Genomic DNA, 57,671 nt, shown 5'->3' with positions numbered 1-57,671 from the left:
TGACAAGGTATCTTGGTGGCCTCTGCGTTAAGGTCAAATTATCAACTGTCAATTATTAACGGAATTTTAGCCATGACTATTCAAGTAGAAAACCTGGTAAAATGCTTTGGCAATTTTGTAGCTTTAGACAACATCAATTTAACAGTTAAAACCGGGTCGCTGGTGGCTCTATTGGGGCCGTCTGGTTCCGGTAAATCTACTTTACTTAGAGCGATCGCTGGATTGGAAAAGCCAGACTATGGGCGGATTTATTTAGAAAATGGTGATGTAACTAATGCCCAGGTTCAAGATAGACAAGTGGGGTTTGTGTTTCAACATTATGCCCTATTTAAACACATGACCGTGCGCCAAAATATCGCTTTTCCGATGGAAATTGCCCGCCGTCCTAAGTCTTATATTCGCCAGCGAGTTGCCCAATTATTAGATTTAATTAAATTAGAAGGATTAGGCGATCGCTATCCCGTGCAACTATCCGGCGGACAGCGCCAGCGCATAGCCCTCGCCCGCGCTTTAGCAGTCGAACCCAAAGTGTTATTATTAGATGAACCCTTTGGCGCTTTAGATGCCAATGTGCGGCAAGATTTAAGGTCTTGGTTGCGCCGCCTCCATGATGAAGTTCATGTCACCACCTTAATTGTCACCCATGACCGCGAAGAAGCCATGGAAATTGCCGACGAAATTGTAGTCATGAATAAGGGTATGATTGAACAGGTCGGCACTCCCCAAGAGATTTACGATCGCCCTTCAACTCCCTTTGTCATGGGTTTCATTGGTCCCGTTAATATGCTCCCGGAAAACAGTCTTAATAGTCCTTCTCCTGTGTTTATCCGCCCTCACGATATCCGCATTAGTAATATAGCTAATCATAAAACTATCCCCGCAGTAATTCAACGGATAGTCTATAAAGGATGGGATGTACAGGTAGCCTTATCTTTAAGGGATGGCACTCAGATTAATGCTCAATTAACCCGGGATGAATGGGATATTCTAGGTGTGGATATCCAGAAAAAAGTCTACATTTTCTCAGATAAAGTTGTTGCCTTTGATGAAGCACTTCAAGCTGTTAGTTAGTCGTCAATCAACTCATCATTCTCAGGAGATAAAAAGCCCGGTCTTAAATTCTTCTCGAGTCCGGGATCATCTCGCCAATGAGCGCACCTATCTAGCTTGGGTGCGAACCTCTCTAGGATTAGTCGGCATTGGACTTCTGATAGCTCGTCTATGTTATCTTCTCCCAGATATTTCTGCTAAAAATAATCAGATTTTGTTCCTGAGTTTAGGGTCCTTATGTTTAGGAATATTAACTATCGTGATGTCTACACATCAATACTTTTTAGTACGACAAAAAATTGATGGTCAAACCTATGAACCAACCGGAGGGTGGATTGTGGTTTTCAGCTCCGCTTTATTGGTACTAGCGATAATCCTAGTTTATGGAATCTTAAATATCACTGATATTTAGGATTAATCTCAATAGCCCAGAATTATTTTCATGATCTCTTGATAGACCATCAACATGAGCGATTTAACACACCGAATTAGCCAACAAGAAATCAGCCAAATTCCACAAAATGCTGCTAGTAGGTCTTTTAATCGGCGAGATTTTATACCTGAAGAAAGTCAGTTTTTTTGGTTAATTAAAAAAGGAGTTGTCCGAAGTATAGCTTATACAGAAGACAATACAGTTGTCTGCACCGGAATTTGGTTAGTTGATGATATTGTGGGTAAACCTTTATCGCGAACTTCACCCTATATTATAGAAGCATTAACCCCAGTTAAAGTGATAGCAATTCCCACAAGTTCTTGGCAACCTTCCTCTGAATTAATTTTCAACTACTGGCAAAATACCGAGACTTTACTGATGGCTCGTGCCAATCACAGCGCTTGGTTTATTTTGCTGAATGTTCTCAACTGGTTATCTCAGCGTTTTGGTAATCGTACCAGTGAGGGATATTTAATTGATGTGAGGTTGACACATCAAGATTTAGCCGAATTATGCGGATTGACTCGAGTCACAATTACTCGTTTACTCAAACAATTTGAATCGGAAGGATTAATTTATAGAAATTCTAGTAGAATTATCCTCAACGATGAGTACAGCACTTGGTACTATCAAATTTGATGGGTATAACCTCAAGTTGGGTTGAAGATTTGATCTAAGCACTGTATTTCAAGAAGAAGAGTTTTTGATACTACCTCCCCTCCCAATTCTCGGAGAGGGAGATTTTTTCCTGAGCAGAAGTTGACTCCCCTCAGCAGCGAGTAGCTGAAACCCTTTGATAGCAAAGAATCTAGTAGTTACACAAGCGATCGCTCGCAAAATTTAAAAAAATTCAAAAATGTATTGCAAATGTTTTGAAATTCATGTATATTAGATTTACAGATTGACAAGCAAGTTGTCGCCCTATTAGACCGGGCACAACATCAGTCCCGAAATATATAACTAGGAGTATTGAATATGGTGAAATGGTTTTTAGATAACAGTCTCGCCATCGGTAGGACTCCCCTAGTCCGTTTAAATCGCGTAGTTGGTGATAGTAGCGCGACTGTTCTGGCTAAAATTGAAGGTCGTAATCCAGCCTATTCGGTTAAATGCCGTATTGGTGCGGCGATGATTTGGGATGCAGAACAACGAGGCTTATTAGGATCCGGTAAAGAAATAGTTGAACCCACCAGTGGTAATACAGGAATTGCCTTAGCCTTTGTCGCTGCTGCCAAAGGCATTCCCCTCACCTTAACCATGCCTGAAACGATGAGTTTGGAACGACGGAAATTGCTGCGGGCTTATGGAGCAAATCTAATTTTAACCGAAGGCTCAAAAGGCATGGTGGGCGCAGTAGCAAAAGCTGAGGAAATTGCAGCTTCTAATCCCGATCGCTATGTTTTATTGCAACAGTTTCGTAACCCAGCAAATCCCCGGATCCATGAGCAGACCACTGGGCCAGAAATCTGGGAAGAAACCGAAGGAGCGATCGATATTCTGGTTTCAGGAGTCGGTACAGGCGGAACAATTACTGGAATATCCCGATATATTAAACACACTCAAGGTAAAGCCATATTATCAGTGGCAGTAGAACCGGAAGCCAGCCCAGTTATATCCCAAACCATTGCCGGAGATCCAGTAAAATCAGGCCCCCATAAAATCCAGGGCATTGGTGCAGGCTTTGTCCCAGAAGTGCTGGATTTATCAATAGTTGATGCCGTAGAAACTGTCACCAATGAAGAAGCAATTTTCTACGCTCAACGGTTAGCTAAAGAAGAAGGAATTTTATCAGGTATTTCCTGCGGAGGAGCGACAGCAGTGGCAGTCAGACTAGCCCATAGACCAGAAAATAAGGACAAAACTATTGTGGTTATTTTGCCAGACTCTGGTGAACGTTATCTCAGTTCTATTCTTTTCCAAGGAGTATTTAACGAGCAAGGTTTAGCCGTTTAATTGTGCCTTAGATATCCCAATATTTTCCCGGTATTAGCTGATAATAAACCATGACCAATGATAGCTATATTGCCCTAACTTATAGCCCCGTTAGCAAAACCCCATGGGATATTGAGTCTGTGATTACAGCTTTATCCCAGCCTCGCAAGCAGGCTTTTAGGAGTTGTTCACAAGAGCGAAATTATGTTCCATTGCCATCCCGTAAAATCTTATTTAAGATGGTGGATAAACTTAGGGGAGCCTTATTTCCTTTCCACTTTGGCAATCCCGATCTCCGAGAAACTTCTACCCATTATTTTATAGGTCATACCCTTAATGAATCTCTGCAATTACTCGAACATCAAATCCAACGAGAGCAGTCGTTGATTGCTTCAGAAAATCAGGTAGAAGAATCTAAAATTCGGGAAAAAGCTAGGTCAATAGTGCAGGCTTTTGCCGAACAACTACCTGAAATAAAAAACCTGCTAGAAAGTGATGTTTGTGCCGCTTATGATGGTGATCCATCCGCCAAAAATTTAGACTGCTGTTTTGCTATCCTGGTATTACGGCAATTACCTACCATCGAATTGCCCATGCGCTTTATCGTCTTGACTCACCTTTATTAGCTCGAATAATTGCTGAAATTGGTCATTCAGAAACTGGAATAGATATTCATCCTGGGGCTACTATTGGTAATCGTTTCTTTATCGATCACGGTACAGGAGTAGTAATTGGTGAAACCACTGTAATTGGCGATCGCGTCAGGATTTATCAAGCCGTTACCTTGGGGGCAAAAAGTTTTCCTCGCGACGAATCTGGCAATTTAATCAAAGGCAATCCCCGTCATCCAATTATCGAAGACGATGTAGTCATTTATTCCGGGGCAACAATTCTCGGCCGAGTCACTATAGGTCAAGGATCAACCATAGGCGGCAATGTTTGGCTAACCCGTAGTGTACCAGCCGGAGCTTTTGTCTCCCAAGCTCAAGTACGGGAGGAAATTTTTGATGCAGGGGCAGGCATTTAACTTGCCTCTCTAATTCCCAGCCAGATCATATAGCTATAAAGAGGAAATTAAATATCCCCGCCTATCAACCCTCTGTTCAATCACTGCCAAACTTCGCTAAATCTTCCGGTTCTTATTTAGACCCGAAATAAGTTGAAATTAAATGGTTTGTTCGTGATTTGAGCGAGAGATTTAACCTCATTCATTTATTAAATCGGAGTTACCATTGATGACTACCAGCACTAGCTCTGAACTGCAATTAGCTGTTAATGATGTCTCAGCCCGTCAGTTGGCTAATGCCACCAAAACAGTTCCTCAATTAGACACAATTAGTCCCCGTTGGTTTGTGCGTCTGCTGCACTGGACACCGGTTGAAGCCGGGATCTATCGTCTTAACAAGGTCAAAAATCCTTCTCAAGTGGAAGTGGCTTGCTCAGAACGAGATGAGCGAGAGTTGCCCGAAACCTTTGTGGATTATCAGGAACAGCCTCGAGAATACTTTCTCAGCGCTGTTAATACGGTTATCGATGTTCATACTCGTGTCTCTGACCTTTATAGCAGTCCCCACGATCAGATCCATGAACAGTTGCGCTTGACGATTGAAATTTTGAAAGAACGTCAAGAAAATGAACTGATTAATAATGCTGAATACGGGTTGCTCAATAACATTATTGACAGTCAAAAAGTACAGCCCCGAGGTCTGGCCCCTACTCCAGACGATCTTGATGAGTTATTGGTGAAAGTTTGGAAAGAACCCGCCTTTTTCCTGGCTCATCCTAAAGCGATCGCTGCCTTTGGTCGGGAAGCTACCCGCCGTGGCGTTCCCCCCGCTACCGTTTCTTTATTTGGTTCTCAATTCATCACCTGGCGCGGAGTGCCCTTAATTCCTTCCGATAAAGTCGCGGTAAATAATGAGGGCAAAACCAATATTTTACTGCTGCGGGTCGGCGAAAGTCGTCAAGGAGTGGTTGGCTTGTATCAACCGAATTTGCCCGGTCAGCAAGGACCCGGACTGTCCGTGCGCTTTATGGGAATTAGCCGCAAAGCGATCGCCTCTTATCTCGTCTCCCTGTACTGCTCTTTAGCCGTCCTGACCGACGATGCGGCTGCCGTTCTTCAGAACGTTGATGTCAACCAGTACCACACCTACTAATGACTACCCCCAATCTTTACCCGGAAAATTCCCTGACAGAAGGGCAGGCGAAACCCAACCCTAGTCCCTCTGTCACTGATTTGGGGGGAGATGGCATCAACCCCTTATTTAAAGCGGACACTTTTGAGCAACTGGCGAATGCTTTTATTCAAGAAGTGAAGCGCAGCGGCATTGATGTGCCATTGCCCGACTCCCTAAATATCCCTCAATCGGCTCAGGATGTTAGTGGTCCGGGCTCCAATATTCATCAACAAAATCTCGATGGGAAATTACCGTCAGTATCCACACCTCACTTATCTGTTGGGGAGCCGCAATTCTATTTTAGCGATCCCGGTGTCGATCGCCCCGACTCCCCCCATTCCGTAGAGGAAGTACGCGCTGCTGCATCCCATATTCCCAAAAAAATTCCCCAGGCGATCGCAACTCCCGCAACTCCTACAGTTCCGGATCTATCCTTAGCATCGGTTCCCACACCATCTATCCCAACTGTCACCCCCAACTTCTATTTTTTAGAACATTTAAGTCAAGGGGTAGAAAGACAAAAACCAGATCAGAGCATCCCTAAAACTGTTGAGGATTATTCCCCACAGAATTACAGGCAAAATTCACCGATTGACCCATTTTTTGTGCCTCTGGCGGCGGTGACAAAACATGATATTTTCGATGTCGAAACTATCCGCCGTGATTTTCCCATTTTTCAGGAAAAAGTCAACGGTAAACCCCTGATCTGGTTTGATAATGCCGCAACCACTCAAAAACCTCAAGCCGTCATCGATCGCCTAGTTCATTATTACTCCCATGAAAACTCCAACGTTCACCGCGCCGCCCATGAATTAGCAGCCCGGTCAACAGATGCCTACGAAGCCGCCAGAGAGACAGTTCGTCATTTTATCAATGCCTCCTCCGTCAACGAAATCATCTTTGTACGAGGAACCACAGAAGCCATAAACTTAGTGGCGAAAAGTTGGGGAGAACAAAACATCAAAGCCGGGGATGAGATTGTTCTAAGTCATTTAGAACACCATGCTAATATTGTGCCTTGGCAACAGTTAGCAACTCGGACCGGAGCCAAGTTGCGTATTGCACCCGTAGACGATCGCGGACAAATTTTGTTGGAAGAGTACCAACAACTGCTCAATCCTCGCACAAAATTGGTAGCTTTTTCCCAAGTTTCTAATGCTTTGGGAACCATTACCCCGGCGGCAAAAATGATTGCCCAGGCTCATCAAGTGGGTGCCAAAGTGTTATTAGATGGCGCTCAGTCCGTCTCTCATATTCCCATTGATGTGCAACAACTCGGTTGCGACTGGTTTGTTTTTTCCGGTCATAAAATCTTTGGACCCACTGGCATTGGCGTTGTTTATGGTCACGAAGACCTATTAAACGCCAGTCCCCCCTGGCAGGGTGGCGGCAACATGATTGTTGATGTCACTTTCGAGCGCACTGTTTATCAAAATAGTCCAGCCCGATTTGAAGCGGGGACGGGGAATATTGCTGATGCAGTGGGATTAGCCACAGCCCTTGATTATGTTCAACAGATTGGTTTACCAAATATTGCCCGTTATGAGCATGAATTGCTCGAATATGCGACCACGGGTTTAAATACTATTCCTGGTCTGCATTTAATTGGTACTGCCCCAGAAAAAGCTGCTGTCCTTTCCTTTGTTTTGGATGGTTTCTCAGCCGAAGTTGTAGGACAAGCACTCAACCAAGAAGGCATCGCTGTGCGTGCGGGTCATCATTGCGCCCAACCTATTTTGCGACGGTTTGGTTTAGAGGTAACTGTGCGTCCGTCCTTGGCTTTTTATAATACTAAATCCGAGGTAGATGCTCTGGTTCATGCTTTGGAACGAATCCGACAAAAGGAATTAGGCTAATTAGCAAAGATTCCAGGTTTCTTCATTGGTCAATTTTTTTGATAGAAACCTGGTTTCTTTTTTCCGTTTTTTTTGAGGCTGGTTAAATCAGAAAATAATTTGCTTTAAACTGGGGGTTCGTATGATTTCAGATGCTTCTCTTACCGTGGCTATTGTCGGCGCAGGATTTAGTGGGACAATGGTGGCTGTCCACCTGTTAAAAAATACTCATAGACCTCTGATAATAAAGCTCATAGATTGTAACGATATTGGCAAAGGAGTTGCTTATAAGACTACAACTAATAGCCATCTACTCAATGTTCCGGCAGGAAAAATGAGTGCTTTTCCTGATGACTCCAGTCATCTCCTCCGTTGGCTCAATTTTAATTATCATACCCTAAAAACTTGGCTGCCCAATGAACCAGATCCGAGTCTTTTTATTCCTCGTCTAGTTTATGGACTATATATTCAGTCGGTTTTACAAGAAGCCGAAGCCACCGCCTCAAGTTATGTCAAACTCGAACGGATTATTGATGAAGTTGTCGGGATACAGCCTCAAAATAGGGGAGCAATTGTTTACCTCAAAAATCAAGATAATTTTGCCGCTGATAAAATAGTTTTAGCTCTCGGTAATGGAGCCACTCCTCCTCCTCTTTCTTTAGGTAAGTTACAGGGTAATTCCAATATTCACCCATCCTATATACGCAATGCTTGGTCAAAGGATGCGTTAACTGGGCTAGAGGTGGATGATTCTGTATTATTGATTGGTACAGGATTAACAATGGTGGATATGGTGATGTCTCTATGCGATCGCCATCACCAAGGTAAAATTTATGCTGTTTCCCGTCATGGTTTATTGCCTTTGTCTCATCAGCCTAGCCAACCCTACCCGAATTTTTTAACTAAAAATACCGCGCCCAAAACGATTAGGGGTTTATTAAAGTCTATTCGTGCGGAGATTAAAACAGCCACGGAATTGGGTTATAATTGGCAGTCTGTCATTGATTCGCTTCGTCCGGTGACTCAAGAATTGTGGCAAGAATTATCAGCCGTTGAACAAAAAAGATTTCTGCGTCATGTCAACCGTTACTGGGATATTCATCGCCATCGTTTGGCTTCAGAAATTGGCGAAATTATGGAAAGTTTAATTATTGCTAAAAAACTCATTATTAAATTTGGAAGAATTGGCAATTATACACAAACAGATAGTGGAATATTGGTAGATATTTATAAAGGCAATTTTCATGTAAGCATACAAGTTAAAAAGTTGATTAATTGCACGGGAATACAAGTAGATTATCGAAACTCAAAACAGTCTTTAATTGCTGATTTAAGAAACCAAGGATTAATCTGTCCTAACCCTTTGGGTTTGGGACTATATACTTTACCTAATGGGGTGATATTAGATGCCCAAGGTCAAGGTTCTAGTTTACTTTATACCCTTGGACCTCCCCGGAAAGGTGATCTATGGGAAACTACAGCTATCAAAGAAATCCGGGAACAAGCCCAATTATTAGCAACAACTATATTAAATGATCTACCTTTATGGGTGCGTCCTGTAGCGCCTTTATCTACATCTAATCATAACCATAGCAGTGAATTAAATTTATTATTTCGTCAGTTATTTGATCAACAGTCAAGCACTTATACTTATTTAATTGCTGATCTGGAGACTAAACAAGCAGTTTTAGTAGATACAGTGTTGGCAAAAATAGACCGTGATTTACAATTAATAAATGATTGGAGATTGAATCTTTGTTACTGTTTAGAAACTCATCTGCATGCTGACCATATTACTGGTGCTGGTCAATTGAGAAAGCTAACAGGTTGTCAAGTTTTAGTTCCTAAAAATGACCGAATTAAAGGTGCAGATGGACAGTTAGATGATGGTGATATTGTCAATTTGGGAAGTGTAAATATTCAGGCGATCGCTACTCCTGGTCATACTAATAGTCATCTAGCTTATTTAATTAACCATCGTTATTTGTTAACGGGAGATGCCTTATTGATTCGTGGTTGTGGACGCACTGACCTACAATCAGGAGATGCCGGAACTCTTTATGATACTGTGACACGAAAGTTATTTACCCTATCGGATGATATTTTGGTTTATCCTGCCCATGATTATAAGGGTCGCACGGTTTCTACCATTGGCGAAGAAAAAATGTGCAATCCTCGATTAAGTCAACGCAGTAGAGAAGAATTTATTACCTTAATGGAACACCTTGATCTAAGTTATCCGAGTCAAATGGCAGAGGCGATCGCTGCCAACGAATGGTGTGGCGATCGACCTTAAAATCACTCGATTATATCGCTAGATCACCTATCTATAATCATAGCAAATACTGGCATATTGCCGCAAATTTAATCAAGAGCAATACAACTTCAAAAGCGATCGCCTTTCTGGGTCCCTATCCCAGAGGGGAGACCGCTGTTGTGAGGGAGGACAGCGTTGTGAGTAGGGAATTTATAGTTCGTTATTTAAATTAAACTTAACCGACAATTAACCCCCAAATGATAAAAAATTGAGCAGCCACTCAAAAACCGAGGTCAAGCACCCTTGATAAATCAGCCCCAGGTATCTGAACAATCCCAAAGTAGTGAAAGTTACCAAACTCAGGAAAAAATCAATACCTCTAGCCCAATAGAGTGAATGGGAACTATAATAGTAACATATACTCACCAACCAACCAGAGCAAAACTCCCATCAACAGAGAGGCATGGTTTATGCAAGCCACCAGATCAAGAACCACCGATCCAGCCCATGACGTTTTACGCTACGACCACCAACCCCTCAAAGCCATATTTTCACCCCAAACAGTAGCCGTCATAGGTGCCACCGAAAAACCCAACAGTGTAGGGCGAACCTTGCTGTGGAACCTAATTCGTAACCCCTTCGGTGGTACAGTATTTCCTATCAACCCCAAACGTAGCAATGTTTTAGGAATCAAAGCCTATCCCAGTATAGGGGAAGTCCCAGAGACAGTAGATTTAGCAATTATTATCACCCCTGCGCCCACAGTCCCCGATATAGTGCGGCAATGCGTGGAAGCCGGAGTCAAAGGCGCAATCATTCTCTCGGCTGGGTTTAAAGAAATCGGACCCAAGGGGGTCGAATTAGAACAACAAATCCTGGAATATGCCCGCCAAAGCACGATGCGGATTATTGGTCCTAACTGTTTAGGACTAATGAACCCCCTCACCGGACTAAATGCCACTTTTGCCAGTGCCATGGCTATTCCCGGTAGTGTAGGCTTTATCAGTCAAAGTGGGGCTTTGTGTACCTCCATTTTAGACTGGAGTTTTCAGGAAAATGTCGGCTTTAGTGCTTTCGTCTCCATCGGATCAATGTTAGATGTGGGATGGGGAGATCTAATTTACTACCTGGGTAATGACCCCAACACCAAAAGCATTGTCATCTATATGGAGTCCATAGGAGATGCACGGTCATTCCTATCAGCAGCGCGGGAAGTAGCCCTAACTAAACCCATTATTGTCATTAAAGCCGGACGCACAGAAGCCGCAGCCAAAGCCGCAGCCTCCCATACGGGGGCCTTGGCGGGGAGTGATGATGTCCTTGATGCCGCTTTTCGGCGCTGTGGAGTTTTGCGGGTCTATCATATCGCCCATTTATTCTCCCTGTCGGAATTGCTGGGAAAACAACCACGCCCGAAAGGTCCCCGCCTCACTATTTTAACTAATGCAGGGGGACCGGGAGTGCTAACCACGGATACTTTACTGATTGAAGGGGGAACCCTAGCACAACTATCCTCTGAAACTACTAAGGCCCTTAACCAGGTTTTACCGCCCCAATGGAGTCACAGCAACCCGATTGATATTCTGGGGGATGCAGACCCGGAACGTTACGCGAAAGCCTTTGAAATAGCGGTGAAAGACCCTAATGGGGATGGGTTGTTAGTGATTTTGACTCCCCAAGCTATGACTGACCCCACTCAAACGGCGGAACAGTTGAAGTTTTTGGCAATGCAGGATCACAAAAAACCGATTTTGGCTAGTTGGATGGGTGGCGCAGAAGTGGCGGCAGGGGCTAAGATTCTTAATCAAGCCAATATCGCCACTTTCTCTTATCCTGATACGGCGGTGCGGATGTTTAACTATATGTGGCGCTATACCTACAATTTGCGTGGCTTGTATGAAACACCGACTTTCGCAGCTTCTGAGGATAATTTATCGACACTGGAAACGGCTAAACATCTGATTGATAAGGTTCATAGCCAAGGACGAAGTTTGCTAACTGAGTTTGAGTCTAAGGAACTTCTAGCACTTTATGGCATCCCTGTGGTTGATACTCGCATGGCTTCCAGGGTTGAGGAGGCTTTGGCGGCGGCGGAAGCTATTGGCTATCCGGTAGCCCTCAAATTGTTGTCGGAAACTATTACCCACAAAACTGATGTGGGTGGGGTTAAACTCAATTTGACTAGCGCTGAAGAAGTACAGGCGGCTTATGAGGCGATCGCTTCTTCGGTAGCGGAAAAGGTCGGACCTGAACATTTCCAAGGTGTCACGGTTCAGGAAATGCTTAAATTAGATGGCTATGAATTAATTATTGGCAGTAGCCTTGACCCTCAATTCGGACCAGTGTTGCTATTTGGTACGGGTGGGCAACTGGTGGAAGTATTTAAGGACCGTATCCTGGCTTTACCGCCCCTTAACACCACTTTGGCGCGGCGGATGATGGAACAGACCAAAATCTATAAAGCCCTGTTAGGAGTGCGGGGAAGGCCTCCTGTCGATATGGATGCCCTTGAACAGCTTATGGTCAGGTTTTCCCATATAGTGGTCGAACAACCCTGGATTAAGGAAATTGATATTAACCCTCTGGTAGCTTCGGAAGACCGACTGGTGGCCCTTGATGCGCGGGTGGTACTTCATGACCCAGACACCCCAGAAGACCAATTATCTAAGCCGGCTATCCGACCCTATCCTCAGCAATATGTCACCTATTGGGTTTCTCAGAAGGAAATCCCTATTACTATCCGTCCTATCCGTCCTGAAGATGAACCCATGGCGGTTAAATTCCATGAAAGTCTTTCGGAGGAAAGCGTTTATTTGCGCTATGCTCATCTGATCAAACTTAGTTCCCGGACAGGTCATGAACTTATGTCCCGACTCTGTTTTATCGATTACGATCGCGAAATGGCTCTGGTAGCAGAATACACCAATCCCGAAACCCACGAACGACAAATCATCGGCTTGGGACGACTTAGCAAGGTGTATGGTAGCAATGAGGCGGAATTTTCCCTATTGGTGGCTGATTCTTTCCAACGTCAAGGGGTAGGGACGCAGTTGCTTCAACAACTCCTATATATTGGTCGCCAGGAAAAACTCACTTCCATTATGGCAGAAATCCTCACTGATAACCGGGTGATGCAGCATATCTGCGAAAAAATCGGATTTACCCTTAACCGGGTAATTGGGGAACCCATGGTCAGGGCGGAAATTCAACTTTCCGATTAGCATTTGTTTGTTATTGTTTCTTTAGTGCTGGGGTAGCGATCGCGATCGCTACCCCTACCATTGTACAGGGGGAGTTCACGTAAACCTCTTGGGAGCGTGGAAGCCCCGTGTCTTTAGACCGGGGAGGAAACGCGACAGGGGGACTTTAGTCCCCGTCAATCTTTCAAGCATAGGCGTAACCATCCGTACTGTGAATGGGTTGGCAGTATTTGTGGCTGATGCCTGCCACCCGTACCGAAGCGGTGGTAATATCAAAACTACCAGACGCACGGCAGAGAACCCGTCCTAGATATGAGCCAATTTTCTTCCCCGCTGTGACCGTAGCCGTCACCATGTCGCCAGTCTGAAAGCCTTTATGAATTTGCCTCCTGGAGCGGTGACGAGTAGGGAATCCGTACTTATTCGTCCCGCACATCTGACGGGTTCCATGCCCCTTTGCTAAAATCAGCAACGGTTTTGAAGTCAGAACTTCGAGTGATTCGACTGGTCCAACACAGGCAGCATCAAGCCAGTGAGCTTTAGGTAGGTTGAGCCTCAGTCGATTGAACTTCGTTTGTCCGCCCGTTCCTGTGGTAACTGGGAGTCCTGTTGCTTTCAGAGCCTTGAACAAGGCCCATCGGGTCGAGTTAACGGCAGCCGCATCTTTAAGGGGTGATTTGGCCTGCCTGAGAAGACGACTCAGGACATCAGGCTGGCCCGATAAAAAATCCCGAATGTCCCCATTGCCTTTGGCTTGATTGCATGAGTGGCAAGCCATCGTCAGGTTAGAAACCCGGTCAGAGCCACCCTTAGACCGAGGCTGGATATGCTCAACTTCAAGTGGTACATTTTGAGCCCCACAGTAAGCACAGGTTCTGTCCCACTTGAACAACAGGTATTCCCTGATTTCATAGCCTTGTAATTCTCCCTGCTGATACTCAACACCTGATATCTCAGGGTTTTCCATCAATTGCAGGTCGAACCGTACTAGCTCTTGGGTAATGCGGCCAACTGGGGCAAGTCTACGAAATCGGTGAACCCAGGTCATTAGAGTATCTACTCGATGCTGCCAGCTGGGAGCTAACCAACCCTTGCTCCGAGTCCGATTCAAGAACCGAGCTGGTCGATATCGGGTCTTGCGGTTTCGTCGAGAACGTCGGAGTTGACGACGAGAGAGCAATGCTTCTTTAATCTGCTGTCCTCGGTGCTGCAACTCGGCAGCAAAGATAATATGATTCCCTTGCTTCAAGGCAATTCCAGTGACTTTAGAGCCTGGGTCTAATTTGAGTTCGAGCGGTTCAGGATTAGCGTCAACCTCCTTGTTTAGAATAATGGTGAATGGGTAGCGTCGAAATACCGATGCTTTCCCGGCTTTGAGCAGTGATCGTGCTACCCCAGGCTTGCACGGTGTCAGGGGCTTGCGGTTGGTATCTAAAACGAAAATATGGTTAGACATTGTTGCGTCTGTTCTGATTGCTCGTAACGTTTGCTTCGCTAATGTTCAGAGTCGGTACTTTCCAAATCGCACTGTCTTAACCCCTTAGAACTGTTTAACGATTTGGTTCTAGGGCCTGGAACTAGCACGCATTCCAGGGTAGGAACTTTAACTCTTGCTCGCTCACGTAGCCAGTTAAGGCTTAAGCTGGTCAGCTACCTGAAAGCGGGGGCACGAAGCCCCCGTGCTTCAGCCGGGGGTGCTGACGAATAATCTGGTAGACATAGGGGATAATTGGAGAACCCGCCCCTAGGTTTTAATGGTGGTGATGATCATGATCATGGCTATGGCTATGGCTATGGCTATGATGATGATGGCTATGGCTATGATGACCTGGATCTGATTGTACTGCCAGGCTAGGATTAATAGATAATGCGGTTTGGCTTAACAATGCCTCAATCTGAGGATCTGCCCAATTAGCAGCCATCTCCAGGAATTGGGGATGGTCATTGACACAAGCCATCTGAATATATCTTACTTGGGGATGTCGCCGCCGCAATGCCTCGATAATGTGTTCTACATCTAATAGGGTTTCGTGGTTTTCGGTAGCAAACCCTATGGGCATGAAGACAATAGCCGTTGCTCCTAATTCTATCAGATTATGGGCGGCTAGTTGTGCGTTCGGTTGAGTCCAGTCAATCAGGGGGGTATCATGGTTTAGCCAGCCTACAGAAATTAAGGGATAACGGTTGATGAGTTTTTCCCGGACTTTTTCATATAAGGCTTGACTTTCATCAATTCCTGATGTAAAACCCTTGGCTTTATGGGGGCATCCATGATTCATTAATACGATGCCAGTTTGGGAGGGTAAATGTGCGATCGCCAATTCTTCCTCAATTTTTGCCTGCACTAATTCCGCCATTAAATCAATGTATTCAGGCTGATTGTAAAAGGATGGGATATAACGCTGACCTGTCACCCAATGGCTGTTGGTATCGGCTAATTTTGCCAGGGCATTATTCACCTGTTCGACAGCTATACCACTGGTAAAAATTGAATCAACTACTAACAGTGGATAAATCAGGATTTTGTCGAATCCTTCACTTTTAATTTGACCTAAAACGGTTTCTGGTAGGAAGGGAGCGCAGAAATTAAAGGCTTTAAATACTTGGATGCGATCGCCCCATTTTTGTTGTAAATGTGCTTCAATTCCGGCGCGTTGTTTCTCAAAAATGGCATTATGGGGAGAAATGAAATTGCCATGCTGATGACTCCATTCATGGAGGTCAAAGATTGCCAAAATCCGCGCCAGAGGCGGATAAATCCAAGTGGGAACAGGGGCGAATTTGGCGGTTAACAGATTTAAAGCCTGTTCATTATAATTGGCAAAGTCTTCATAGCTTTCTACTTCTCCATAACCCATCAATAAAACGGCTACCCGATCTGATTTAGGGCGATCGCTTAATTGGGTGCTAGGATTTGTAATTTTCTCAGGAGTTGTCACCACGTCTTTATCCTCTGATCTCACCAATGAGCTATTTCCCCATAGTTTAACATCCCCTAGGGGGGGAGGGGGACAAAATATTGATAACTATGGGGAGGTGGGGGAGGTGGGGGGCTACCATAGCTAAAGCTACCCGATGAAATATCGCAGGAGTAGAAACCCTGTAGCGGCCAAAAATGCAGCGGTGGGGACTGTAATTAACCAAGCCAAGGCGATATTACCTACAGTCCCAAATTTAATAGACTTCCAGCCTTGAACAATTCCCACCCCGACGACACCGCCAACTAACGCATGGGAGGTAGAAACAGGTATCCCTAAGTTAGAAGCAATTAATACAGTGGTGGCGGTGGCCAGTTCAGCCGAAAATCCGGCACTAGGGGTTAAAGTGATAATATTTTCGCCGACAGTGGAGATCACTTTTTGACCCCAAACCGCCAGACCTGTAGCAATACCAGCGCCGCCAATAACTAATACCCAGAGGGGGATATGAAACTCTCCGAGGGGGACAGAAGCGGTTTGTCGGATATAGACAATAATGGCAAGGGGTGCGACAGTGTTACCAACATCATTAGACCCATGAGCAAAAGCAACAAAGCAAGCACTGAAAACCTGAAACTGAGCGAGTTGTCTTTCAATGGAGGACTTGCTATCACCGGATCTAAAAGTAGGTTGCCAACTAAACCAGGTAAGGCCAACTACAGCGAGACCAGCGATCGCAATAGTCAAATCATGGGTAGGAAAATTAAGACCCCATTGGCTTTTCATCCAAGAGGCGAGGGGTTGACTAATTTCTGGGACTACTAAAGTGCCAAACACTGCAATCATGGCACAACTGAGCCAGGGGGTCCATTCGAGAATTTGTTGTTGTGGGTGTGGGTGTTCCAAAATCCAGTATTTAATGAGACTGTAGAGTAAGGCGGCGATCGCCCCACTAATGAGGGGGGTAATTAACCAAGCCAGAGAAATCAAACCTACAGTTTTCCAGGCTACAGCAGTCCATCCTACAGCCACAGCACTAAATCCCGAAATAGCACCGACCACAGCATGGGAAGAGGCGACGGGTAAACCCTTACGGGTGGCAATCATAAGCCATAACCCGGTCGAGACTAATACCGCTATCATACCCAATTGGAACAATTGAGGCGATCGGATAAATTCTTCCGGCTTGACTACCCCAGTAGCCAAAGTTTCCGAAACCCTACCCCCGAATAATACCGCCCCCAAAAATTCCAGAACCCCAGCGATGATAATAGCTTGTCGGAGAGTAATCGCCTTTGACCCTACAGAAGTCCCCATAGAGTTAGCCACATCATTGGCTCCGAGGGTGCAAGCCACATAAAAAGCTAACAGACAGACGAACCACAAGGGAATTAAGTTGATGGGGGAAATTTCCATTAGCAAAGATGAAATTCAGATGAAATTAACCGGATAACTAGGGAGAGCGTTTGTTATATTAATGATGTCGTGCGAGACGTTTAGGAGTCAAATAAGGCTGTAATGCCTGAAATAACCTCCTAGTGGGACTTTCACCCCTTGGTGGAATATAAGGAACTCGTATCCTGACCATCCCATAACTGTTTATATGTCCCTACGTTTGGTATAAAAATATACCAAACAAGGCAGGGAACTCAAGGTCAAAACGCAAAACCGGAAATCTTAATGATTCCTTAACAATTGCGTTGAGAGTAACGGCGATAGCCACCCCCAATTTTAGGATTCACAATCCTGGGATTGAAGCGGGGAACGGAAGGCATGAGGGAAACCTAGTCCCAATAATATGACCACTGCCAACCATCCATGACTAAGGAAATTTGAATGCTCCGACTTGAACCATCGTCATTAATAAGTAGCGAAATAGGTTGACACGCTGCGTTCAAAAGAATAAGGGGAAAAGTAGGGTAATTACATCAACACCTACACAGACCTTTAAAGTACCCCGGTGGACAGGACAAGTCTAAAGATGGAATGCCCATATAAACGGAACGTTTTAACCCCTTCTAGGCTCTGAGTATCTGGTCGAGATAATCAGTAGTGAAAGTGTAAGCGCAAGCCTATTAGGGGGTGAGATGTGACCAAAAGCCAACGCCCAACTGTAATGGTAGGGATATGCTAACGGGTCACGGTTTGATTGTAAAGAATAGAGTCTAGTAGGAGTTACTATGGCGAATGCGAGTTTAAAGAAAGGTTTTGAGAAATCAAAGCTAATCAAGACTACGAATGTATGGAAACAAATTCCCTGGGCGAAAGTTCAGAGAAAAGTTTTCAAGCTCCAAAAGAGGATATTTCAAGCAGCTAAATCGGGACAGGATGCAAAGGCAAGAAGGTTGCAACGTCTATTGGTGAAATCATATTATGCCCGACTCTTAGCAGTGCGGCGAGTGACCCAAGATAATCAAGGCAAGAAAACAGCCGGTGTCGATGGAATGAGAACAATCTCACCAAGGCAAAGGTTTGAACTTGTTGAGAATATTAAAAGAAACCTTAAAGCAAAACCACTGCGACGGGTGTGGATTCCAAAACCTGGAAGGGATGAAAAACGCCCCCTGGGAATACCCACAATCCAAGATAGAGCGAGGCAAGCCTTGGTTAAGTCGGCACTCGAACCGGAATGGGAATCGAGATTTGAAAGCACAAGCTACGGGTTTCGACCTGGAAGGTCTGCCCATGATGCAATATCCAGAATCTTTCAGAGTATCAACAAAGGAGGTTATTACGTTCTGGATGCAGATATAGCGAAATGTTTTGACCGAATAAACCATGATTACCTTCTGTCCAAAATTCATTGTCCAAGCAGTCTAAAAAGAGACCTGAAATCATGGCTCAAAGCAGGCGTGCTAGATAACGGTGTATTCGAGGATACAGAAGCAGGGACACCTCAAGGAGGGGTAATAAGTCCACTCCTAGCCAACATCGCACTGGATGGGATGGTTAGGTTCATAAAGACAATGTATCCAAATAAAGGAACAACCTTTCAGGTAAACCTCATAAGATACGCCGATGATTTTGTGGTCATATCCAAAGACCTAAGAATCATTGAACAGTGCAAAATTGCCATTTCCGAATGGCTAAAACCTGTAGGACTAGAAATAAAACCTGAAAAGACTCGAATCTGCCATACGCTCAATCCTATTGAGTATAACGGCAAAACAGAAGAACCAGGATTTGACTTTCTAGGATTCAATATCAGGCAATATCCAGTAGGAAAATATAAATCTGGAAAAAGTGGGGGAAGAAGAAAAGGAGGCTTCCTATTTAATAAAAACCCTCACAAAATGTTGGGACTCAAAACTCATATCAAACCCAACAAAAAGGCAATTAAAGCCCATACAGAAGTGATAAAAGGTGTAATTAAACAACATAAAACAGCACCTCAATCAGCCCTGATTAGCAGATTAAACCCAATCATAAGGGGATGGTCAAACTATTATTCAGGAGTCGTCTCATCTGAGACCTTCGTTAAACTAGACCACATAACTTGGTTAATGTTACGGGCATGGACATCATCAAGATGCGGAAAGGCAAGTTACGAAAAGCTAAGAAACTACTTCCACAAAGAAACGGTTAAACTTAGCAACGGAAAAGAAAGACATGAAACTTGGTTATTCAAGACTAAGGATGGAATTCAATTATGGAAACATAAATGGACTCCAATTGTCAGACATACCCTAATACGCCCGGAAGCAACACCATACGACGGAAATTGGACTTACTGGGCAACCAGGAAAGGACAAGCAATTGATACGCCAATTAGAGTAGCCAAACTACTCAAGAAGCAAAAGGGGAGGTGTACCTGGTGTGGACAGTATTTCGCACCATCGGATTTAGTTGAAGTTGACCACATTATACCTCGAAGCCAAGGTGGAAAGGATGAATATAAGAATCTTCAACTACTACACCGCCACTGTCACGATGATAAAACGGCGTTAAACAACGCCAAAGCCGTATCCTTAACAATGGAACAGTCAGACTAGGAGCCGTGTGAAGGGAAACTTTCACGCACGGTTCTGAATGGGAGGGAATGGAGGCGACTCCATTCTCGACCCTAATGGTGCGCGATGGTTTCCCGATTGTGGGTCAGACAGAACCCCCACTACCGCTAAATCCGCCACGTTACTGGTGGCAAGTGCCATCAACTAGGCGGTTTAACAGCTACCGAAAATATTGCAGAAATTGGCAACACCAACAACAATAGAATTATGGCAACAGTTTACGTTAATCCATCTACTGGCAACGATCAGGGCGACGGGAGCCAATCATCTCCCTACAAAACTCTGACGGCAGCCTGCGCTAAAGTTGAATCAGGAACTTTCATTCAATTAGAAACTGGAACCTATAATAGCGCTACTGGGGAACAGTTCCCAATTATGATTCCTAGCGGGGTCACTGTGGTGGGAAATGAATCGGGAACCGGAAGCGGGATTTTGATTGAAGGTAGTGGTCGCCATAGTAGCCCCAGCACAGGCGGCCAAGAAGTTACTATCGTGATGGCTACCAACGCTGAACTGCGGGGGGTGACAGTAACTAATAACCAAGTGAGGGGTACGGGAGTTTGGGTCGAGTCTACCTCGCCTAATATTGTACACTGCACATTTACCCGCTGTCGCCGCGAGGGAGTCTACGCTACAGGCTCAGGAGCTCCTAATATCCTCAGTAATGCCTTTGTGGAAAATGAAGGCTATGGCTTATCGTTGGAGGGTAATGTTAAGGGAGAAGTACGCAACAGTTCCTTCCAAAATACGGGCTATGGTATTTCGGTTAAGGGTGAAGTTCAGACCCGCATTAGTGATAACACGCTTTTTGAAAATCGCTCGGGTCTCCTAATTGCTGGTAACTCTCGCCCTATTCTACGACGTAATTTGATTGAGCGCAACACTGGCGATGGTATTGTAATTACTAATGATGCGGCTCCAGATTTGGGTAGCGCCAGCGAATCGGGTGGTAATATGATTCGCAATAATGGCGGGTTTGATATTAATCATGCTGGCTCAGTGGCGATCGCCTCTTTTGGTAATTTGCTCAGTGCTGGCCGAGTTCAGGGTAATATCAATGTGGTGGCTCAGAGCGCTCCGACTTCCTCACCCACTACTATCCATGTTAACGGATCTACAGGTAATGATTCGGCGGCGGGTACGGCTTCTGCTCCTTTCAAAACTATCACCCGTGGCTTACAACAGGCGACGGCGGGAACTGTCGTACAAGTGGCTCCGGGAACTTATACGGCAGCTACAGGGGAGACTTTCCCGTTGTATGTGATCTCTGGTGTCACGTTGATCGGTAATGAGTCTAGCCAAGGTAATGGGACTCAAATTACTGGAAGTGGTCGATTTGCTAGTCCTAGTGCGGCGGGACAAAATGTAACTATTGTCATGGAAAATAACTCGACCCTGCGCGGTGTGAGTGTGACTAATGAGGAAATTCGCGGCACTGCTGTTTGGATCGAGTCGGTTTATTGTGTGGTGGCTAATTGTCGGTTTTTTAACTCCAAGCGGGAGGGGGTTTTTGTCACCGGAACTGCTATCCCTGAGATTTTGACTAGCCACTTTGAAAAAAATGCTGGTAATGGTATCGCTTTGGCAGGAAATGCTAAGGGAGAAATTCGCGGCAACAAGCTACAGGATACTGGATTTGCGATCGCTGTTCAAGCCTCTGCGGCTCCGCTGATTAGCGACAACCATATTTCTAACAACCGCACTGGTCTTGTACTTTCGGGTAGTTCTAAGCCTGTGTTGCGGAAAAATCTGATTGAGAATAATCTTCAGGATGGTTTGACTGTCATTGCAGATGCTTTTCCAGATTTGGGTAGCCCTCAAGATGCGGGGGGTAATATTTTCCGCAATAATGGTAAGTATGATGTCCAGAATGCTGGGAAGTTTACTTTGGTGTCTGTAGGAAATCAGATTAACCCCACTAACACGAAGGGAAATATTGATTTTAGTGCTAATGTGACTCCCAGTCCCAGTCCCAGTCCGAGTCCCAGTCCCAGTCCCAGTCCGAGTCCGAGTCCCAGTCCGAGTCCGAGTCCCAGTCCGACTCCGACTCCGACTCCACCTCCGGGAAGCGATCGCTTTAGTGATATTACCGGACATTGGGCGCGAGAATTTATTGTGCGCTTGACTGATATGAATATTATCAGTGGCTTCCCTGATGGTACTTTCCGACCTAATGAGAATTTAACTCGCGCGCAACACGCGGCTTTGCTGGCGAAGGCGTTTAATATGGCTCCTATTCAGCAGGCGACTGCATTTAAGGATGTGGCTATTGATTTCTGGGGGAAAGTGGCTATTGAACAAGCCAACCGGGCGGGATTTTTGGCCGGTTTCCCCGATCGCACTTTCCGACCTAATGAGAATTTGAACCGGGCTCAGGCGGTGGTATCATTGATTAATGGTCTCAAGTTGACTGGTGGTAATCCTAATTCTTTGAATGGTTACACCGATCGCGGTCAGATTCCTAGTTATGCTACAGATGCGATCGCTACTGCCACAGAACGAAGGATTATTGTTAACTATCCAACTCGGACTACCCTCTCTCCTCAACGGGATATTACCCGTGCGGAAATTTCGGCAATTCTCTATCAAACTCTGGTAGCCACTGGGCGCGCTGAGGCGATCAACTCTCCTTACATTGTCTAGTCAAGGCTAGATTATTTAGTCCCCCGCAGTAGTCCAAACCGAATTAAACCCTGTTCATATCCTTGACTCATTAATCCTAGGGATAATGCCGCTCTGATGGTTGAAGGTCCGCTGGTGAGTAAACCGAAAATGGCTGCGGGGTCAAAGGCGGAATCAATGACTAGATTCCAGAAGGGGGCGACCGCTTTTGACCAGTCGGCGGTGTCAATGTCATTAAACCCTACCCGAGTAGCGATCGCTTGATATTCTGGCAATGAGATTATATAGGGTAGGGCATAAACTTGGTAAATTTGGGCGAGGTGGCGACGTTCTGCGTCTGTTAGTTGTCCTTGCTCTCCCCCTAGGGGGCGATGACACCAAGTAGCCATTAAAAACGTGCCACCGGGTTTGAGGACTCGGTGGCATTCTTGCAAAAATTGGATTTTGTTGGGCATATGTTCCCCACTTTCCAGAGACCACACCAGGTCAAAGGATTCGTCCTCAAAGGGCATTTCTAGGGCGTTGGCAACCTGGAAATTCACATTTTCACTTAATCTAGCTTCGGCGGCGCGATCGCCTGCTCGTTGGGCTTGTACTGGGCTGAGAGTGATGCCTGTGACTCTGGCGTTAAACTTTTCGGCTAAATAAAGACTACTCCCCCCAATGCCACAACCTACGTCTAAAATCTTAGTTGTTTGAGTTCCCTCATCAAGTCCCCACTTTAGCAATTCTTCGATCAGGTCAATTTGCGCCTGTCGTCTTTCCGTTTTCCGATTCCCTTCCGGTCCGTAGTAGCCATGGTGCATATGTTCCCCCCAAATTTGTTCCCACAGGGCGGAGGAGGCATCATAAAACTGTTGAATCTGTTGATTGAGAGTGGATTTCATGGCTGCTTTTCTAATGGACAATCAATTAGGGTCAATGGTAGCACTACGGACTTGTTATGCTATATGTCTCAGTCCCCAGTCTGGTCTAGGGGTTGCGATCGCATGATTTTAGTGCTATCATAGCGTACATTGAACTGATAGAATAAGCCATTTTTTTAGCCAAATCAAACATTAATTAAGAAGTCGCTTTTTGGCAGTTCCCCAAAATCTAAGGTTATGAGATAATAACATCAGGGCAAGAAGGGTAAAGCGACTATGACCGAGTTAATTAAAGCCATCAAAAGCGGTAATCTTGACCAATTATCAGCTTTAATAGCTGCGGAAAAAGATATCAATGCTGTGGGTGATGATGGTACAACCGCCATGCTGACAGCAGTAGGACAGGGACTAGAGGCGATCGCCCAAAATCTCATAGAGGCTGGGGCTGATGTTAACCTGGGAGATAATGATGGCTGGACTCCGCTGATGGAGGCGGCGGCACAGGGCCATTTAACTATAGCTGAAAGTTTACTACAAGCTGGGGCTGAAATTGATGCTCAGACCGATTTTGGCTTAACAGCATTCATGGCAGCCGCTGGTAGGGGTCATGTGCAGATGGTTGAGATGTTACTGAATAAGGGTGCAAATTTTCGGGTTAAGGATAACAACAATTGGACGGCTTTAATTTGGGCATCTTCTGAGAATCATCCAGAAGTTGTAGCGGCAATTAAGAAATGGCGAGACGCTCATAATTAGCTGAGACTTCCCAGCACAAATTGACGATAATTCCCTGGTGTAAAATCTCCCATTGAATCAGGATTCATCTCATACAACCCAGGTCTAAAAATCCCCATTTTAACAAATTGTAAATGGGGGATTTTTTGAATAAATTAATTATTCGCAAAATTCTGGGTTTTTACAACTTATTTAACTGGTAAAAACTATGACAGACACTTCATCAGATAACGACAATCAACAACAGGTTACCATGGAAACCCTGCGGCGTGCCTTAGCGGATAACCTGTTTTATATCACCGGAAAATACCCGGAAATTGCTACCTTACATGACTTCTATTTAGCCCTGGCTTACACGGTGCGCGATCGCCTTTTCCCCAGATGGTTAAATACAGTTCGCACCGTCACCCAGCTATCAGATAATACCAAAGTAGTCTCTTGCCTATCCTCAGAATTTCTGGTGGGTCCCCACTTAGTCAATCATCTAATCAACCTGGGAATTTATGACCAAATTCGACAAGCCGTAGAAGAGTCAGGTTTAGACCTGCAAAAATTGGCGGAACCAGAACCAGAACCCGGTCTAGGAAATGGCAGTTTAGGTCGTCTCGCCGCCTGCTATATGGACTCCCTATCCACCTTAGAAATTCCCGCTATAGGTTATGGTATTCGCTATGAATTTGGGACCTTTAAACAGCAAATCCGAGATGGTTGGCAGGTAGAAATAACTGACAAATGGCTACAAAAAGGCAACCCTTGGGAAATCGTCCGTCCCGAGTCCGCAGTCGAGGTCAAATTTGGTGGCTATACGGAAGGCTACACCGATGAAGAAGGCAACTATCACGCCACTTGGGTTCCTCACCAAGTAGTTAAAGGTATCCCCTACGACACTCCTATTAGTGGCTATAAAGTCAATACTGTGAACACCCTGCGCCTGTGGAAAGCAGAAGCGCCAGAGTCTTTCAATTTCCAAGCATTTAATCTGGGAGACTATTACGGCGCGGTTGACCAAAAAGTGGTATCTGAAAATATCACCAAAGTTCTCTATCCTAATGATGAACATATACCCGGAAGACAACTGCGTTTAGAACAGCAATTTTTCTTGGTTTCCTGTGCTTTACAGGACATGATTCGCTGGCATCTAAAATCCGGTGGTAACCTGGAAACCTTCCCGGATAAATTTGCGGTTCAACTCAATGATACTCACCCGGCTATTGCTATAGTAGAATTGATGCGGTTATTAATGGATGAACATGATATCCAGTGGCATGATGCTTGGGAAATCACTCAAAAAACTTTCTCTTACACCAACCACACTTTACTACCAGAAGCCCTAGAAAAGTGGCCAGTAAATTTGTTGGGTCGTCTACTTCCCCGACACCTAGAAATTATCTATGAGATTAACCGCCGCTTTTTAGAAGAAGTCCGTAATAGTAATGGTCGTGATGGTCATAAAATTGCCAGACTTTCATTAATTGATGAAACGGGAGAACGTTATATAAGAATGGCTAACCTGGCTTGTTTGGGGAGTCACTCTATTAATGGGGTAGCCGAATTACATACGGAATTGTTGACTAAAGATACTCTGGGAGATTTTTATGAATTGTTCCCCCACAAGTTCAGCAATAAAACTAATGGGGTAACGCCACGACGTTGGTTAGTCCAAAATAACCCGGGTCTGACTAAGTTGATTTCTGAAAAAATTGGGGAACATTGGATTACCCATTTAGATGATTTGCGCCAGTTAGAAGGCTTCGCAGACGATGGGGATTTTCGCTATCGTTGGGGACAGGTTAAACTAGATCTAAAACGTTCTCTGGCTGGTCATATTCAACAGCGTTTGGGGGTGACGGTTAACCCAGAGTCTCTGTTTGATGTTCAGGTGAAGCCTATTCATGAATACAAGCGACAGCATCTGAATATCCTGCACATTGTTACTCTTTATCACCGGATTAAGCAAGACCCGACTGTAAATATTGCCCCTCGCACGTTTATTTTCGCCGGGAAGGCGGCTCCGGGGTATTTTATGGCAAAATTAATGATTAAGTTGATTCACTCCGTGGCTGAGGTGATTAACCATGATCCAGATGTGGGCGATCGCTTGAAAGTTGTGTTCCTTCCAGACTATAATGTTACTAATAGCCAAATCCTCTATCCGGCTGCTGATCTCTCTGAACAGATTTCTACTGCTGGTAAGGAAGTCTCTGGGACTGGTAACATGAAGTTCTGCCTTAATGGTGCTTTGACCATAGGAACTTGGGATGCTGCTAATATTGAGATCTGCCAAGAGGTTGGTCAAGAGAATTTCTTTCGCTTTGGCTTGACTGCTGATGAGGTTTACCAGCGCAAGGCTGAGGGTTATAATCCCTGGGATTATTATTATGGCAATTCTCAACTCAAGGAGATTATCGATCTGATTGGGTCTGGTCATTTTGCTGATGAAGACAGCACCCTATTTCAGCCTCTGATTGATTCCCTGCTACACCAAGACCAGTATATGCTATTTGCTGACTACCAATCCTATCTTGACTGCCAGGATAGCATTTCTCGGGTTTGGTGCGATCGCGATCGTTGGTTGAAAATGTCCATTCTCAATACGGCGCGTTGCGGTAAATTCTCTTCTGACCGCGCTATCCGAGAATACTGCGATCAGATCTGGCATTCTTCGCCAGTTTCCATTCAACTCGCTGATTATGTCCAACCACAGACGGCGTTAAGAGTTGACAGTTGAGGGTTAATCATGATATAATTAGGGTGGGAGGAAGGGATATTTTGATTAACCTTCCCCTCTCCTGATTGCTTCGATATATAGGCGGTTTTTGGCGGGTAGACTTAACTTCCCTTTTGGGACTTGGTTTAATCGACCCGCCGCCGCTGTTATCACTTCGCAGATAAAGGGGTAGTTGGGGAAACTTCCCTGGGTGAGATAATATGGCTAGTAGCCTGTCCGACAAAACTCTGTAATGTTGACAACTGCTGGTTATTTTGGAATACGGACTTGAGGGTATTTGAGAAGGACTCGATATTTAAGGAAAAGTTGTTTCCGGTTTCGCAGGTTTGGAAATACTCAACTAAACTCAAGCCAGCAATGCGAGTTAGATAAGCCGCCGTGACACCTTGAATAACTCCCCCAGCCACATAGGTGACGGTGTTAGTTTTGAGGAGGGTTGTTAAGGTTTTGGTGGATAACTCGACCAAGCCTAATTTTACCATTTGGGAACCGAGAGTTTTAGCGAGTTGCTGTGCTTGTTCGAGGGAAAATTGGCAACCGTAGACTTTCCCTAAGTCTAGCACTAACTGAGAAGTAATGGCAGCGGTGGCGAGAAGGTCTAAGGCGGGGACTGGGTTAGCAAAAGCCGCAGCCGCAGCGACCCATTGATATTGTTCTATGGTGGGGATGGCTTGCTGGCGGCGAATTGTGTTTAAATGGGTTTTAACGGTCTGCTGAAGTGCGATCGCTTTTCGGTAGGTGGTGGCCACAACTAAAGCCTCACCTGTCTCGGTCAAAAGGCGATCGAGATTTTCGGTAAGTGTTTCCATTTGCGGTAATGGTGTTTCCATCCATTCTTGAACGGAATTTTCATCCTGGTATTGGCGGACTTTAATGGGACTCGGAGAAGCGGAAATACCAATGATATCAGTCGCCGCCAATTGGTTAGCCATGGTTTGGCGCAGTTTTTCTAAAACGACTACCTGATGTTCCAAAGGACATTGGTCTTGTTTATTCCAAACCAATAGGGTGCGTTGGCGATCGCACAAATTCCCAAGGGTTTTATATTCAGGTTCAGTCAGATCACCATCTACCAAAAAGACAACTAAATCAGCGGTTAGCAAATGGTCCGAGGAGTCCGGGTCAACTTCCGTAATAGTTAAATGTTTCTGAGTCCAGGTAGTGTTTTCTAAAACGGTTTTTAAGGAAGTTTTCCCAACTTGTGGTTTCCCGGTAATAGCCAGGTATAAATCTTGTCTATCAATAGCTGTGTGTAAGTCAGCCACTTGCTTTCGCCAATCAGCCAGAGTCGGTGAGAGTTCATTTCCCCCTAGGAGAGTTTCCGCTTGAGTAGCTAACTGATCAATTAAGGTTTCCGTTTCCTCAATAGCGGCTTGGGTCACTTCCCGACTAATAGGGGGGGAATTTTTCGTGTTCTGGTCAGACTGAGGAAGTTTTCGCTGTAGCCACCAGAGACCACCGCCTAAAGCGATCGCCCCAAAAATTGCTGTTTCTCCCAATTCCACCGCCGACTCACCCACTGTATCCCACAGCCAGAGAACCACAGATAACCCAATACCACCAACTAAGATGGGACGACGCAAGTAATCAACCATATCCGTTAATTTGCCATAACCCTGCTTCTAGTTTAGATCAAAACTGAGAGTTCTGCATGATAAAGTATTAGATTATGGTTCTAAAATTTCGATTTGCGATCGCCAGCGACTTACATATTGCCCTTCCTGAGACCATTTGGGATCATCCTCAACGCTTTCATTTAGTGGAAGTTAGCATTCCGGCGCTAGAACAGGTCTTTAAACATCTGGAAAAGCTGGATATAGACTTTCTGCTGCTACCGGGAGATCTCACCCAACACGGGGAACGGGACAATCACGCTTGGTTAAGCGATCGCCTAAAAAACCTACCCTACCCAGCTTATGTAGTTCCTGGAAACCATGATGTACCTTTAGCCGTAGGGGAAGGGTCCCTAATTGGTTTATCCGAGTTTCCCGAATACTATCCCCACTGCGGTTATCAAGACAGGAGTTGTCTGTACTACACCTGCGAATTAACCTCGGGAGTGCGCTTAATTGGTCTCAATTCCAATTGGTTTGATGAACAGGGAAATCAGATCGGATATGTGGACGAAAAGCAGCTAGATTGGCTGAAAGGTGTTTTGGCTAAATCCACCGATGAATTGGTGTTAGTGATGATTCACCACAATATCATTGAACACCTACCCGGACAGTCTACTAACCCCCTAGGTCGGCGTTATATGTTGTCGAATGCTCCCCAATTGTTGGAGGTTCTGGAAGAGGGGGGAGTTAAGTTAGTTTTTACAGGTCATCTCCATGTACAGGATATTGCTCAATGGCGGGGAGTTTATGATATCACTACCGGTTCTTTGGTTAGTTATCCTCACCCCTACCGTATCCTCGATTTTTCCAGGGATGATCAGGGTCAACAGAAGCTGGAAATTGAGTCGCACCGCATTGTCTCAGTTCCCGATTTTCCTGACTTAGCAAGTATTTCTAGGGAATGGATGGGCGATCGCTCCTTTCCGTTTATGATGAGGTTATTAATGGGGCATCCCCTAGGTCTTTCCCAATTAGAAGCCGAGGAGTTGGCCCCCCGTCTGCGCTATTTTTGGGCGGATATTGCTGGCGGTGATGCCAGGTTTGATTTTCCTGACTTCCCCCCCCAACCGCGACAGTATTTTGAGGGGTTTACTGCCAGTGAGGCGATCGATAATCAGACAATTTTGCGGTTATAGATAATGTCATCAGAATATGGGAATGTGGGTATTCTATGCTCACCGACTACAAGGGAGTCTCAATCTATAGCAATAGGCGATCGTGTATTCATGACAAAATGAGAGAGAGGTTATAAGTTAGAGGCTAGAGGGTAGACACAAAGGGGATAGATTGAATGAAAAATTGTCAAGTATCGATTTTCCTGCCTACCTTCTTCGGCGCGCTATAGATTTAGGCTTGATTGTTAAATAAATTTGAATTTGAGTTGCTGTTGACTCCCCCCCATGGGTCAATAGATGGTCACATACCCTACTCAAATATGATGGCTTGTTTGTATAAAAGAAGAATAGATTTGGGAATAAGCCTAAAGACTTACTGCTTACTTTGTTGATGATTAACTCGAAGGCCCTCGACTATGACCACCAAAGCTCATACACATCACTTACCAGTATCTTCTGGGTTCGGTTACGGAAAGCACCCTGACTTCAAATTGTCCGGCTATATACGCCAGGATAGACTGCAAAGGTTGTCTGAAAAAGGGATTATAATTACTCCCTCAGAACTTGATGAGTTTGATGCTTACACCCAGAAAATTCGTCGTCAGTTATTGATATTAAAAGCTACATCGGTATCTTCTATGGATTGAAAAACTGTCCGGTTTGACTGCGCGAGACTGTCAAGGGACAGCATTTGACTTGATACTATCGTGATCGGAAAATGGCAACTTTGACTATAAGCTACCCCCAGGAAATTTATATAAGTATTGGTTATTGTTGGCGATTGGTTTGATACAAATAACAAAACCTTTTTGAATTTATGGCGTGAAAATGATTATCATTCTTGCACCATCTAGCCACGAAAACACGCCACTTGACAGCCCTTTAAAAGGATGATAGAGTAGAGTCTATAGGTTATAGTTAGTCTTCGTGTGGGTAAAAGCAGTTATTGAGTATCTGTGGCTACCAGGAAATAACCTGAAACAGCTATATTGCCGTATTGAATATGAGGTAAGCAGTGGGCGATCGCCTGAGTTAAATTTGCTGGCGAGACACGAATATTGTTTTAAGCCCCAGAGGTAGGGGTTGACAAAATAGCAAAAATGTGCATAGTGTCAGGATGCCAGTTTGATAGGTAAACTTTAGGATGCTTTTGTTTTTGGTGAAGGGTAATTAATGAAACCAGTTGTTTTCTGTGACTTTGACGGGACAATTACAGCAGAGGAGACCTTTGTGGCGATGCTAAAGCAATTCGCACCGGAGGTAGCACAGGAGATTATCCCGAAACTATACACCCATGAGATCAGCTTACGTTCAGGGGTGCGAAGGATGCTAGAATCAATACCCTCGAAGGCTTATGGAGAGATTATCGAGTTTTCAAAAACTAAAGAAATGCGTCCTGGACTGGTGGAATTAATAGACTTTCTGGATAGCCAGGGAGTGCCGTTGGTGGTGGTATCGGGGGGGATTCGGATTATGGTAGAAACAGTATTAGGAGAATTAGTTAATCGGGTCGCGGGGATTTATGCGGTGGATGTGGAGACGGACGGACCGAATTTGCGGGTATATTCAGAGTTTGAAGGGGACACAGAATTACTAGCAAAAGTGCGGGTAATGGAGTTATATAAGGGGGACCCGAAAATTGCGATCGGGGATTCGGTAACGGACTTAAATATGGCGATCGCTGCTCCGGTGGTATTTGCGCGCGATCGCTTATCTGAGTATTTAGATAAGCGGAAAAAGCCCTATATAGCTTGGACAGATTTCTTAGATATTCGCGATCGTCTCCGAGAAATCTGGAATGCTTAATGAATCCCATAATTAACAGGAGTTTGACAAATGGCAGAGTTTACCAGAGTTCTCTCTATTGACGGTGGTGGTTTGCGAGGATTAATACCCGCCGAAATTTTGGTAAGTGTCGAGCATAAAATTCAGGAAAAAACTGGCAATCCTCAAGCTAGACTCGTCGAGTATTTTGATTTATTTGCTGGGACAAGCGCCGGGGGAATTATGACTTGTCTTTACCTATCTCCCGACCTACAAGACCCCACTAAACCCCGATGCTCTGCGGAAGAAGCCAGGAACTTTTTTTACCAAAATAGTCGTAATATCTTTTACCAACCTTGTAGCCACGCCATCAAAAACTTTTGGGGACTGTTAAACGAAAAATACTCCCATGAGAAATTCGAGTTAATGATGCAAAACTTTTTTGGGGACTTAAAGTTAAGCGAGTTATTAAAACCATCCTTAATTTGCTCCTATGAAATTTCTCGGAGAAAAACCCACTTTTTTACTCAACATGATGCGGTAGTCAGTCCTAGTAAAGACTATTATGTAAGAGACGTAATTCGCGCCACCTCAGCCGCTCCGACTTTTTTCAAGGTAGCCGCAATTAGGTCTTTAGGTGATGAAATGTATACCTGTGTTGATGGGGGAGTGTTCGCCAATAATCCAACCTTGTGTGCTTATGCGGAAGCTCGTAGCAAACTCCCAGATAATCCCACCGCTAAAGATATGGTAATTTTATCTTTGGGAACTGGGGACGTGAAAAAGGGATATCCTTATGAACAGGCTAGAAATTGGGGTCAGTTTCAATGGTTACTTCCCCTGTTTGATATTATTATGACCGGGGTGGCGGAAACCGTAGATTATCAAATGAGGCAAATTTATGATGCTACTAGAAGTCCTCAACAGTATCTGAGAATAAATACAACCCTGACGGATAAAAATATGCTACCCATAGATAAGTCATCTGACGAAAATTTGCAGGCTATTCGTCGTGTCGGTCAGCAATTGGCTGAGGACTATAGTGAGGAATTAGATGCAATTGTTGATTTATTGCTAAGGTAATGGAGGGATTGCTCTTAATTGCCTCTATTTTAAGCCTAAATGTTCCATCACTCCAGAGATAGCATTCATGCGTCTTGACTGATCATGTCTGACACAGGACTTAGCATCTATGGAATATGGACAAATAGGAGGATGAGCCAAAGTTGTCTGCTCATAACTGCCATTGATTTTAAATGAGTTGACTCTGGCTGAGAGGATAGCGTCAGTTCCCTTTTTTCTTCCGCGTAGTTCAGAAGCGTATAACTGAGGAAATTTTGCGCCGAAATAGGGACTCTGATTCCATAAATCTATCGCATTGATAAATCCTTCTAAATGTGAGTTAGGATTAATTCCGACTTCCCTAAATTGCTGTTCAATCACAAAGGACCGTGATCTGAGGTGTTGTAGACACCATTGGTTAGCCTCCTGTAGGGTTCCACCCCGTCCGTGGTTACTGCAAAAACCTTTATTTAGGATGCCAGTAGCTGGGTCAAAATGACCGGCAATTAGAGAAGTTCGTCTTCCATTGGTCTCGCAGTTTCCTTCGGCGGCACAAATTGATAAAGCACCGAGACTGTTTAAATCTGCAAATAGGGTATTCAAGGGAACATGAACACCAGAGGAATGACCGAGTAGCCAACGGTGACTAATCTGCTGAAACTTAGTCGCTTGAAGCTTTTTGTCGATTTTATTGGACTGTGAATTAACCAAAGAAACGACATCTTTTTCGATTTTAATTTTGGCTGAGTAGATAGCCAAAAATCCCAAAAAACCTACCAGAAACCAAGTAATTCCTGTCACGGTGGGGTAATAATTGATTCGGTAATTAATCCGCCTTTTTTGACGAGAATTTAGCTGATGATAACGGTGGGTGTTGATGTATTTACCTGATGGAAGTTTATGCTTGAAAACAGCACGATTTTTCGCCATAACTAAAAATCAAAAATTCCTAAATTTATGAAGCTGACAACTTGAGGCTTTCTTATCATCTATGGAGCCTTCAATATTGACAAGATGCACAATCAAATTTTCAATTTTTTTACATGGTTTTTATCCCCGTTTATTAGTGAATTGAGTGGCTATGATGGTGGTTATCATCTAAGGGAAATAGGCTTAGGATAGGCTCTGAACACCACAACAGACTCAAAAAGCCTTCATAATATATCACCTGTTTTGAGTTATTGAAAGGCTAAGTTTCCTTGATCCCTGATGTTAAGTGTGGAAATTTCCCTATTATTTAAGGCTTCTAGCCGATCGCATGAGTTTTTGGGAACCGATAAAATTTATGTCTTAGGGAAGAAACAGACCCAGGGGTTGGTGACGGCGGGATATTGCCAAAAATGCTAAATTGCGGTTTGATCATATAACTCCCAATAACTCATAGATAATTAATATGGGAACTGAGCGCAGCTACCAAACCCTACCCTTCTATTGGCATCGCGATACCTTGGAAAACGATCGCCGATGGTTAGAATCAATTGTTCGGAATACCGCTCCGTTTTCAGACGCTTGGACGAAAGCTCGCATTGTCCAGCTTGGCTACCCATATCCCCCCAATACCAAACCCGGGACTGTGGAGGGACTGCCGACCTATGGGGGTTACACTTCCGAAGCAGAGATCGCCTCGGTGTTGCGATCGTCTTGTAATCTCCTGGAATACCCAGGCTTTGAGACTCAGGTAAATGAGGATTATGTGATCCGCACTCTCAATAGTTGGCATAATCGAGAATTTACTCAGGCGATCAGCCGCAATTTTGAAGTTTATGCCGATCGCTACCATAGCAATATTTTTTTAGTGGTCAGCACCGCTCCGAGTTCCCTAAATATTGACCGCCAATTACCCAGCCGCGATCGCTTTCGTCCCCTGTTCAATATCGCTGAACTTGGTCGCATGATGCGCTTGGCGAATTTTAATCGCATTACCCTCCGTACCCACGGCTATGCCACCCCCCCAGAAAAGTTCTACCCGGCTTTTGTGAATGAGGCGGAGTCTATTTCCCTCAAAGGACCCATTAATCAGGTGGGAACTTTGGAGGAAAAAAGTGCCTATATCGGCTATCACTGGCCGGGAGAAAGACCGATTTTGAGTCCCGGTCTATGGACTGACCCTTTCCGCTATTGGGGGATTTCTTTAAAGTTTATCGTAGGTCTGGCTCTGGCCGCTTTTGGGGGCGGCTCTGTGTTATATTTACTCTTAGCCCTATTCATCGCCCCTCTGTTGACAATATGGGGGATTAGACCGATTGTTGATTCCCTCTGGCAATGGATAACCTGGGAGACTCTGGCTGGTTTAATTAGCCAATGGCTGTGGGTGTCTTTCAGCGTGTTTCTCCTGTGGCTATTGCTATTCCAGTTGCTGCGGATTGTCGTCTATCAGCGCGATCGCTATCGCGCTATTCACTACGGCGCACCAGACCTAGCAGAGTTCTTCTGGCGACTTGATAAGGCGCTGGGAGATAATCCTTATGCCTCTATGCCTTTTTTACCAGGGGAACAACCACCATTATCCCCCCTCCCTACCTTGAAGGTTAATCTCATTGGTCATAGCATGGGCTGCCTATTGGTGGTTAATGTTCTGCGAATTCTGTCCGATCGCTTTGGGAAAGAGGATCGCTTAGTTCAACAAGGCAATGATATGGGGGAATACTTGCGCCTTGACCGCTTGATTTTATCTGCTCCAGATATCCCCTTAGAATTTTTGCGGGAGGGACGCAATAATTATGTGCGATCGGCTATTCTCCGCTGTCGGGAAATTTATTTGTTTTCTAGCGATCGCGATCTCGTCCTGCGTTACCTTTCTGTTTTGGGTAATTGGTTTAGTGAACCCAGTGTCGCTATGTCTGGCTTGCGCTTGGGAAATGTTTACCTAAAAACAGTTAACACACAGGAAGGACGAGAAGAATATCGACCATTTATTCGGATTATGGTCAATTCTCAGGCGGCGGTTGAACCTACCTCCGCTTATGATTTGTTTGAAAAGTTTAACTACTTCGACTGTTCCCAAATGTCTAAGATAAATGGCGTTAAATGGAAGTTAAACGCCGGGACGGCTTTACCCATAGATTTAGTAAATGCCGTCTTATACTTTGCTAAGAAAATTGACGTTCACAGCGCCTACTACTATGTTGATACTCCCAGTTTTGAGATTATACAATTTCTGATTACCCGCGATGAACTCTCTCGGTCAGATACTTTAGCCTCCATTTACCAACTCATTGAAAATACTCCTATTCGTTTTCGTCCTAGTCAACCCTTTTCTAAGCCCCATATTGAATAGGTTTTGCTAATTTATCCGGTGAGATAGATTTGATTTTCTCAAGAATGTTAAGAATTAATACAATTTTATTGCCAATTGCTCGCAAAAAGTTGACGAGATTATGGGGGTTGTGGTATGCTCAAAGAAATTGCTCCCAAGGGGTTACTCTGTCTATATGCAAAAATAAAGGCTACAACCCCGATTATGTCGCCATTAAAATTATTGTCTGACCAAAAGATTAAGCTGGCGAGACACGAGTTTTGGGGCTAAAATTAGCCAGGCTTTTTATGGGTATTGACAAAAACGGCATTTTGTGATATTGGCATTAATCAAAGTATGCTAAAGCAGCAGCGATCAAGGAATAGGGAAGTAATTATAGAGAGTTAATTACCCATTATAATTGTGATGATATTTTCTGCTTAAATTGTAGGAGAAATTTAAACCAGAATTGAGCAGGTTTATCGTAGAATGTAAAGATATCACCGTAGGCAATTCGGGAGTTGCGATGATGTTGCCAATGTCTTTCTGGGGTGGTGATAAAGAGAAGTTTACAGATGTAGTTTATGGTGTTGGGTGTAGTCCATGTAGTGGGGGAAAGATGACGAAATTGTACATGAGATTGTGCTAAGACTAAACCCAGGATAGTACCGGTGGGAGAAATCGACCAAAAGATAGGTAAAAAGAGGAGATAGGGAAAGGCGGCTAAGAATCCAGTAATTAAAACGAGGGGATTTTGGGTAGCGATCGCATAGCGAATAAAACTGCGGTTATGGCTATGATGAACAGCGCCATGATATTTCCCGAAAATATGTTCAGGGACATGATAGAAAAAAGTTGAGATGAAATCCCCGGTCAATAGTAAGACCACGGCTATGAGAATAATCTTGATGACGGTCACGGCTTCACCCTCAGAATTTGCGGCTAGTGTAACCAATAGAGATTAAATTTAATTAATAGTTAGGTTAAACTTGAGAATCATCTAGGATAGGAGAAATTTAGGGATGTTGTTACCAGGGAAGCAACGGAGTAAACTAGACGAAACCGAGGATAGATTATTTTATGAGTATCCGCGATTTGTGACCCATGTTGACGAGGGATTTATTGATAGGTTAAGGGGGTTATATAGCGATCGCCTTTCAGACAATAGCAGAGTGTTGGACTTGATGAGTAGTTGGGTGTCTCATCTCCCGGATGATCGGAAATTCTCCCATGTAGAGGGACACGGTATGAATGAGGAGGAGTTGGCGCGTAACCGTCAACTGAACCATTATTTTGTTCAGGATCTGAATAAAGACCCGAAATTACCATTAGGCGATCGCGAATTTGATGCCGTGTTAATCTGCGTATCAGTACAGTATTTACAGTATCCTGAAGCCGTATTTAGTGAAATTCATCGTGTCTTAAAACCGGGGGGAGTGGTGATTGTGAGTTTCTCTAACCGGATGTTTTTTCAAAAAGCGATCGCCGCATGGCGAGACGCAACAGAATCCCAGCGAGTCAAACTGGTAGAAAGCTACTTTAACTCAGTCCGTAGTGGGGAATTACCCGGCTTCAGCGTCCCTGAAGTAATTATCCATCAGTCATCTATCCCCCCGGTCTTGCAAATGTTAGGACTCGGTGGCGGCGACCCGTTTTATGCAGTGATCGCACATCGTCAAATGTGACGAATCATCTTGAAACTCTCGAGACTATAGCTGCTGAAAAACCTCTAGGGTCAGATATACAGGCTTTTCTGCCGTATTCTGACCCCAAAATTGGCTGATAGGCTGATCCTGGTCAGATTGAATCCAGAGGACTTTCCCAGAAGTGCAGGTATAGGTCTGTTGACCATCACCACAGGGAATAGCCGCATCTCCAGGCTTTAGTATCCTGACAGTCATCTGGGTGACAGGGGGATCAAGTGTGATGCTCTGTCTGGACATCTCTGGTAGGATGTTGAGGGAATAGGTTTTGAGGGGTTCTGCGGCTTGGACTGGTATCACCCAAGCGCAGAAAACCACCAGCAGAGTTGTGAGTAGAATCTTCAATTTCATATTGACAAATATTCACCTTTGGTTTACTTTACCGAAATCGGTTAAGTGTGGCAAATATATGATTTTGAAGATGGATGGGGTAATCGAATTAGAAGAAGGTAAAATCTTCTATATCTATGGTAGTCGCTTCCACTCCATTTAAGAAGGCTAAAACCTCTCCGGTGTCGGCGATAAGGATTTGAGAGCCGGTGTCAATTTGAGCGATCGCTAATTGTCGAGGATCTAGAGCTGCCGTGATCCAGATTTGGTCAACACCCACTTCAAAATCAGCGATCGTATCTTGTCCGTAAGCGATCGCAAAAGTATCACGACCTGCACCCCCAATCAGAATATCATTACCCTTATCACCACTCAGGAAATCATCTCCATCCCCTCCAATTAGCGTATCATTTCCCTGACCGCCATAGAGAGTATCGGATTCTAAACCTCCTACCAGCAAATCATTTCCGAGATTGCCAAACAGGAGATTATTACCCGCAATTCCTAACAGAGTATCATTGTCTTGACCTCCATAAATCGTATCATTACCCTGATTTCCTTGTAGGTAATCAGCTCCTTGATTTCCGAAGATTAAATCATTACCATCTCCTCCGTGGATAGTATCATTTCCTTGACCCCCATAAATCGTATTATTACCAAATCCTCCCAGGATTAAATCATCTCCCTCGCCGCCGAAGATTAAATCATCTCCCTCGCCGCCATCAATAGTATCATTTCCGATGTCTCCCCAAATTACATCATTTCCTTCTCTTCCAAACAGGAAATCATCACCTTGACCGCCATATAAAGTATCATTTCCCGGTCCTCCCAAGATGAAGTCATTATCTTCACCTCCCAACAACAGATTATTACCAAATCCTCCTTCTAAATTATCGTTTCCTCCCATTCCAAAAATAGTGTCATTTCCACCCCTTCCATATATCCATTCCGCCATTGAGGTACCCACTTTTAATTCGTCCGCTTCCGTTCCTTCTAGGGTCTCCTCGGTCACATTAATTAAGCGGATTGAATCAATATTCAAACTGGGAATATTTACCAATGGGATATTAATACTACCACTGATTTCTAATGGTTGTATTAGTCTTGGTGTCACCACTGGAGTTAATTCCGACTCTGCTTGAGAGTTGCTTTCTGGAGTAGTTTCCGGTACAGCAACAGGTCCAGCAATAGGAGTCCCTCCCGCTTGCGGTTGCGGTTGTGGTTGCGGTTGTGGTTGCGGTTGTGGTTGCGGTTGTGGTTGCGGAGCAGGTTCAACCCCCACTTCCGGTTCGGGAGTCGGTTCGACTTCCGGTTCAGGAGTCGGTTCCGGTTCGACTTCCGGTTCGGGTTCGACTTCCGGTTCGGGTTCCACCTCCGGTTCGGGTTCCACCTCCGGTTCGGGTTCCACCTCCGGTTCGGGTTCCACCTCCGGTTCGGGTTCGACTTCCGGTTCGGGTTCCACCTCCGGTTCGGGTTCCACCTCCGGTTCGGGTTCGACTTCCGGTTCCGGTTCGACTTCCGGTTCAGGTTCGACTTCCGGTTCAGGTTCGACTTCCGGTTCAGGTTCGACTTCCGGTTCAGGAGTCGGTTCCGGTTCAGGAGTCGGTTCCGGTTCCACTTCCGGTTCCGGTTCAGGAGTTGGTTCCGGTTCGACTTCCGGTTCAGGAGTCGGTTCCGGTTCAGGAGTCGGTTCGACTTCCGGTTCAGGAGTCGGTTCCGGTTCAGGAGTCGGTTCGACTTCCGGTTCAGGTTCCACCTCCGGTTCCGGTTCGACTTCCGGTTCCGGTTCAGGAGTCGGTTCGACTTCCGGTTCAGGAGTCGGTTCGACTTCCGGTTCAGGAGTCGGTTCGACTTCCGGTTCAGGTTCCACCTCCGGTTCCGGTTCGACTTCCGGTTCAGGTTCCACCTCCGGTTCAGGAGTCGGTTCCGGTTCAGGAGTCGGTTCGACTTCCGGTTCAGGAGTCGGTTCGACTTCCGGTTCAGGAGTCGGTTCGACTTCCGGTTCAGGAGTCGGTTCCGGTTCAGGAGTCGGTTCCGGTTCAGGAGTCGGTTCCGGTTCGACTTCCGGTTCAGGTTCCGGTTCGACTTCCGGTTCGGGTTCCACCTCCGGTTCAGGAGTCGGCTCCGGTTCAGGAGTCGGTTCCGGTTCAGGAGTCGGTTCCGGTTCAGGAGTCGGTTCCGGTTCGACTTCCGGTTCAGGTTCCGGTTCGACTTCCGGTTCGGGTTCCACCTCCGGTTCAGGAGTCGGTTCCGGTTCGACTTCCGGTTCAGGTTCCGGTTCGACTTCCGGTTCGGGTTCCACCTCCGGTTCAGGAGTCGGCTCCGGTTCAGGAGTCGGTTCCGGTTCAGGAGTCGGTTCCGGTTCAGGAGTCGGTTCCGGTTCGACTTCCGGTTCAGGTTCCGGTTCGACTTCCGGTTCGGGTTCCACCTCCGGTTCAGGAGTCGGTTCCGGTTCAGGAGTCGGTTCGACTTCCGGTTCAGGAGTCGGTTCAGGTTCGACTTCCGGTTCCGGTTCGACTTCCGGTTCAGGAGTCGGTTCCGGTTCAGGAGTCGGTTCCGGTTCGACTTCCGGTTCAGGTTCCGGTTCGACTTCCGGTTCGGGTTCCACCTCCGGTTCAGGAGTCGGTTCCGGTTCAGGAGTCGGTTCGACTTCCGGTTCAGGAGTCGGTTCAGGTTCGACTTCCGGTTCCGGTTCGACTTCCGGTTCAGGAGTCGGTTCCGGTTCAGGAGTCGGTTCCGGTTCAGGTTCGACTTCCGGTTCAGGAGTCGGTTCCGGTTCCACCTCCGGTTCGGGAGTCGGTTCGGGAGTCGGTTCGGGAGTCGGTTCGGGTTCCGGTTCAGTTATGGTTGAAAATTCATAAGCGCCAATATCAAATTCAAGAGTTCCATTTCCATCACCATCAATAGGACGAGGTTCGCCGCGTTGGTCGGTGGATGTTTCCGCATTGACACCACCATCGATCGCCGGACTTCCTTCTAATAACGGATAGAAATAGGTTTCGTTTTGATGTTGCAGGGGACCCAATAGAGGATCGGCGATCGCGATCGTAGCAGTCGCGTTATAATCATTAGCAAGGTTCGTGAGTTTTTCCAGCCATTGAATGTTACCGCCGCCATCAACTAATTCGCGGTTCGTGTGTTGTTGAATCCCCCAATTATTCGTACCGTTATCAGCAGTATTTTTGTAGAAAATCGTATTTCGGACCGTAACCGTTTGGTCAGCAGAGGCGACGATACCGCCACCCACCCATCCGGCGTAGTTTTCCGCAATGGTAGTGTTGATGATATCAGCAGGACCATATAAAGCCATCGCACCACCATTTCCTGAAGTCGTCAAAGATTCGGCGCGGTTTCCCGAAAAGGTCGTATTAGTGATGACAGTCGGCGCATTCATCATCCAAATTCCACCCCCCTGATTGGCGGCGGTGTTGTTAACAAATGCTGTATTTATGACTTCAAATCCTTGATTTAAGCCGTTGTTCATCTGAACGATCGCACCACCATTTCCGCCATTTCCACCGGGAAGCGGGAGAATTTCATTATCCTTAAAAACGCTGGATTCAACGATGACGTTATCTTGGGTTCCCGTGTATAGGTAAGCCGCACCACCTTCGCCGCGTCCGCTATTTCCTTCAAATAAACTATTCCTAATGGTAATCGTTCCCGATGTATCATTACTTGATGTACTGGCGCGATCGGTGTAAATTGCGCCACCATATCCCCTTAAAGAAGGGTTATCATTTCCGGTGTCGTAAAAGGCGGCGGTAGTGCTATTATTAATAAACCGGGAATTTTCCACAGTTAACCGACCATTTAGGCTGTTAATCGCCGCGCCATTAATGCCTTCATTTCCGATAAAGTCGCTATTGGTGACGATAATTTCATTGGGTCCCCAAAAGGCGATCGCACCCGCACCTCTTTCGTCATTCCCGGCGATCGCTTTATTCCGATTGAAATCACTTTCATTAACCGTCAATCTTCCCTCAAAGGCGCTAAAAATTGCCCCGCCACCCTGGTCAGCCACATTGTCGTTAAAGGTGACATTTTCGACTGTTAAAATCCCTTGGTGTGTGGTCGCAATACCCCCACCTCTTTCGGGAGTATATCCGTTGGCGATCGTCAGATTTTGAATGGTTAAACTCGTGGGATTCGCTGAGGTTGAATTTAGATAAAATACTCGAGAAATGTTATTCCCACTGATAGTTAAATTGGTATTATTACCCCCGTCAATAATCAGGTTTTTACCCACCGGAATTTCTAGCTGTCCTCCCGTCAGGGTGATAGTATTTCCCCCCGTGAGTTCCGCTGCAAATGTAATGGTATCTCCCGATGCTGCATTGGCGATCGCTTCCCTTAATGAACCTTCACCCGCATCATTATTATTAGTAACAATTAAACTGGGTTCATCCATGGTAGGAATCATCTCATAAGCACCTACATCAAACTCCGCTGTCCCGCTATTATCTCCATCCACCGGACGAGTTTCTCCCCGCTGGTCTGTGGTAATTGTATTAACAGTAATTCCGCCATCAATCGCTGGACTTCCAGGTAAAATAGGATGAATTAATACCCCATTAATTTCCTGTAAATCTCCCAGTAGTGGATCGGCTAATGTAACGTTACTGGTAATTAAAGTATCGTTAGGGTTCAATTCATTCGATTGAATGTTACCACCGCCATCATTATATGTAGTTCCTGTGTGATGGTTTATATTCCAATCATTGCCGCGATTATTCCCCACATTATAGGCGGAAATTGTGTTAGTTAAAGTCACATTATCCCCACCACCCCAAAACCCACCGCCTTGACCACCTGCGTAATTATTAGCAATAGTAGTATTGGTAATATTGGTGGGATTAGTACCATTGGCGAAGGTGATTCCACCCCCCAAGCCATCACTTCCATCCGCTGATTCCGCGCGATTTCCAGAAATAGTAGTATTGGTAATTGTCACTGGAGATGTTTCTCCAATCCACAACCCACCACCTTGACTTTGGGAACGATTATTAGCAAAGGTTGTATTGTTAATAGTTAACTCTGCATTACCATGTCGCAGTCCGCCGCCTAAAGCCTGTCCGCGACTACTTTCCACAACTTCATTATTAAGAATTTGGCTATTTTCGATGATTACACGGTCAGGGGGATAAGCATATAAGAACAGTCCGCCACCCTGTCCAGAACCTTTATTTCCCTCAATTAAACTATTGCTAATCCGAATTTCTCCCCCCACAGGTCCGGGTCCGAAATTCTCTGCTGACGCATTCGCACCATCAGTAAAAATTGCACCACCATAACCCGATGGATCACCCCCTAAATCTCCAGGGGTTGAGTCATTATTCCGAAAAGTTGAACCCTCAACAGTTAAGTCTCCTAACAGGTGATTAATTGCGCCGCCATTAATGCCTTTATTGTTGGTAAATGTGCTGTCAATCACTGTCAGAGTTCCGGCGCTTTTCGTGGCGATCGCACCCCCTCCCCGTTCGCTTCCTCCAGCGGTTCCATCATTGCCGTCAAATTGGCTATTAATGATGGTTGTATTACTTCTAAATCCCGTTAAAATACCCCCCGCAAACTCAGCGCGATTATTGTTGACTTGGCTATTTTCTAAGGTTAAAGATGTTCGACTCGCCATGCGGATACCTCCACCCGCGCCATCTTCTCCTTCTCCTGTGGCTAGACCGTCCGCAATAATTAGATTTTTTAAGGTGACTGATGGAGGGATAAAATCAGGACTTATTTGGATGTCAATAACCCTAGTATTTCCGCCACCGCTTAGGGTTAATCCTGACGCAGACTCTCCGTCAACGGTGATGCTTTTGTTAATGACTAATTCTTGACTAAGATTAATGGTTTGACTTGACAAACTGCTATCGAATGTGATAGTATAACCGTCACTGGCATTAGCGATCGCCTCCCGTAAAGAACCAGGTCCAGAATCGTTGTTATTGGTGACGGTAATAGTGCCGAAAGTTCCCCGATAAGAAGCGATCGCTTTTTCCGTCAACGGTAAACTTAACTCGACCGTCGCGGTAGAATATTCCAAATGCCAATAGCCAGCACCGACAATTTCCCCAGAGGCGGCGACTGTTGCTCCGGTAATTTCTGCTAACTGATTGATAAAATTGGTTCCGGTTTCGGCGGCGACCCGACAACCATAAACGAACAAAGTAGCCGTTTCTGATAAAGCCTTTCGCCAACCGTGAAGGCGATCGCTTTTCAGGGTATCGCTGTTAACCACCCCACTCCCCAAATATAAACAGCCTGGACTGCCATGGGACAAAATATGAACCTGGGCAATTTTTGCACCCAGGCTGCTATAATGAGATAACACAGCCCCAATCTGTGCTATCCCATCTTGATGGCGATCGAGAATGATCGCTTCTAAGCCATTTCTCACCCCATCAGCCAAAATTTCGGGATGTTCTAGGTCTGCGTCAATAAAAACTAACCTTTTCGCCGTCTGTAAAGCACCAGTTGCAGATAAGGCTACATTTCGAGACATTGCCATCATAATTCATAATCCATAAAGGTGTAATGGTAGATTCAACCCTGGATTAATGAATTCAGGTTTAATTTGCCAATTCCATTAGTAAAAGAATTGGCACTTCCTTTCAGCCACCAGGAGGAAGTACCAACCCCGTTGACTCACCGCCCAACCTAAAAGAGCGTTAATTGGAATCCTTAATTGAGTTTTAAGGTGTTTCCTGTTGAGTCCTATTCTATAAATAACAGATTTTGATTTAAATCGCCTCAGTATTTTTACTGAACTTTTGAGCGCAATTTGGAGGCTGAGTCCGAGTCAAATCTGGTAATTTACGGTTGTATCAACTTAACAAAAGCCATAGTATATCTGTCAAATAATACCAGGATTATGGGCGATTTTTGCGCCCAGAAAAAGTCACAACAAAACCGTAGCACGGTGATTATAGCTACGGTTTGGAGAAGTTGGAGAAGTAGTTATACCAGGTTAAAGTCGGTGAGATTAACCGTGGCTATCAACTGGGTACTTAGTTGCGATGAAGAACATTCATTAAGCGCAAAATAAAGATAAACAGGTTGATGTAGGTGAGGTACATGGACAAAGCGGCGGGAATAGGCTGGTCATCACGATAAGTGCGGGGAAGAATATAAAAATCTACCACCGCAGCCCCAGCGAATAGGAAGACACCGAGTCCAGAAATACCAATTTCTAGCCAAGTGGGGGTAAAAACGCCGAAAAACGACAAAATCAACTGGCCAAAAACAGCGACCAGTAGGGCAATAATACCAATTCTGATGGTTTGAGTAAGGGCGATACCATCAGAGTCGGACAGGTTAGACCCAATTTGACGGGCGGCGATAAAAGTGACACCGCAACCGAGAGCAGCAAAACCAATACCAGTAATACCAACACCTTGAGTTCCCAAGGCGACAAATAACAAGCCACTGAGGGTATATCCGGTGATGAGGCTATAGGTTGCTAACAGGGGGAGGGCCACCTGGTTATTATCGTTAGCGAGAACGCTACTAGCGATAAAAAATAGGGCTAACTGAGCAATCAAAGCCACCCAGAAGGTGGTCATGAAGATGCCCGGGTTGGTGCTGATGATATTCAGACCGGCGAAGGAACCAACAGCAGTGAGAAGCAAACCACCTCCCACAAAGGGGAGGGCATTGGCAATGACGTTAGGGCCTACAAGGGCTTGGCCTTTGGCTTGAGCCATTGCTTGCCGAAAATTACTGGTATTTGCCATAGCAACTCCTAAAAGTTTTGCATTTATCTAGTTTTAGCAAGAAAACCCGCATCATCAGGCAATTGACGACGGGGTGAATGGGGACCCAACACTAAGAATATTGTAATATAAACTACCAGAAAACCAAGTGCCATATAAGATTAGACAAGGGTTGGGAAGCACAGCTTATGCCTGATGAAACCTACCTAAAATCCTGTTCAAACTGTTGTCGGGTAATGGGTTGAGGGATTTCTAAGCCTTCTCCGCCGAGGACTTCTAAGGGTAAGCCATTGACGGAAATCCGTACTGGTGCGAGGGGGTCGAGACTGGTGGCGGTGTAAACTACTTGCCCTAAACGGCCAATCATGGAGGCACTACCGCCGCCTGTGGTGAATTCGGTCGATAGGTCGATCGCGATCGCCCCAGCTTCGGTGGCGGTCACATTTAGTAGTTGAGTACCTGGGGGAATTTCGCTATATTGGTTGGCTTCCTGGGGGCCTGAGAGTAGGCGATCGAAGGCGGCAGCTAGGACGGTATCGGGTTGGGAAGCACTGACGCTGAGGGTGACGGGGTTGGGAACCCAGACAAGTTGGTTATCAGCTTCATCGACCCAGTAAATATTCACGGTTTTTTCGATCGCATCGGTTGTTTCTGGGGGTTCAGGAGATATGATCTGTGGGGGTTGGTCAGTGTCAAAACTCACCCGCCACCAAGTCACGCCAGCGGCGATCGCGGCAAGGAATAGCGCTACCCCAGCAATCATAGCAATATTTTGATGGCGATCGGGTTGTGGCTCTTTCATGACTTCTATCGACAACTGTATTTTTGAGTTTAACTGGCGATCGGGGGTTCTGGCAAATTAATTTGATCGTCGTGGGGATTGAGGCTCTCAAGCCCACCCCACACCCACGGTTACCAGCGATCGATTTCACCAGCTACCAGTGATGAACCGGGGGGCGATCGCTGCCCATTTTTTAATCTTGATCTAAAGTCGGGGTTAGATTTGCTAGAAATTCAAACAATGGGAAACTGAAGCCAAGCGACTGGTTGAAGGCATCGAAGAAACCGAAGCCGAGGAGGATATTATTACCGGGGAATGATATATTCGGCATTTTCCAGGGTGGGAATTTCTCTAGTGATGCCGGAGGGTTGTGGCAGTCGATTAATGGCGATGAGTAGTAATGTGAAAACGGCTACAGTTAAGAAAAAAATATCATTCCATTTTTCGGTATGATGAAAACGACGGCCACAGGCGGAACAAAACTGCTGCTGGGGGTGGTCTGGATGGGCGGTAATGTGGCATTTAGGTCGGCCGTAGTGATCCATTGGGCAGGTCATAATCTTCTCCTTACAAAACGATTATAATTGACATTCGGGGAATGTCTCAAGACCAGCAATTCCCCCTAATGCGATCGAGAGTTAAGCCGGATTAACCAGAGCGCAACATTATCAATTGTTGAGATCACAAAGAGTGGTGAAGTTTCCGTATCGACGATCTGGTAGGGGACGTAAATCAAGTTCAGCGTGGACAGAGATAGGAATAAAACTGCTGTGATTGTCAAATTCATGTTACAGAACCTCCCGAAGGTTGCAAGTGCTTTTAAAGTAGTTATCTTTGACACACCCGACTTTTATGCAGATCGGAAGGAAAAACTTAGGTAGAGTCTCTTCCTGTGGTTGTTGTCGCTTCCCACTTTCCCTACCAAATTCCTCACTCCCTGCATAAAAACTGAAAGTCCTGACCACCACATTGATAGGACCTAAAAAAATGAATAACAGCGATTCTGTACATTTTTCCTATTGGTTTAGTTCATATCATTTAAAGGCGGTAAATTTTCCACAATTTTTACCGTCTCTAAACTCACCCGGACTACCCGTTTCACTAGATACAAGTTTATGAAATAAAGGGTTGGATATGAGAGTCCATTCAAGCCGCCCAATCCCGACAAAGGGTTTGAGCTTGAGTGATGACGGTTTCAATCGCTTTAGGTTGTTTGTCGGGCGGGTAGCCGTGCTTTCGCAACAATCGTTTGACAGTAGCTCGCATTTTGGCACGCACGGTTTCCCTTTCCGTCCAGTCAATCGTCACACTTTGGCGAATTGCGGTTACGAGTTCGCGAGCAATTTTCTTGAGGGTAGCATCGCCGAGTAGTTTTACTGCACTATCATTGACCTCCAGCGCGTCATAAAAAGCCAGTTCGTCTTCAGTCAAGCCTAGTTGTTCTCCCCGTTGGTGAGCCTCACGGATTTGCTGACCTAGGGCAATCAGTTCCTGGAGAACTTGAGTCGATTCAATCGAACGGTTTTGGTAGCGCTTGATGGTGTTCTCGAGCATTTCCGAGAACTGCCGAGACTGCACCACATTCCGGCGCGATCGCGACCGAATCTCATCATTGAGCAGTTTCCTCAAAATCTCTAGGGCCAAGTTCTTCTGAGGGAGGCCGCGCACTTCTTCTAAAAACTGGTCCGAGAGGATGGAAATTTCGGGTTTGTCCAGTCCACCCGTGGCAAAAATATCGATAACCTGGTCAGAGGCGATCGCACGGGTGACGATTTGCCGCACTGCCGCATCCAGTTCGGCTTTGGTCTTGCTCCCTTCGACGGTATGTTTAGCGAGGGTGGCTTTAATCGCTTGGAAAAAGCCCAAGTCTTCTCGCAGAGCGATCGCCTCATCCTCAGAAGAACATAACGCGAAGGCTTTGGACAGTTCGGTAACCGCTTGAATGTAACGCTGGATGCCGTTCTCCCCTGCAAACTCCGGACGCAAAATCCAGTCGGTGGCGTTGTGCAAAAGGGTGAGCCGTTGCGGTGGGGTGCTCGGTCTGAAAACCAGAATAATCGAAGCCGTGAAACATTGCCCCCACGATTTCGTATTTTTCCAGCATGACGGCAACCGCTTGTTCGATGGGGATGCCTGTTTCTGTCCGATCGCCTTCGGTGTAATCTTTGAGTGCGTTTTTACAATTTGGGAGAGGCGATCGCCTCTGAGGTCTTGCCGGATTTGTCGAATAAGTGTCGGCACCGACAGTTTGGGAGAGGCGATTCTCCTTAAGTAGACGCTTCGCGATCGCCTAAAAGCCGGTGCGTACTGGTGGATCCGGGTAGGGTATGGGTCAAAGGAGGCGATCGCGTTTTTTTGTTTGCTCTGCCAGGGTTCCAGGATTTGAGAGGGACTTATCTCGGTTTGCTTTTAAGCACTTTTTTGTTTACTCTGCCAGGGTTCCAGGATTTGAAAGAGACTTATCTCGGTTTGCTTTTAAGCACTTTTTTGTTTGCTCTGCCAGGGTTCCAGGATTTGAGAGGGACTTATCTCGGTTTGCTTTTAAGCACTTTTATGCCCAATAAGGGACATAGCGAGCATAGCGGGTAGAAGTTGATTCGGATTCGTCTGTCTTGATCAAGCCGTCTTCTTTGGTAGCTTTTATAATCTGAGAAACCATTACTACCTTTGACTCGCTTAGACGAAACCGCTCCCGTAGGGTTTGATTCGACATTCGTTGATTGCTGACATACAGCAGACAGCAATGCTGGTAGCAGGCTCGAATTCGGTCTATTTTGCTCATATCGGCAAAATTCTGATGGGCAAACAGCACTGCTGTAGTGCGCGTGTCACCTACTCGAAAATCTGGTGCGGGTAGTTGAAATACCTCTGCTGCCTTTACCACTTTGTCAATACCACTACCTTTTTCCTCACAGATGCCGAAACGTCGCATTATATCGGCGAGTTGTTCGTTCCGGGAACGATATTCATCAATAAATCGCTCTACTTTAATGGATGGGATGCCTGGATTAGATATCTCAATGCGATCGCTGTACATCTCGATCATCACTGAAGTACCTGTTACTAGAAAATCCTGATGCACCAAAGCATTAGCAATAAGTTCTCGTAAAGCCTGTTTTGGAAACATCTTTACTTCTTCTCGCACAACTTCTTCGATAAAGCGATTTTGCGGTGCTGCTGAGTGGACAAAATCTACTAATTTGTCAAAGCCAACGGCATATCCTCGGTTGTCTGTTGTGTCATCACGAGTTTGCAGCTTATTAATCCCTTCATATATAACAACACGGGGTGCTTTACGAGCCAATGCAGGGGAAAAGGCATCCAGTTTTTTTGCCAAAAGTATGGCAGCTAGGTTTGTGATTGTCCAACCCTGTACTGTTTGTTTGATTAAATATTGGCTCTGCAATCTTTCAAGGACGGCATCACGGCTAGTCGGATAGGGAATTTCTAGCAGTTCAAAGTAGGTTTGGGTATCTAACAGAGCAATTACATCGTCAGGGCTTGCGTTACATTGAGCGGGTTGGGAAAACCACTCCTGTTTGTCTTCAGCAAAAATGCTCTTGAGTACATCTGGTGTCATCGGCACCAAATCTTCTCCCGCTCTCATTAGGTAGGTTCCATTAAAGGCTAATGGTTGCCCGACGGGACGGGTTGGCACCTCAAACACCAGCACTCGTCCATCAGGATGCTGCAATTCTGTCGCGTCTACACGAAATTTGAGTTGCTCAACTATATATGCCTTAATCTTGTTTAACTCCCTTGCTGTTGACCAAGCTAGGGAACCTACTACTTTGCGAGGCAGTTTATCGGTAACGCCCAAAACAATATAACCACCTCTTTCATTGGCCAGCGCTACACAATATTTCAGCAGTTTAGTCGTATCATACTGTTCTTTGGCTTCTTTAAATTCAAGACGTTCTGTCTCTGTGGGTACAAGCAGCCATTTTTCAAGGGTTTCCAGGGTAATGATTCCGCATTTACCTCCAAATCATCGGCGATTAAAGAATTGTTGCGGTCGATTTCTCCACGGGGCAACTTCGGCACAGCCCAATAAGACCAGCGATAGGGTTCGTCCAGAATAAACTCATAAGACTTGCCCACTAACTCGGCTTCCATTGCCCGTTCCTGTTCTAAGTCATCCAGATACTTAAGAAACAACACCCAAGAAGTTTGCTCCGTGTAATCGAGTTCAGTGGTACAACCGGCCTCTTTCCAGAGGAAATCATTAATATTTTCAAAAGTCTGCTCAAACATTCAATCTTTACAATTACTTATAGTGGTTCGGCTAGATATCAGCCGGTTTGGGTCGTAACGCACCTAATCTTTAAAATAAGCCGGACATCAAATCAGCCCCTCCCTCCCCCATCTGCCGCAACTGCAACTCAATCAGCTTTATCGCCATCTGTGAAGGGGTTGCGCGTCCCTTCTCCCAGTGGTTGATGGTCTGAAAGGAAACACCGAGGTAAGCGGCGAACTTCTCCATCAGAGAGGTTCAGTCGGTTACGCAATGCCCGAAGGAGTTATTAGGTCTGCAAAGTCGGTGGACTCCTTATTATTACAATAACCTCAACAAGCAATCTAACATTCTGAATATTTCCTTAAATTTCTGAATGTCTTGTTGGTGCAGCATTTCAGTCCATTCAGTCCCGTGCAACTCAGACAAGCGGCCTCGCTGAGATTGTCCAGGGATTGCAGGAGGGGGGTCGCAATAGGCACTCCAGCTTTTATCATGGGGCTGGGGTGAAGCGGCAAAGGGTGACCGTTTGGGGGCGTGATTTCTTCGAGGCGATCGCCTCTAAAACTTGGGTGATAGCTCTGCATCAATGCCTTCCCACATTTGTGAAAGGGGCATAATCTTTCCTGTCAAGGCTTCCCGTAAGCCCTACCGAATACCTTCTATGGCGATTTCCGTAGGGGTTTCATCCGGGTCTTCCTCGCCTTCTTCAATCATCAAGACGATGACGCGGACTCGCTGAGGCTTGGTCACTTCCAGAGAGCGATCGAGGGTTAGTTCTCCATTCTCGTTAATTGTGGCTGTGGTTTCAATTGCTTTCATGGTGCGTGATAGAGTTGTTGAATTGGGAGTGATTTCAAGCTATTTTAAGTTTAGTCTAGGGATTGACTTCAAGCAGCCTCCTCAGTCATCTTTGGGATGTTGGCGGTCAGTTCGCCGGTGAAGGCTTTCTGCACAGACTCGGCTTGTAATGCTCTGAGCCATGTGGCTGATTTTTTGCTTCAAAATACTCCTCTAGGTTGACCTGACAAACTTTCGCATACAAAACCACCGGATCGATATCTGCCCCATTGTCCCAACAGATAGTACCCAAGTCTGGATTAACGGTGACTGTAGCAAAATAAGCTGGATCGCTCAGGGGTGCAAAGATGCCGGTAAATTCAATGATTTCTGTGATGTTTATTACCCCATGAACCTCATCTTCAAATTTTAGATAAAGTTCATATCCTTCTAGCGGTTTGGCCTCAATTATATCTTTTAACATGATTATTCTAAGGGTTCGATGTTGTTAAGTTCTGCATTTTGTCTGGCTAGTTCCCAGTTATCCATCAGTTCAGATTGATACAGGGCCGCCCATTCAATCACCAGTCCTAATGCTCTGGGTTTGAGTTGTCCTTCTAGCAGGGTTAGGGTCTCGATAGTAATTAGGGCTTTTTGTTGACCATAACGCACATGAAAGTGTGGTGGGGCATGGTCGTTATAGTACATCGTAATCACCATACCAAAAAAGCGGCTAATCTCTGGCATCACGTCACCTCCTCAAAATATCAAAATCAACCTAGCCTTTTGATGCCTCAAGCCATTTGAGGAAGCGGTTGATAGTGAAGTTGCAGCACTTGATTGGCCCTTAACATTTCTAAAGCGTAGGTTTTACCCTGAAGGTCTACGAATTCCACCTCAAATACATCGGGTTCGTAAACTTCAATAATCGTACCCACTTGACCTTGATGAAGGTTGAAGTCAGGTAAATTTTCGGTTAAGGCTACCACATCTAAAAGTTTTATCATGGCTGCACTGAAAATCAACTCCAGAATCGCTGCATCATTTCTCACCCTACCTGTAAAATTTGCGGTTGGGGCAAAGGTCGATTCTCGGCTTGATAACTTTCAATCAGCAGTTCCAGAACCTCCTGAGCATTTTTGAGGGCTTCTTTGTAGGTTTCTCCATCGGTAAAATAGCGTTGAATTTCTGTAGCAAATTCTGGCAATTCTACCAGATAAGCTGCATCTACTTCAGACCAAACAAGATTAACCCGATACTTAAATTGACTCATCATCCTGCTCCCTCCGTAACTGATTTACCCACTCCTGAGCATCCTGCCCATTTAACAAATTGGGAGCAATGCCACGCAGTTCTTGCCAGCTTCGTTTAGGGTTGTGTTGGGTTAACGTCCGCCGCTTCAGTTGTTCTGTGGCATGGCTAATCACCTCTAACTGTTCCTCGATTGTAAGCTGCTCAATTTCCTGCAACACCTGCTCTAGCAACGGACTCATAACCCTAACCTCCTCAAAATTTCCCGAATCACTGCTTCTAGTTTCCTACTTTCCTCAAACGGTGCATCCAACTGCTTTATCAATTCTTTCCTTTTTTTATCATTGATGAATAATGAGAGTATTTCGGCTAATTTCAATATAACTGTGCCGTTCCCAAAGCTCTATAATTTGGCCTACATTTTGTTGAAATAAATTTTCTAGGTCATCATTTTTAATATTCCCCGTAGAAACCAGCAAAAGTTTATAAGGCTCAGTTTTGAGCAAAAAAGATTCTACAAAATCAGCATATTTCGTAATCAAAACCCTCTTTTCTTGCCTTGACACAGCATTCAGAGCAGAGTCAGGGGTAGCATTCTCTTGGGGTAAATCTCTCGGGTGAATGGCATCATAACCCGCATTTTGGAGGAACCGAGCCAGCCGCAGGGGAAGTTGGGCATCGACTAGAAATTTCATAAGACCAGGGTATAAACCCGCTTAACTTGACTTAACCGGGCTGCAAATAGCAGCACCGATAAAATATCAGCTTCTTCCAAATCTTCATAATCCGCCAAAATCTCCCCATGAGTCATACCGGAACTCAGCAGTTCTAGCAAAAATTCCACTGGATAGCGCAACCCTCGGATACAGGGTTTGCCATGACAGATTTCTGGATTAATCGTGATTCGTTCTAACAAAGAATTATCCATAATAAATCGTTCCTCTACTGTTTTCTAGTGTATCAACACCGCTACATCCCGTCAATCAATTTTACACGCTCCGAAGCAGCCAACATTTCCACTTCTACCCTGCGGTGATAATCCTGCACACTGAGCGAGGTTCAGCGGCGATCGTCATAGCCCCTACCTCCAAAGATTTACTTAAACATTCAGCCGGAGCTTTTGGGGTTGAATCTCGGTGATGTTATTAAATCCCCCTTCATATTCCGCCACGACAGCTTGCGTTTCTCTATCAAACTGCAATAAAATATTAATTAAATGCCTAACATTCATTGGCTAATTAAACCTCTAATTGACTAATAACAATAATCTTTAATTCTGTTATCCGCCTTAGTTGCAGGTCGTTAGTTAAAAATGCCTCACAGCCAGCATCTAATGCCGTGGCAATTTGCAGCGAATCTGGTAATTGAAGATTGTATCTTGCCCGTAACTGATACATTTACGCGACATTTATCCGGCTATTGCCTGACAATGCGACGATAGCACTATTACCCGTTAAGGTAACAGAGGCGGTATCCCGCAAAGCTTTTAGAAAGATTCCCAAAGCACCGTTCCAGTCCCGTGGTAGAGTGAACCCACACTCCGGACATCGGAACACTTTTGAGCCACCTAGCTGGGAATGCACATGACCACAGTGAGTACAGGTTTTGCTGGTGTATTCTTCCGTCACATCTACAACTGTGGTTCCAGTTATCTCGGCTTGATGTCTCAGGGTTAGTTTGAATCGATAATGCGCCCATGTCAGCATGGCGCGGGCAGTCTTAGACCTGATTAGACGCTTCACCTTGGCAACCATATCGGAAGTCTCGAAGGTGGGCAAAAAAATTAGGCTGTAGTTGTGAGTCAAGTAGTGAGCAATTTGTTTGTGGGCTTCATCCACTAAATTCCGGATTTTAGTTCTCATTCGTTGAGCCGCTTGCCTCATCCGTCGCCTCCTTGAACGACAGGTTTCCTTGGCGATTCGGCTCATCAAATCATCCAAATGTTGACATAACCGAGTGATGCGTCCTATATCTCCGGAGCCCAATTCCAGAAATCGTGAACCATCAAACCCGGTCATAAAAGTTCGGACGCCCGGGTCTAATGCAATCACGCCAGTAGCGTCAGTTGGGGTAACGGCAACTGGTTCAGGAAACACCGCAAACCACCGCCCCTTGGCAAAGACTAATTGAGTCCCTTGCCCGCAAGTTTTAGGGATGGGTTCGGAAACCATGAAAGTTAATCCTTTCGTTAGTCTTGGATACCAACTCCCTGAAGAGAAATTAGTATTATTGAACTTAATCCCTTGAGAGCTGTCACGACAACTTCTAAACCTGGCATCAGGACTGGCGGTCAAAGCCTGATAGGCATCAAAGATGGCATTTTGCCGAATGTGGCAGGGTGTTTCTTTGACCCATTCGGGTAAGTCACTCTGCATCACTTCGTTGCGTAATTTCAGTTTGCTTAGTCGTTTACCACTCCTAGATAATGCAATTGCTTGGTTGTAGCAATACCGACAAGCAGCCAGCCATTTACGCCAGACTTGATTTAGCTCCGGGCTGGGGTAAATCCGGATCTTCTTTGACCTGAGTTTGGTATTTACTCCGTCCGTATAATCGGGAACTGAAGCAGTGGAGGATGGCGAGGATGTCCTCAACCATTTCTGGTTCTGGACTGAGACTTGTCTCGTTGAGAACCATGAGTGAGCACCTGTTTTGCTCACAGAGCCATCGAAACCAGTCAAATCCCCATATTGCCAATCGGTCTGGGTGGGCAACGACAACCATGCGGACATCTCCTGACAAGACTTGTCCCAGTAAGGCCAGCATTTTCTTTCCCTTTCCCTTGAAGTTGAGCCCGCCTCCGATTTCTGAGACGACTTCTGCTTCGGGGTAGAGGTTGGACAGTGCGGCCACCTGTCGGTTGAGGTCGGACTGCTGGGCGCGGCTACTAACTCTGGCATAGATAACGACTTTGCGTTTGTCACTGCCTGATATGGAATCAGAATATGACTCAACGTTGTATCGTCGTTGCCCAGCGGGGGTTCTGATGGTGTCGATTGAGCCATTGTCGTCCCATCTGCGGAGTGTTCTTTCATGGACTCCAAGGATTTGGGCGGCTTCCTTGGGTTTGACATATCTGGCAATAGGTTTATCCTCAACTCTTCTCGCTTATTAGACCCTATTGCCCTAAAATATTAACCTAATTTGAGATTAAATCATGCTCCCCTGCCAGTTGTCCCATCGATTGACCAATTTCTACAAATTGAATGTTCTCTGTGTTCGTTAGCAGCTCTCTAAACTCTCTTTGTCCCTTCACATCTCCCGTTCTGTAGGGGACTACCAGACATTCTGCCAGGGTGATAGGCCCCACAACACCCACCAATCCTGCATTCTCAATCCGGTCAAAAATCATCCTGACAAGCGGCCAGAAATCAGGATTTTCCTCCACAAAATACACAACAGGCGATGTATCTAAAAACAGCCGCGATACCCCAGAAAGCGCCTCATCAATCCTCATAATTCGCCTCTGAGGACTCGTTCCCGATGCTCATCCCCTTCTCGACGAGTTCGCGTCACCCATTCCTGAGCATCCTCGCCAAAAAATGGGTGCTTTACCATCCCGCGAAATTCACTAAGTTTCCGTTTAGGGCTGGTCTGGTGTGGCTGAGATTTCAGACTCTGTGCTACACCGCTAATCAGTTCTAACCGTTCTTCATAGGACAACTGCTCAACTTGCTGCAATAGGTTTTGTAGCAATGGACTCATAGCCCTAACCTCCTCAAATTTTCCCGAATCGCTGCTTCTAGTTTGGCACTTTCCTCAAACTGTGCGTACAACTTCTTCGTCAACCGTTCCATCTTCTCCTCAAACAGCTCATCATCCTCTTCCAGTTCCTCCGCCCCCACATAGCGCCCTGGGGTCAGCACATAACCATGAGAGCTAATTTCCTCCAGAGTGGCACTCTTACAAAATCCCGGCACGTCTTCATAATCATCTGCCTCCGGTTCCCCACGCCATGCCTGATAGGTTCCAGCAATCCGGGCGAGTTCCTCATCGGTCAAATCCCGGTGGGTCCGGTCAATCAACACCCCCAACTTCCGAGCATCAATAAATAGAGTTTGGCCCTTACGGTTCCGGCAAGATTTGTGTCCGACAGTGGGTTTGCCCGACTTATCCCGCGCCACAAACCACAGACAAGCAGGAATCTGGGTGGTGTAGAACAACTGCCCCGGTAAAGCAATCATGCAATCCACCAAATCGGAAGCGATTAGCGCCTTGCGGATCTCCCCTTCACCGGACTGGTTGGAACTCATGGAACCATTCGCCAACACGAACCCAGCAATCCCATTCGGTGCGAGATGGTGAATGATGTGCTGAATCCAAGCATAGTTGGCGTTTCCCTTTGGGGGTGTCCCGTACTGCCAGCGCACGTCTTCTGCCAGCTTCTCGTTCCACCAATCGCTGATGTTAAATGGAGGATTTGCCAGGATGTAATCTGCCTTCAAGTCTTTGTGTAAATCGTTGGTGAAACTATCTGCTTGTCTATCCCCGATGTTGCCATCTATCCCGCGAATGGCTAGATTCATCAAGCACAGTCGCCGCGTCGTTGGGTTCGATTCCTGTCCGTAAACGGCAATATCACCTTTACGTCCGCCGTGCGCTTCCACGAATTTCTCGGACTGCACGAACATTCCACCGGAACCACAGCAAGGGTCATAGATTCGTCCCTTGTACGGCTGAATCATCTCAACCAACAGCTTGACCACTGACTGCGGCGTGTAAAACTCACCGCCACCCTTACCTTCCTTCTCGGCAAATTGTCCCAGAAAATATTCGTAAACTCGCCCCAAAATATCCTTTGAGCGGTTCTCAGCGTCGCCCAATCCGATGGTACTAATCAGGTCGATGAGTTCCCCTAGGCGTTGCTTATCCAGGTCGGGGCGGTTGTAGTTACTCGGTAAAACGCCCTTGAGTCGAGGGTTTTCTTTCTCGATCGCCAGCATCGCCTCATCAATGCGCTTGCCGATATCCGGTTGCTTGGCGCTGGCTTGAATTGTTGACCATCGCGCTTCCTGCGGCACCCAGAACATATTTTCCCCAACATATTCATCGCGGTCTTCGGGGTCGGTGTAGTCTGTTTCTTGCCTTGCTGCCAGGTCATCGTAGCGTTCTTGGAAGGCATCAGAGATGTACTTGAGGAAAATCAGCCCCAAGGTGACGTGCTTGTATTCAGCAGCATCCATGTGACCGCGCATTTTATCGGCAGCAGCCCACAGCGTTTGTTCAAAACCGAGATTGGCTCCGTTTCCGTTTTGCTTGGAGGTGGATTGGGTTTTCTTGGACTTTGGCATTCAGGGATGGAACTCTATAGAAAATGGACAA

53 protein-coding genes (1 of these 53 only partly in view) are annotated in these 57,671 nt (G+C 45.6%); 22 read left to right on the top strand and 31 right to left on the bottom strand.

The window, feature by feature from the left end:
* The 11 genes from NLZ44_RS20480 to NLZ44_RS20430 form a co-directional block, all read left to right on the top strand.
* Window positions 1–31, top strand: partial view of a Crp/Fnr family transcriptional regulator gene (locus NLZ44_RS20480; protein ID WP_111892120.1) — the 3' portion only. 764 nt of this gene lie to the left of the window's left edge; 31 of the gene's 795 nt are visible here — the last part of the coding sequence; its start codon lies beyond the left edge, outside the window; its stop codon occupies window positions 29–31.
* Between the two features lie 41 nt (window positions 32–72).
* Window positions 73–1,071 carry a sulfate/molybdate ABC transporter ATP-binding protein gene (locus NLZ44_RS20475; protein ID WP_006619898.1) on the top strand — a complete coding sequence of 333 codons (999 nt, stop codon included), beginning with the start codon at window positions 73–75 and terminating at the stop codon, window positions 1,069–1,071.
* Complete coding sequence (locus NLZ44_RS20470) at window positions 1,046–1,462, top strand: YidH family protein (protein WP_006619899.1); 417 nt, start codon at window positions 1,046–1,048, stop codon at window positions 1,460–1,462. The genes NLZ44_RS20475 and NLZ44_RS20470 overlap by 26 nt, the downstream gene beginning before the upstream one ends.
* 54 nt (window positions 1,463–1,516) lie before the next feature.
* On the top strand, window positions 1,517–2,122 hold the full coding sequence (locus NLZ44_RS20465; protein ID WP_493750970.1) for a Crp/Fnr family transcriptional regulator: 606 nt from the start codon (window positions 1,517–1,519) through the stop codon (window positions 2,120–2,122).
* 336 nt (window positions 2,123–2,458) lie between these two features.
* On the top strand, window positions 2,459–3,436 hold the full coding sequence (gene cysK / locus NLZ44_RS20460; protein WP_006619901.1) for a cysteine synthase A: 978 nt from the start codon (window positions 2,459–2,461) through the stop codon (window positions 3,434–3,436).
* A gap of 50 nt (window positions 3,437–3,486) precedes the next feature.
* On the top strand, window positions 3,487–4,041 hold the full coding sequence (locus tag NLZ44_RS20455) for a hypothetical protein (protein WP_493750969.1): 555 nt from the start codon (window positions 3,487–3,489) through the stop codon (window positions 4,039–4,041).
* Window positions 3,939–4,442 (top strand): serine O-acetyltransferase EpsC, encoded by a 504-nt coding sequence (gene epsC, locus NLZ44_RS20450; RefSeq protein WP_493753039.1) that lies wholly within the window; start codon window positions 3,939–3,941, stop codon window positions 4,440–4,442. Before NLZ44_RS20455 ends, epsC begins: the two co-directional genes overlap by 103 nt.
* Before the next feature lie 208 nt (window positions 4,443–4,650).
* Window positions 4,651–5,574, top strand: coding sequence for a family 2A encapsulin nanocompartment shell protein (locus tag NLZ44_RS20445; RefSeq protein ID WP_493750968.1), 924 nt, complete (start codon window positions 4,651–4,653; stop codon window positions 5,572–5,574).
* On the top strand, window positions 5,574–7,451 hold the full coding sequence (locus NLZ44_RS20440) for a family 2A encapsulin nanocompartment cargo protein cysteine desulfurase (RefSeq protein ID WP_493750967.1): 1,878 nt from the start codon (window positions 5,574–5,576) through the stop codon (window positions 7,449–7,451). The genes NLZ44_RS20445 and NLZ44_RS20440 overlap by 1 nt, the downstream gene beginning before the upstream one ends.
* A 121-nt stretch (window positions 7,452–7,572) precedes the next feature.
* Window positions 7,573–9,726, top strand: coding sequence for an FAD/NAD(P)-binding protein (locus NLZ44_RS20435; RefSeq protein WP_493750966.1), 2,154 nt, complete (start codon window positions 7,573–7,575; stop codon window positions 9,724–9,726).
* 431 nt (window positions 9,727–10,157) lie between these two features.
* Window positions 10,158–12,908, top strand: coding sequence for a bifunctional acetate--CoA ligase family protein/GNAT family N-acetyltransferase (locus NLZ44_RS20430; protein ID WP_493750965.1), 2,751 nt, complete (start codon window positions 10,158–10,160; stop codon window positions 12,906–12,908).
* A gap of 163 nt (window positions 12,909–13,071) precedes the next feature.
* On the opposite strand, the gene iscB is transcribed toward NLZ44_RS20430, so the two are convergent.
* The 3 genes from iscB to NLZ44_RS20415 all read right to left on the bottom strand — a co-directional run bounded on the left by iscB (window position 13,072) and on the right by NLZ44_RS20415 (window position 17,221).
* Window positions 13,072–14,343 carry an RNA-guided endonuclease IscB gene (gene iscB, locus NLZ44_RS20425; protein ID WP_493750964.1) on the bottom strand — a complete coding sequence of 424 codons (1,272 nt, stop codon included), beginning with the start codon at window positions 14,341–14,343 and terminating at the stop codon, window positions 13,072–13,074.
* Between the two features lie 295 nt (window positions 14,344–14,638).
* Window positions 14,639–15,829 carry a ferrochelatase gene (locus NLZ44_RS20420; protein ID WP_006625609.1) on the bottom strand — a complete coding sequence of 397 codons (1,191 nt, stop codon included), beginning with the start codon at window positions 15,827–15,829 and terminating at the stop codon, window positions 14,639–14,641.
* A gap of 126 nt (window positions 15,830–15,955) precedes the next feature.
* Window positions 15,956–17,221 (bottom strand): inorganic phosphate transporter, encoded by a 1,266-nt coding sequence (locus NLZ44_RS20415; RefSeq protein ID WP_111894052.1) that lies wholly within the window; start codon window positions 17,219–17,221, stop codon window positions 15,956–15,958.
* 764 nt (window positions 17,222–17,985) lie between these two features.
* Here NLZ44_RS20415 and ltrA point away from each other — a divergent pair.
* Together ltrA and NLZ44_RS20405 are read left to right on the top strand one after the other, a co-directional pair.
* Complete coding sequence (gene ltrA / locus NLZ44_RS20410; RefSeq protein WP_493750963.1) at window positions 17,986–19,797, top strand: group II intron reverse transcriptase/maturase; 1,812 nt, start codon at window positions 17,986–17,988, stop codon at window positions 19,795–19,797.
* 225 nt (window positions 19,798–20,022) lie between these two features.
* Window positions 20,023–22,458: a DUF1565 domain-containing protein gene (locus NLZ44_RS20405; RefSeq protein ID WP_493750962.1), complete on the top strand. Its 2,436-nt coding sequence runs from the start codon at window positions 20,023–20,025 to the stop codon at window positions 22,456–22,458.
* Between the two features lie 11 nt (window positions 22,459–22,469).
* On the opposite strand, the gene NLZ44_RS20400 is transcribed toward NLZ44_RS20405, so the two are convergent.
* Window positions 22,470–23,324 (bottom strand): methyltransferase domain-containing protein, encoded by an 855-nt coding sequence (locus NLZ44_RS20400; protein ID WP_111892558.1) that lies wholly within the window; start codon window positions 23,322–23,324, stop codon window positions 22,470–22,472.
* Window positions 23,325–23,579: 255 nt separating this feature from the next.
* Here NLZ44_RS20400 and NLZ44_RS20395 point away from each other — a divergent pair, with 255 nt between their 5' ends.
* Complete coding sequence (locus NLZ44_RS20395; RefSeq protein ID WP_493750961.1) at window positions 23,580–24,059, top strand: ankyrin repeat domain-containing protein; 480 nt, start codon at window positions 23,580–23,582, stop codon at window positions 24,057–24,059.
* A gap of 187 nt (window positions 24,060–24,246) precedes the next feature.
* Window positions 24,247–26,766, top strand: coding sequence for a glycogen/starch/alpha-glucan phosphorylase (locus tag NLZ44_RS20390; RefSeq protein ID WP_493750960.1), 2,520 nt, complete (start codon window positions 24,247–24,249; stop codon window positions 26,764–26,766).
* A gap of 149 nt (window positions 26,767–26,915) precedes the next feature.
* On the opposite strand, the gene NLZ44_RS20385 is transcribed toward NLZ44_RS20390, so the two are convergent.
* Window positions 26,916–28,361: a YcjF family protein gene (locus NLZ44_RS20385; protein WP_493750959.1), complete on the bottom strand. Its 1,446-nt coding sequence runs from the start codon at window positions 28,359–28,361 to the stop codon at window positions 26,916–26,918.
* 74 nt (window positions 28,362–28,435) lie between these two features.
* Between NLZ44_RS20385 and NLZ44_RS20380 the strand changes: the two genes are divergently transcribed.
* The 4 genes from NLZ44_RS20380 to NLZ44_RS20365 all read left to right on the top strand — a co-directional run bounded on the left by NLZ44_RS20380 (window position 28,436) and on the right by NLZ44_RS20365 (window position 32,344).
* The gene (locus NLZ44_RS20380; RefSeq protein WP_008050856.1) at window positions 28,436–29,518 is read left to right on the top strand and encodes a metallophosphoesterase family protein; all 1,083 of its coding nucleotides are present in this window, start codon (window positions 28,436–28,438) and stop codon (window positions 29,516–29,518) included.
* A 395-nt stretch (window positions 29,519–29,913) separates the two neighbouring features.
* A complete protein-coding gene (locus NLZ44_RS20375) occupies window positions 29,914–30,144 on the top strand; it encodes a hypothetical protein (RefSeq protein WP_111894183.1) in 231 nt (76 codons plus the stop codon).
* A 526-nt stretch (window positions 30,145–30,670) separates the two neighbouring features.
* A complete protein-coding gene (locus NLZ44_RS20370; RefSeq protein WP_493750958.1) occupies window positions 30,671–31,303 on the top strand; it encodes an HAD-IB family phosphatase in 633 nt (210 codons plus the stop codon).
* Window positions 31,304–31,333: 30 nt separating this feature from the next.
* The gene (locus NLZ44_RS20365; protein ID WP_006670420.1) at window positions 31,334–32,344 is read left to right on the top strand and encodes a patatin-like phospholipase family protein; all 1,011 of its coding nucleotides are present in this window, start codon (window positions 31,334–31,336) and stop codon (window positions 32,342–32,344) included.
* 24 nt (window positions 32,345–32,368) lie between these two features.
* On the opposite strand, the gene NLZ44_RS20360 is transcribed toward NLZ44_RS20365, so the two are convergent.
* Window positions 32,369–33,253 (bottom strand): hypothetical protein, encoded by an 885-nt coding sequence (locus NLZ44_RS20360; protein WP_048895070.1) that lies wholly within the window; start codon window positions 33,251–33,253, stop codon window positions 32,369–32,371.
* A 279-nt stretch (window positions 33,254–33,532) separates the two neighbouring features.
* Here NLZ44_RS20360 and NLZ44_RS20355 point away from each other — a divergent pair, with 279 nt between their 5' ends.
* Together NLZ44_RS20355 and NLZ44_RS20350 are read left to right on the top strand one after the other, a co-directional pair.
* Window positions 33,533–33,670, top strand: coding sequence for a hypothetical protein (locus tag NLZ44_RS20355; RefSeq protein WP_493750957.1), 138 nt, complete (start codon window positions 33,533–33,535; stop codon window positions 33,668–33,670).
* Between the two features lie 46 nt (window positions 33,671–33,716).
* A complete protein-coding gene (locus NLZ44_RS20350) occupies window positions 33,717–35,600 on the top strand; it encodes an alpha/beta hydrolase (RefSeq protein WP_493750956.1) in 1,884 nt (627 codons plus the stop codon).
* Between the two features lie 373 nt (window positions 35,601–35,973).
* Here the strand turns inward: NLZ44_RS20350 and NLZ44_RS20345 are convergent, their stop codons facing one another.
* Window positions 35,974–36,513: a sterol desaturase family protein gene (locus NLZ44_RS20345; protein ID WP_493750955.1), complete on the bottom strand. Its 540-nt coding sequence runs from the start codon at window positions 36,511–36,513 to the stop codon at window positions 35,974–35,976.
* Between the two features lie 67 nt (window positions 36,514–36,580).
* Between NLZ44_RS20345 and NLZ44_RS20340 the strand changes: the two genes are divergently transcribed.
* A complete protein-coding gene (locus NLZ44_RS20340; protein WP_493750954.1) occupies window positions 36,581–37,243 on the top strand; it encodes a class I SAM-dependent methyltransferase in 663 nt (220 codons plus the stop codon).
* A gap of 24 nt (window positions 37,244–37,267) precedes the next feature.
* Here NLZ44_RS20340 and NLZ44_RS20335 read toward each other — a convergent pair whose 3' ends face one another.
* The 24 genes from NLZ44_RS20335 to NLZ44_RS20220 form a co-directional block, all read right to left on the bottom strand.
* A complete protein-coding gene (locus NLZ44_RS20335) occupies window positions 37,268–37,612 on the bottom strand; it encodes a hypothetical protein (protein WP_493750953.1) in 345 nt (114 codons plus the stop codon).
* 88 nt (window positions 37,613–37,700) lie between these two features.
* The gene (locus NLZ44_RS20330; RefSeq protein WP_493750952.1) at window positions 37,701–44,102 is read right to left on the bottom strand and encodes a DUF4347 domain-containing protein; all 6,402 of its coding nucleotides are present in this window, start codon (window positions 44,100–44,102) and stop codon (window positions 37,701–37,703) included.
* Window positions 44,103–44,598: 496 nt separating this feature from the next.
* Window positions 44,599–45,324: a Bax inhibitor-1/YccA family protein gene (locus tag NLZ44_RS20325; protein ID WP_493750951.1), complete on the bottom strand. Its 726-nt coding sequence runs from the start codon at window positions 45,322–45,324 to the stop codon at window positions 44,599–44,601.
* A 181-nt stretch (window positions 45,325–45,505) separates the two neighbouring features.
* Window positions 45,506–46,105: a GerMN domain-containing protein gene (locus tag NLZ44_RS20320; protein ID WP_493750950.1), complete on the bottom strand. Its 600-nt coding sequence runs from the start codon at window positions 46,103–46,105 to the stop codon at window positions 45,506–45,508.
* 284 nt (window positions 46,106–46,389) lie between these two features.
* Entirely contained in the window at window positions 46,390–46,641 is a 252-nt protein-coding gene (locus tag NLZ44_RS20315) for a hypothetical protein (protein ID WP_006670412.1), read from the bottom strand.
* 589 nt (window positions 46,642–47,230) lie between these two features.
* Complete coding sequence (locus NLZ44_RS20310; RefSeq protein WP_493750949.1) at window positions 47,231–48,094, bottom strand: DUF3387 domain-containing protein; 864 nt, start codon at window positions 48,092–48,094, stop codon at window positions 47,231–47,233.
* A gap of 541 nt (window positions 48,095–48,635) precedes the next feature.
* The gene (locus NLZ44_RS20305; RefSeq protein WP_321201303.1) at window positions 48,636–49,952 is read right to left on the bottom strand and encodes an ATP-binding protein; all 1,317 of its coding nucleotides are present in this window, start codon (window positions 49,950–49,952) and stop codon (window positions 48,636–48,638) included.
* On the bottom strand, window positions 49,949–50,338 hold the full coding sequence (locus tag NLZ44_RS20300) for a type I restriction-modification system subunit M N-terminal domain-containing protein (RefSeq protein WP_008050832.1): 390 nt from the start codon (window positions 50,336–50,338) through the stop codon (window positions 49,949–49,951). The genes NLZ44_RS20305 and NLZ44_RS20300 overlap by 4 nt, the downstream gene beginning before the upstream one ends.
* A gap of 70 nt (window positions 50,339–50,408) precedes the next feature.
* A complete protein-coding gene (locus NLZ44_RS20295; RefSeq protein ID WP_493750948.1) occupies window positions 50,409–50,567 on the bottom strand; it encodes a helix-turn-helix domain-containing protein in 159 nt (52 codons plus the stop codon).
* A 399-nt stretch (window positions 50,568–50,966) separates the two neighbouring features.
* A complete protein-coding gene (locus NLZ44_RS20290; protein WP_008050830.1) occupies window positions 50,967–51,140 on the bottom strand; it encodes a type II toxin-antitoxin system RelN family antitoxin in 174 nt (57 codons plus the stop codon).
* Between the two features lie 106 nt (window positions 51,141–51,246).
* The gene (locus NLZ44_RS20285; RefSeq protein ID WP_008050828.1) at window positions 51,247–51,582 is read right to left on the bottom strand and encodes a DUF2442 domain-containing protein; all 336 of its coding nucleotides are present in this window, start codon (window positions 51,580–51,582) and stop codon (window positions 51,247–51,249) included.
* 2 nt (window positions 51,583–51,584) lie between these two features.
* Window positions 51,585–51,845, bottom strand: coding sequence for a DUF4160 domain-containing protein (locus tag NLZ44_RS20280; RefSeq protein WP_008050826.1), 261 nt, complete (start codon window positions 51,843–51,845; stop codon window positions 51,585–51,587).
* A gap of 47 nt (window positions 51,846–51,892) precedes the next feature.
* Window positions 51,893–52,105: a DUF4926 domain-containing protein gene (locus tag NLZ44_RS20275; RefSeq protein ID WP_493750947.1), complete on the bottom strand. Its 213-nt coding sequence runs from the start codon at window positions 52,103–52,105 to the stop codon at window positions 51,893–51,895.
* 41 nt (window positions 52,106–52,146) lie between these two features.
* Window positions 52,147–52,371, bottom strand: a complete 225-nt coding sequence (locus NLZ44_RS20270; RefSeq protein WP_008050818.1) for a type II toxin-antitoxin system HicB family antitoxin — start codon at window positions 52,369–52,371, stop codon at window positions 52,147–52,149.
* Window positions 52,358–52,591, bottom strand: coding sequence for a hypothetical protein (locus NLZ44_RS20265; RefSeq protein WP_008050817.1), 234 nt, complete (start codon window positions 52,589–52,591; stop codon window positions 52,358–52,360). Before NLZ44_RS20265 ends, NLZ44_RS20270 begins: the two co-directional genes overlap by 14 nt.
* A 99-nt stretch (window positions 52,592–52,690) precedes the next feature.
* Window positions 52,691–53,044 (bottom strand): DUF5615 family PIN-like protein, encoded by a 354-nt coding sequence (locus NLZ44_RS20260; protein WP_008050816.1) that lies wholly within the window; start codon window positions 53,042–53,044, stop codon window positions 52,691–52,693.
* A complete protein-coding gene (locus NLZ44_RS20255; RefSeq protein WP_006625650.1) occupies window positions 53,041–53,277 on the bottom strand; it encodes a DUF433 domain-containing protein in 237 nt (78 codons plus the stop codon). The genes NLZ44_RS20260 and NLZ44_RS20255 overlap by 4 nt, the downstream gene beginning before the upstream one ends.
* 171 nt (window positions 53,278–53,448) lie before the next feature.
* Complete coding sequence (locus tag NLZ44_RS20250) at window positions 53,449–53,580, bottom strand: hypothetical protein (RefSeq protein WP_006670405.1); 132 nt, start codon at window positions 53,578–53,580, stop codon at window positions 53,449–53,451.
* Window positions 53,581–53,587: 7 nt separating this feature from the next.
* Window positions 53,588–53,746 (bottom strand): type II toxin-antitoxin system VapC family toxin, encoded by a 159-nt coding sequence (locus tag NLZ44_RS20245; protein ID WP_006625651.1) that lies wholly within the window; start codon window positions 53,744–53,746, stop codon window positions 53,588–53,590.
* Complete coding sequence (locus NLZ44_RS20240) at window positions 53,747–54,856, bottom strand: RNA-guided endonuclease InsQ/TnpB family protein (RefSeq protein ID WP_493753038.1); 1,110 nt, start codon at window positions 54,854–54,856, stop codon at window positions 53,747–53,749.
* The gene (locus NLZ44_RS20235) at window positions 54,819–55,433 is read right to left on the bottom strand and encodes an IS607 family transposase (RefSeq protein ID WP_493753037.1); all 615 of its coding nucleotides are present in this window, start codon (window positions 55,431–55,433) and stop codon (window positions 54,819–54,821) included. Before NLZ44_RS20235 ends, NLZ44_RS20240 begins: the two co-directional genes overlap by 38 nt.
* A gap of 55 nt (window positions 55,434–55,488) precedes the next feature.
* On the bottom strand, window positions 55,489–55,806 hold the full coding sequence (locus tag NLZ44_RS20230; RefSeq protein WP_006625653.1) for a type II toxin-antitoxin system VapC family toxin: 318 nt from the start codon (window positions 55,804–55,806) through the stop codon (window positions 55,489–55,491).
* Window positions 55,803–56,054, bottom strand: coding sequence for a hypothetical protein (locus tag NLZ44_RS20225; protein ID WP_006625654.1), 252 nt, complete (start codon window positions 56,052–56,054; stop codon window positions 55,803–55,805). The genes NLZ44_RS20230 and NLZ44_RS20225 overlap by 4 nt, the downstream gene beginning before the upstream one ends.
* Window positions 56,051–57,640 carry a class I SAM-dependent DNA methyltransferase gene (locus NLZ44_RS20220; RefSeq protein ID WP_493750946.1) on the bottom strand — a complete coding sequence of 530 codons (1,590 nt, stop codon included), beginning with the start codon at window positions 57,638–57,640 and terminating at the stop codon, window positions 56,051–56,053. Before NLZ44_RS20220 ends, NLZ44_RS20225 begins: the two co-directional genes overlap by 4 nt.
* Window positions 57,641–57,671: the final 31 nt, after the last annotated feature.

The organism is Arthrospira sp. PCC 9901 (assembly GCF_059013425.1).
Note: the sequence above shows the minus strand (reverse complement) of the source record. Positions and strands in the feature narration are given on the sequence as shown.

Excerpts from the sequence above, each read along its gene's own strand:
- NLZ44_RS20435 (WP_493750966.1), top strand. The coding sequence starts at position 7,573 with ATGATTTCAGATGCTTCTCTTACCGTGGCTATTGTCGGCGCAGGATTT.
- cysK (WP_006619901.1), top strand. The coding sequence starts at position 2,459 with ATGGTGAAATGGTTTTTAGATAACAGTCTCGCCATCGGTAGGACTCCC.
- NLZ44_RS20330 (WP_493750952.1), bottom strand. The coding sequence starts at position 44,102 with ATGATGGCAATGTCTCGAAATGTAGCCTTATCTGCAACTGGTGCTTTA.
- NLZ44_RS20455 (WP_493750969.1), top strand. The coding sequence starts at position 3,487 with ATGACCAATGATAGCTATATTGCCCTAACTTATAGCCCCGTTAGCAAA.
- NLZ44_RS20400 (WP_111892558.1), bottom strand. The coding sequence starts at position 23,324 with ATGAAATCCACTCTCAATCAACAGATTCAACAGTTTTATGATGCCTCC.
- NLZ44_RS20335 (WP_493750953.1), bottom strand. The coding sequence starts at position 37,612 with ATGAAATTGAAGATTCTACTCACAACTCTGCTGGTGGTTTTCTGCGCT.
- NLZ44_RS20295 (WP_493750948.1), bottom strand. The coding sequence starts at position 50,567 with ATGGAGAAGTTCGCCGCTTACCTCGGTGTTTCCTTTCAGACCATCAAC.
- NLZ44_RS20320 (WP_493750950.1), bottom strand. The coding sequence starts at position 46,105 with ATGAAAGAGCCACAACCCGATCGCCATCAAAATATTGCTATGATTGCT.
- NLZ44_RS20440 (WP_493750967.1), top strand. The coding sequence starts at position 5,574 with ATGACTACCCCCAATCTTTACCCGGAAAATTCCCTGACAGAAGGGCAG.
- NLZ44_RS20340 (WP_493750954.1), top strand. The coding sequence starts at position 36,581 with ATGTTGTTACCAGGGAAGCAACGGAGTAAACTAGACGAAACCGAGGAT.
- NLZ44_RS20290 (WP_008050830.1), bottom strand. The coding sequence starts at position 51,140 with ATGAAAGCAATTGAAACCACAGCCACAATTAACGAGAATGGAGAACTA.
- ltrA (WP_493750963.1), top strand. The coding sequence starts at position 17,986 with ATGGCGAATGCGAGTTTAAAGAAAGGTTTTGAGAAATCAAAGCTAATC.
- NLZ44_RS20375 (WP_111894183.1), top strand. The coding sequence starts at position 29,914 with ATGACCACCAAAGCTCATACACATCACTTACCAGTATCTTCTGGGTTC.
- NLZ44_RS20315 (WP_006670412.1), bottom strand. The coding sequence starts at position 46,641 with ATGACCTGCCCAATGGATCACTACGGCCGACCTAAATGCCACATTACC.
- NLZ44_RS20430 (WP_493750965.1), top strand. The coding sequence starts at position 10,158 with ATGCAAGCCACCAGATCAAGAACCACCGATCCAGCCCATGACGTTTTA.
- NLZ44_RS20350 (WP_493750956.1), top strand. The coding sequence starts at position 33,717 with ATGGGAACTGAGCGCAGCTACCAAACCCTACCCTTCTATTGGCATCGC.
- NLZ44_RS20275 (WP_493750947.1), bottom strand. The coding sequence starts at position 52,105 with ATGATAAAACTTTTAGATGTGGTAGCCTTAACCGAAAATTTACCTGAC.
- NLZ44_RS20360 (WP_048895070.1), bottom strand. The coding sequence starts at position 33,253 with ATGGCGAAAAATCGTGCTGTTTTCAAGCATAAACTTCCATCAGGTAAA.
- NLZ44_RS20300 (WP_008050832.1), bottom strand. The coding sequence starts at position 50,338 with ATGTTTGAGCAGACTTTTGAAAATATTAATGATTTCCTCTGGAAAGAG.
- NLZ44_RS20270 (WP_008050818.1), bottom strand. The coding sequence starts at position 52,371 with ATGAGTCAATTTAAGTATCGGGTTAATCTTGTTTGGTCTGAAGTAGAT.
- NLZ44_RS20470 (WP_006619899.1), top strand. The coding sequence starts at position 1,046 with ATGAAGCACTTCAAGCTGTTAGTTAGTCGTCAATCAACTCATCATTCT.
- NLZ44_RS20365 (WP_006670420.1), top strand. The coding sequence starts at position 31,334 with ATGGCAGAGTTTACCAGAGTTCTCTCTATTGACGGTGGTGGTTTGCGA.
- NLZ44_RS20395 (WP_493750961.1), top strand. The coding sequence starts at position 23,580 with ATGACCGAGTTAATTAAAGCCATCAAAAGCGGTAATCTTGACCAATTA.
- NLZ44_RS20380 (WP_008050856.1), top strand. The coding sequence starts at position 28,436 with ATGGTTCTAAAATTTCGATTTGCGATCGCCAGCGACTTACATATTGCC.
- NLZ44_RS20260 (WP_008050816.1), bottom strand. The coding sequence starts at position 53,044 with ATGAAATTTCTAGTCGATGCCCAACTTCCCCTGCGGCTGGCTCGGTTC.
- NLZ44_RS20230 (WP_006625653.1), bottom strand. The coding sequence starts at position 55,806 with ATGAGGATTGATGAGGCGCTTTCTGGGGTATCGCGGCTGTTTTTAGAT.
- NLZ44_RS20415 (WP_111894052.1), bottom strand. The coding sequence starts at position 17,221 with ATGGAAATTTCCCCCATCAACTTAATTCCCTTGTGGTTCGTCTGTCTG.
- NLZ44_RS20355 (WP_493750957.1), top strand. The coding sequence starts at position 33,533 with ATGTTAAGTGTGGAAATTTCCCTATTATTTAAGGCTTCTAGCCGATCG.
- NLZ44_RS20465 (WP_493750970.1), top strand. The coding sequence starts at position 1,517 with ATGAGCGATTTAACACACCGAATTAGCCAACAAGAAATCAGCCAAATT.
- NLZ44_RS20475 (WP_006619898.1), top strand. The coding sequence starts at position 73 with ATGACTATTCAAGTAGAAAACCTGGTAAAATGCTTTGGCAATTTTGTA.
- NLZ44_RS20445 (WP_493750968.1), top strand. The coding sequence starts at position 4,651 with ATGACTACCAGCACTAGCTCTGAACTGCAATTAGCTGTTAATGATGTC.
- NLZ44_RS20280 (WP_008050826.1), bottom strand. The coding sequence starts at position 51,845 with ATGCCAGAGATTAGCCGCTTTTTTGGTATGGTGATTACGATGTACTAT.
- NLZ44_RS20250 (WP_006670405.1), bottom strand. The coding sequence starts at position 53,580 with ATGAATGTTAGGCATTTAATTAATATTTTATTGCAGTTTGATAGAGAA.
- NLZ44_RS20265 (WP_008050817.1), bottom strand. The coding sequence starts at position 52,591 with ATGAGTCCGTTGCTAGAGCAGGTGTTGCAGGAAATTGAGCAGCTTACA.
- NLZ44_RS20370 (WP_493750958.1), top strand. The coding sequence starts at position 30,671 with ATGAAACCAGTTGTTTTCTGTGACTTTGACGGGACAATTACAGCAGAG.
- NLZ44_RS20390 (WP_493750960.1), top strand. The coding sequence starts at position 24,247 with ATGACAGACACTTCATCAGATAACGACAATCAACAACAGGTTACCATG.
- NLZ44_RS20245 (WP_006625651.1), bottom strand. The coding sequence starts at position 53,746 with ATGTATCAGTTACGGGCAAGATACAATCTTCAATTACCAGATTCGCTG.
- NLZ44_RS20255 (WP_006625650.1), bottom strand. The coding sequence starts at position 53,277 with ATGGATAATTCTTTGTTAGAACGAATCACGATTAATCCAGAAATCTGT.
- NLZ44_RS20385 (WP_493750959.1), bottom strand. The coding sequence starts at position 28,361 with ATGGTTGATTACTTGCGTCGTCCCATCTTAGTTGGTGGTATTGGGTTA.
- NLZ44_RS20225 (WP_006625654.1), bottom strand. The coding sequence starts at position 56,054 with ATGAGTCCATTGCTACAAAACCTATTGCAGCAAGTTGAGCAGTTGTCC.
- NLZ44_RS20405 (WP_493750962.1), top strand. The coding sequence starts at position 20,023 with ATGGCAACAGTTTACGTTAATCCATCTACTGGCAACGATCAGGGCGAC.
- NLZ44_RS20325 (WP_493750951.1), bottom strand. The coding sequence starts at position 45,324 with ATGGCAAATACCAGTAATTTTCGGCAAGCAATGGCTCAAGCCAAAGGC.
- NLZ44_RS20220 (WP_493750946.1), bottom strand. The coding sequence starts at position 57,640 with ATGCCAAAGTCCAAGAAAACCCAATCCACCTCCAAGCAAAACGGAAAC.
- iscB (WP_493750964.1), bottom strand. The coding sequence starts at position 14,343 with ATGTCTAACCATATTTTCGTTTTAGATACCAACCGCAAGCCCCTGACA.
- NLZ44_RS20285 (WP_008050828.1), bottom strand. The coding sequence starts at position 51,582 with ATGTTAAAAGATATAATTGAGGCCAAACCGCTAGAAGGATATGAACTT.